Below are 55173 nucleotides of genomic sequence, written 5' to 3' on the forward strand. Positions count from 1 at the left end.
GACATCCGGGCCACCAGCCTGACCACCCACACAAAACGCACACCGAGTCAGGCCGCTACACAACCCAGTCGGTGCTGTGAAAGATCGAGGTTAGCGGTGCGCGGGCGCCTGGAGGCTATGAAGCCCCTGCTTCGGGCACGTTCAACCGGTGTCCTCGTCGACCTGTAGGTGCTGATGGTCAGGACTTGGCGTCTGCGAACTCGGGCAGGCCGAGCGTCTCGAGGAGTCGGAAGAAAAGGTCCTCGACGAAGACCTCTCCACCGTCCAGAACGGCCTGCACAGCGGCGATGTTTGACGTGAACCCGGCCTCGGTCGCCCACTGCACGGCCAATGGCGCCGCGAGGGGAGCGGGCGGCCCCACCGCATGCATCTGCTGTTCGGCCGCGCGGCGTCGGCGTTGGTAGTCCTCGCCCTCATCGGGCTGCATCTCGCCGTTCTCGTCCTCATAGAAGTACGGCCACGCCTCGGGGATGATGTGCCCGATGATGCTGTCCAGCTCAAGCCAGCCGCCCCACCGGCCCGCCTTCGGGCTGAAGCCGATCAACTGGGCGCCGTCGCTATCCATCACCACAGCGGCGAGCACGGGATGCCCGGTCTGCTCCATCACCGCGACGAGCAGGTGCTCCCATTCAGCGGGCAGCGACGTCGACTCCCACCCCTCCGGGCCACGGTGGATCTGCGCCACCTGCCAGCCGTCCGAGGCTACGCCGTGCCAGGCCAGCTGTTCCGCCGACGCCCGTAGCGCGTCGAGTTCCATAATCGGGCGGCTGCTGCGCGCGACTATATATGTGCCCCAATACCCCATGGACCTATCCTTCCAGAACCGGATAGGACAGCGGCCAAAACAGCTGAAATCGTGCCGGTCAGTAAACGGTTAAGGCTCGGACGAAGCCGACCACGTAGCGGCTCGGACTCGACGCAGGACATGGCTGGCGGATTCGTGCAGCGCTGAAACGAGACGGAGTCATGTGATCTCTTCAGCCTTTTGAGCGCTGGGCGGTCACGTGCGAGAGATCGTCGGGCACAGCGACAACGAGGTGACCATGACGATCTACGCACACCGACCCTCGACGGGAAGCGCGCGGTGCTTCACAAGTTCGGGGATGCCCTCGGCTAGACAAGTCAGCCCGAGGAGGCCCGGACGTCACGTCCGGGCCTCCTTGCTGTCTCTGCGGCTTCGTAGGGTGGCGCCATGCGTTACTTGGCGGGGTCGTTCGCTGCTGGCGCCCTTCGGCGCGGGAGAGGCATTGAGCAGCTTCTCAGTGCCTTCGAAGAGGAGGGGCGGCGAGGGCTGCGCTACGCCTGCATCTGGCCGGCAAACCGCCATCATGGCTTCGTCGTTCGGCTTTACGTCGTCGAAGAGGCAGAAGGCCTTCCCGTCGACGAGTTCGGGGCCTTCTATGAGGACGAGTACGGGGACGGTGCCGAGACCGTTGGGGAGACGGCATCCGCTGAAGAGGCGATCACCCTTGCTGAGCGGGAACTCGCTGCCGCTGCAGGGCGATGGGTGAACCAGGGTGTTCTCGCGGACGAGTATCACGACTTCGTCGGTTGCGGCCGTCCGTTGGGTGACTGGAACCCGGCGTGAGGCAGCGTTGTCGTCAGGACTGTCGTCAAAGGCCCGGAACCTGATCAGGTTCCGGGCCTTTTGGCTGGTCATCTGCGGTGGGCAGGGGCGGGGTCGAACCGCCGACCTTCCGCTTTTCAGGCGGACGCTCGTACCGACTGAGCTACCTGCCCAGGACGCTTGGTGCGCCTGGCGGTCCTGACGGGATTTGAACCCGCGGCCTCCACCTTGACAGGGTGGCGAGCACTCCTAGCTGCTCCACAGGACCTTGCTGCTCCGAGCTTAGTGGCTCTGGAGGGGTGTGCCGGCCGGTGGTGGCCCCCCGGCGTCTGGCACGTCCGAGAGCATACGCGATGGCTGAGGGCGGCGCCAACTCGTTAACGGGGGAGGCGGTGGGGGATAGAGCGGTAACGGAGAGGTACCGGGTGAGTACGGATTGCTGGCGAGTGACACGAGTTTGCGGCTTGGGGTCCTAGTCTGTCCGGGTTGCGCAACCGTGCGTGACCGGAGGGTGGCGCCGTCTGTGCCAGGACGGCCGGAGAAGGGAGGTCGGCGTGGTCGCAAAGCTCCCAGACCAGAGCGCCGAGGACTACCAGAGAGGGCTCGGTACGCGGCAGATCCAGATGCTGGCGATCGGGGGGACGATCGGCACCGGGTTGTTCCTCGGTGCCGGGGAGAACATCGCCAAGGCGGGGCCGAGTCTGATCCTGACGTACGCCGTCGCGGGGCTGGCGTTGTTCTTCGTCATGCGGGCGCTCGGCGAGCTGCTGACGTACCGGCGGGCGGAGGGCGGGTTCGCCGGGTATGCGCGGGAGTTCCTCGGTCCGTTCTGGGGATACGCCACGACCTGGACGTACTGGATCATCTGGGTGACGACCGGGATGGCGGAGCTCACCGCGGCGGGCAAGTACATCCAGAAGTGGTGGCCGGGCGTGGAGCAGTGGCAGACGGCGCTGGTGGCGCTGCTCGTGCTGTTCACGGTGAACCTGATCTCGGTGAAGCTCTTCGGTGAGCTGGAGTTCTGGTTCGCGATGATCAAGATCGCGGCGATCGTGATGATGATCCTCGTGGGGATCGGGGTGCTGGCCTTCGGGTTCAGTGATGCCGGGGATACGGCGAGCGTCGGGAATCTGTGGGATCACGGCGGTGTGTTCCCTGAGGGGTACTCGGCGACGATCATGACGCTGCAGATGGTGATGTTCGCCTACCTGGGCGTCGAGCTGGTGGGGGTCACGGCCAGCGAGGCCAAGGACCCCGAGAAGAACATCCCGCGGGCGATCAACGCGCTGCCGCTGCGGTTCGCGCTGTTCTACCTGGGGTCGCTGCTGGTCATCCTCGCGGTGGTTCCGTGGACGGCGTTCAAGGGCGGGGCGAGCCCGTTCGTGCTGGCGTTCGACAAGATCGGCATCCCCGGTGGGGGAGACATCGTCAACTTCGTGGTGCTGACCGCGGCGCTGTCGTCCTGCAACGCGGGCGGGCTGTACTCGACGTCCAGGATGCTGCGGACGGCCGGGGTCAACGGTGACGGGCCGAAGGTCCTCGGACGGTTGAACGGGCGTGGGGTTCCTGTACTGACGGTCGTCATCTCGGCGCTCGTCATGGGGATCGGTGTCGTCGTCAACGCGATCGTGCCGGACAAGGCGTTCGAGTACATCACGTCGGTTTCGACTGGTGGCGCACTGCTGGTGTGGACGGTGATCCTGGTCGCGCACATGATTTACCGGCGGCGGGCTACGGCGGGTGTGCTGCCCAAGTCGCCGTACCGGATGCCGTGGGCGCCCTACAGCAGTTGGGCCGTGCTGGCGTTCTTCGCGTTCGTCACGGTGACGATCGCATGGCAGGCCGATACACGGATCGCGCTGTACGTCATGGCCGCGTGGGTCGCGCTCATCGTGGTCGGGTGGCCGTTCGTCCGGCGGAACTCGCAGAGCGCAGAGATGAAGGTGGCGGTGGAGAGCACCAGCGCCTGACCTCCGTGGGATGATTCCCTTTGGCGGTTCCATCCCCCCGGAGGCGCGCGTGACCAGCAGGCTTGAGATCCGTGTGCGCTGGGTTCTGCTGGTTGTGGTGGGCGTGGCGAACCTGGTCGGTTCGCTGGTCGTGCTGCTGTTCGCGACGTTCGTCGTGCCCGATCCGCCGCTGGACGACCGCGACTACGTCCACATGGTGAACGCGGTGGCGTTCTTCAGTTATCCGGTGGTGGCCGCTCCGGTGGCGCTGGTCATGGGGTTGTGGCTGTGGCGGCCCGTCGTCATGTTCGTCCGGGACGGGGGAGAACCCGGTCGGGAGCAGCGGCGGGCCGTCCTGCTGGGGCCGCTCCGGTTGACGCTGCTCATCGGGGCCCTGTGGACGGTCGGCGCGCTGGGCTGGGCGGTGCTCGATCTGGTGCTGTTCACCGGGCGGCTGGCGGTGAAGACCGGCCTGACGTGCCTGCTCGGCGCGGCGACGACGTGCACGATCGTGTACCTGCTGTCGGAGCGGCTGCTGCGGCCGGCGGCGGCGCTGGTGCTCGGGGCGGAACGTCCGAAGAGGTTCTGGCTGCCCGGGGTGACGACGCGGGTGATGCTCGCCTGGGCGCTCGGGACGGCGATCCCGGTGTTCGGGCTGATCTGCGTCGCGATCGCCGCGCTCGCCGCCCCCGACATCAACGTCGAGCAGCTCGCGATCACGATCCTGGGGCTCGGTGGCGTGGCCATCCTGGCCGGGGTCTATGTCACCTATATGGCGACACAGGCGATCGCGGATCCGATCAAGGCCGTCCGGAAGGGGATGGCACAGGTCGAGCGGGGCGACCTGGGCGCCGAGGTCGCGGTCTACGACGCGAGCGAGGTCGGGCAGCTGCAGGCCGGGTTCAACCACATGGTCGCCGGCCTGCGCGAGAACGAGCGGCTGCGCGACCTGTTCGGGCGGCAGGTGGGCGAGGACGTCGCCGACCTGGCGCTGGAGCGCGGCGACATCACGCTCGGCGGCGAGACGCGCGAGGTGGCCGTCCTGTTCGTCGATCTGACGGGGTCGACCCGGCTCGCCGACACGCGCGGACCGGACGAGGTCGTCGGGCTGCTCAACCGGTTCTTCGGCGTCGTGGTGACGGTGGTGGCCGGGCACGGCGGCTGGATCAACAAGTTCGAGGGGGACGCGGCACTGGCGATCTTCGGGGCGCCGACGCGGATGGAGGACTCGGCCGGCGGCGCGCTCGGCGCCGCCCGCGAGCTCGCGGTGCGGCTGCGCGCCGAGGTGCCGATGCTGGACGCGGGGATCGGCGTGTCCGCGGGCCCGGTCGTCGCCGGCTACATCGGTGCGGAGGAGCGGTACGAGTACACGGTGATCGGCGACCCGGTGAACGAGGCGGCCCGGCTCAGCGACCTGGCGAAGGGCGAGGCGGGACGGGTGCTGGCCTCGGCGACCGTGCTCGACCTGGCGCATCTCGCCGAGTCGGACGAATGGGACATCGGCCGGTCGGTGACGCTGCGCGGGCGGAGCCGTCCGACACGGCTCGGCACGCCCCGGCTCGGTGCGGCGGGGCGTCCGCTGGCCGAGGGTGAACCGGAGGCCGCGTTCGAAGGGGAGCGGGCCGTCCGGCGGATCCGGATCCCGCGGCCGCTGCGGCGGAGCCGGAGGCTGCTGGTCGGCGCGCTGATCCTCTCGAAGGCCGCCAAGAGCGCGCGTACGCCGGACAAGTCGGAAGAGTCCGAGTAGCGGGGCTCGCCATTCCGGCGAAAGCGCCGTGTCCTGCGCGGTGCGGACGGTTCGGCTGCGTATCGTCACTGTGAGTACACGGTCTGCTGCCGGCCCGTAATTCCGGTGTCACCGGACGGCCCGAGGGTTGGGGCGGACAGCTCCGGCTCCCGAAAGGTGACAGATGCACCGACGGAATCGTCTCGCGCTCCTTGCCATCACGGCCACCGCGACGCTCGTGGCCCCGGCGACGGCGGCGGCCGCCGATCCCGGGCCCGACCCGGTCCTGGCCCCGCAGCAGCCCGGCCAGCAGCCCGGTCAGCAACCGGTTCACCAGTCGGGCCAGCAGCCCGGCGCGGCGGACGCTGGTGCGCCGCGGCCCGGTGGCGGGCCGCGGCCTGGTGACCCACGACCGGGAGCGACCCAGCCCGACGCCTCGCAGCCCGACGCCTCGCAGCCTGGCGCGTCCCAGCCGGGTGTATCCCAGCCCGGTTCGACGCAGCCTGGTGCTTCGGAGCCGGGGGTGCAGCAGCCGGGGGTGGCGCCGGCGCCGCGGCCGGGTGTCGGGAGTGCGCTGCGCGCCCGGATCGTGGACGTCGCGCACCGCGGCGCGTCCGCGTACGCGCCCGAGAACACGCTCGCCGCGTTCAAGCTGGCCAAGGCCAAGCACGCCGACATGTTCGAGCTGGACGTCCAGGAGACCAAGGACCACAAGCTCGTGATCATGCACGACACCACGCTCGCCAGGACGACGAACGCGGAGGACGTCTACCCGGACCGCAAGCCGTGGAAGGTCGCCGACTTCACCCTCGCCGAGATCGAGAAGCTGGACGCGGGGTCGTGGTTCGCGGCGAAGTACAAGGGCGAGCGCGTCCCGACGCTGGGCAGGGTGCTGTCCACGATGCGCGGCAAGGGGCTCGGCATGCTCCTGGAGATCAAGAGCCCGGCCCTGTACCCGGGCATCGAGAAGCGGGTCGCCGCGGCGCTGAAGCACTCGCCGTCCTGGCTGCGGCATGATCCGCGGGAGCGGCGCCTCGCCGTCCAGTCCTTCGACTGGCACTCCGTGCGGCGGTTCCACGCCGTCCTGCCGAAGGTGCCGACGGGCCTGCTCGGCACCCCGAAGGTCGCGGACCTGCCGAAACTCGCGAAGTACGCCGACCAGATCAACCCGACATTCGGTGACCTGACCGCGTCCTATGTCAAGAAGGTGCATGCGTCCCGCATGGACGTCCTCACCTGGACGGTGAACGACCGCGGCGACATGGAGAAGGCCGCGAGCCTCGGCGTGGACGGGATCATCACCAACAAACCGGACGTCCTGCGCCATGTCCTGAAGGCGTCGCGGAGCGAGCAGGCCAAGGCGGCCTGAGGCGCGGCCGCGACCGGCCCTGGCAGCACGAAGACCTTGGCCGGTGCGCGTCAGGGGAGCAGCCGGCGGGCGTGGGCCGTGAACGCCCGCGCCGCCGGGCTGCGCGGGCCGTCCGCCCGCCAGGCCAGCACGATCCGGCCGCTCAGCCGGGGCCGGACGATCGGCATCGCGTGCAGCGCGTCCGGCAGGCCGCGGGCGGCGGACTCGGGCAGCACGGCGACACCGAGCCCGTGCGCGGCGATCTGCGCCAGCACGGGCGGCTCGCCGGCCTCGAACGCGATGCGCGGGCGCAGGCCGGCGTCCGCGAAGGCCGCGTCCAGGACGGCCCGCAGCCCGGTGCCCTTCGGCAGGCTGATCAGCGGCTCGTCGCCGAGCGCCCGCAGCGTGATCGTGTCGCGCCGCGCCAGCGGATGATCACGGGTGACGGCGGCGTAGACCTCCTGCTCGATGACGACCCTGGTCGCGATGCCCTCGGGCGGTTCGGCGCCGAGGCTGAGGAACGCGAGGTCGACGCGTCCGGTGCGCAGCCGGTCGGTCAGGGTGTCGGCGTCCTCCTGGATGACCGTGACCTCCACATCCGGGTGGTCGCGGTGGAATTCGGCGATCATGCCGGGAAGGTCGAGCGACCTGATCCAGTCGATGGTGCCGACGGTGACGTGCCCGCGCAGGAGGCCGGTCAGCTCGTCCACCGACAGCCGCGCGCCCTCGACGGCCGCGAGCGCCGCCCGCGCGTAGGGCAGGACGGCGGCGCCGACCTCGGTGAGCCGGACCGTCCGGCCGGAGCGGTCCAGCAGCGGCTGGCCCAGTTCCCGCTCCAGTTGCCGGATCTGTGCGCTGACGCCCGGCTGAGCGACGTGCAGCCGCGCGGCGGCCTTGGTGAAGCTCGCCTCTTCGGTGACCGCGACGAAGTACTCCAGCTGGCGCAGCTCCATAACCGGCCATGCTAACCGCGCACCCGTCCAGCGCTCCGGCTTCTGCTGCGGCCGACCCGCGCCATCCACCCCGCCGGACCCGAGTCGCGCCCGCCTGAAGCGGCCCGCACCGTCCGCCATGACCGGCCCGCGCCGTCCAGCGGACGGGGCCGGAGGGTGGGGCCACAGCGTCGGCAACTATTTCTTTGGACCTTCTTGGGTGCGTTGCTGCAGTTCAGAGGACTGATTCCGGTCTGGGCGGTGAATACCTCTACCTGCGGGAGGTCGGGTGTACGGACGGCGCACATGGTCCATACGGGTGCGGATGACCGTGATGGCCGGAATGGTCACCGCCATCATCTGCGTCATCGTCGCCATCCTGATCCTCGTGGAGGTGCGCGGCTCCGAGACCGACTCCAAGCGCAGCCAGGCGACGGCCGCGGCACTGCGGATCAGCTACGAGATGCGCCGCGGTCCGGTGCGGGGCAATCTCGACGCGCCGGGCGACGTGGTCGTCCAGGTCATGGACGAGAACCGGACGGTGATCGCGGGCACCCCGGGCCCGGCCCTGGACGGCCCGCCGATCGCCCACTTCCACCCGTCGCAGGCCCAGGTGTACGCGACCCGGGACGTGTGCTCCTCGGCGGATCTGCACGGCTGCGCGTGGGTGATCGGGTTCCGCGTCTACCAACCGGGCGGGGACTGGATCGTCTACGCCGCGGCGCCCACCGTCCCCTGGTACGTCAGCCCCGGCCTGACCATGCTCCTGGTCAGCGTCTCGCTGCTGGTGACCCTGCTGGCCTGCCTGCGCGCCTGGGGGACGGTCGACCAGACCCTCGCCCCGGTGGACGCGATCCGGCGCGAACTGGCGGAGATCACCGCGCTGCAGTCGGGCCGCCGGGTCACGGTCCCGGAGAACCGGGACGAGATCCGGCGGCTCGCCGAGGCCGCGAACGCGACCCTCGACCGCCTCGACAGCGCCCTGGAGCGGCAGCGCAGCTTCACCTCCGACGCGTCCCACGACCTGCGCAGCCCGATCGCCGCCGCGCGCACGCAGATCGAGGAGGCGCTCCTCTACCCGGACGACGTCGACTGGCCGCGCACGGCGCGGGCCGTCCTGCAGAGCCTGGAGCGGCTGCAGGCGATCGTCACGGACCTGCTGCAACTGGCCCGCCTGGACGCCGCCGCCTGGAAGGACATCGAGATGATCGACCTCGGTGCCCTCGTCACGATCGAGGTGGCGCGGTCGGACCGGACGAAGCGGATCGTCCCGCACCTCCAGGAGGGCGTCACGATCCGCGGCGACCGGCTCCGGCTCGTCCGGCTCTTCACGAACCTGCTGGACAACGCCGAGCGGCACGCCGAGTCGCAGGTCGACGTCACGGTCCGGCGCAGCGACGGCCAGGCCGTCCTGGAGGTGCAGGACGATGGGGCGGGCATCGCCAGGGAGCACCGCGACATGGTCTTCCAGCGGTTCGCCCGGCTCGATGCCAGCAAGGCGCGCGACCCGGCCGGCACCGGCCTCGGCCTCCCCATCGCGCGCGAGATCGCGCGGATGCACGGCGGGACCCTCACGATCGAGGACAGCGAGCGCGGTGCCCGTTTCGTCCTGTGCGTTCCCCGGAACGTTCCAGACCGCACCGGCCAGGGTTCCTGAGAGGCCGGACGCGGGGCGGCCGGGGCGGGGCGCGGGACGGCCGGGGCCGGGCGCGGCGTGCGGCGCGGGGTGCGGGGACGTGGAAAACCCCGCGGCATCGGTGCGCGCGGGGTGTCCGACAAGGTGTGAGGGGCCCGCGCGGGGACGGGCCGGGAGCGGCTTCGTGCGGTCAGAGGGCGGATCGGGCGGGCAGGCCGCGCAGGTGGATCCAGCCTTCGATGTCCGTTTCCTTCACCCTGCAGCCGATGGGCTCGTACTCGGCGGCGTTCACGTAGCCGGGGCTGTGGGCGATGACGGAGTCGTAGACGAACCTCGACGCGATGACACCGAGGTCGGCGCCCGTCGCGGCGAGCCTTTCCTTGAACGGGGCGGCGTCGAGGAGCCGGGCCGCGTTGATGATCGTCCAGCCGGACACGCCGGGCGGATCGGGCAGCACGGGCCCGACGTCCAGCGCGACCCTGAGCTGGATGCGGACCGCCTCGCTCGACCGGTGGTTGTGGCGCCGCAGCCGCATCCCGAGCGCGGCGATCATGGGGTCGACGACGGCGGCGGTCGGTATCCCGGACGGGACGACGATGAGTGCGCCGTCGCCGCGGTCCTCGCTGTGGCAGGCGTCCCACGGCACCCTCGAATCCTCGAAGGACTCCCGCAGGGCGGTGTACATGGCGCGCCGCACCTCGAGCCGGTCGTCCTCGTCGCGGACGCGCGAGCTGAAGCCGGCGATGTCGGTGTACACGATGGTGCAGTTCGGACCCGCCCACGCCGGACCGGCGGGGGCGGAGGGCCTGATCGTCATGGGCCGGGTGGGCTGCCCGTGGGACGGGACCTGGACGTCGGCCGCCGGGCCCGGCGGCCGGGACACGCCGGCCGCCGCCTCCACGTGGGCCCACCGATCGGCAGGCGACTCGGCCGCGGGGTGCCGTCGGCCGGCGCTATGGGGCCGGACCGCACGATACGAGTCGGCGACCGGCACCGCGTACGGGTCGGCCGCCATGTACGGGCCGACCGGCGCGTACGAGCCGTCCGTCGCGTATGGACCCGTCGTCGCGTACGGGTCCGGCGCTAGGTAAGGGACGGTCGTCACATAGAGGTCAGGCGACGTCGCATAAGGGTCAGGCGCCGTCGCGTACGGGTCCGCCGTCGCGTGCGGGTCGGTCGTCATGGACGGGTTGGGCGCCGCGTGCGGGCCCGGAGGTGGCCTGTAATGGTCAGCCGCGGCGTAGGGGCCGGGCGGCCCGGACGGGGCCGGGACTCCGTGCGGGTCGTGCGGCCAGACCGGCGGTAGCGGTATGTGCACCGTCGTACAGGTCTGAGGTGAGCCGTACCGGGCGGCCGGCCCCGGTGCGTGCGGCGCGTGCGGTGCCGTGTACTGCCCCGTCTCGTCCCGCAGGGCCCCCGACTGCTCGGTGAGCCGGTAGTACATCTCGCGTTCCATGACGGCGATCACGCGCGGGTGGTTGCTGAGGTAGGTGACGAACTGCTGCGTGGTCAGGCGCAGTGCGTGCAGCGTCTCCATCGCGACGATGGTCGCCGAGCGCTGCCGGAGCAGCAGCGCGGCGCGCTCGCCGATGATGTCGCCGGGGCCGCGGAAGGCGATGATCCGCTCGTACCCGTCCCGCTCCATGCAGACCCGCACCGAGCCATGCTTGATCACGATGGTGTGGTCGGCGGCCTGGCCCTCCCGCCAGAGCACCGCGCCGGCCGGGTAGACGACCTCCTGCGCGGTAGCGAGGAACCACGCCTGCTCGATGGTGGTGAGGGAGAGCCAGAACCCGGGCCGCTGGGACGATCCGCCCGCCCGGCCGGACGCCGGAGACGCCGGAGGCGCCGGGGGCGGAGCGGCCTGCGCGGGCGCCGGGTCGCCGACGGCCGCCATGCTCACCAGGTCGGTGTTCTGGGTCGAAGACAGGCCGCGCCCGCTCCCGGAACCGGTGGAGGACGCGTCCGGGCGGACGATCTGGTCCGGGTCATGCCGGTGGTCGTGTCCGCTCATCCGAACACCGCCCCGGCGGCCGGCCGAAGGGAACTCGTGGGGCTGGAAGAACTCGTGGGGTGGACGTCAACGGTCGGGGGATGAACTTGCTGTCTTGACATGTCAGGGACCCCATGCCTCGAAGCGCGCATTCGGCTTCCGTGCGCCGGTGCCCGGGATCGCCCGGCATCGGTCACGGCGGCCGAAGTCGCATCACCTATAGCCCGTTCCGCGTGATCGCGGTTAGACTGGGTGAGTCCGCAGAAATCGTTTTGGCAGGTCAGCCTGGATCTTTCTGCGTTTCCGCAGGGTATCTGCGCAGACCCGCCGGCGCGCTTTCGTGCGGCTCGGGAGTCGCTCTCCGCCTTCCGTCGATCGTCGTGGCTGCCAAACCGGTGATCGGCTGAAAGCGGCGGGCGACTCTGTTTTTCATGGCCGGTCGCCGGTCGTTCCCGCCGGCGGTGCCGAAGTCTCGTGGTGTGGCTGACCTCCCCGTTCGGTGCGCGTCCCGTTCGTGCTGCCCGCACCGGCGTCGCCGGCGTGCCCGTTACCCCGTGGCCCGCGTGTGTGCGCGCCGGTCGCGAGCGCCCGTCCGGGATGACGCGCTTCCCCGTCCGGGCCCTCACCCTGCGTCAGGCTGCCGACCACCTCGATGTGGCGCGGCGTCCCGTTGCAAGTCGTCGTCTGTTATTCTGCTACCTAGCACATTACAACATAGTCAACCGGTGTGCAGCAGTCTGGCAGCTTCCGACGCGCGTTTTGGGCGATATGACGGGGTCTGGCGCGTGGAGCGAAGATCGTATGACCAAGAGATGTAGCGCTGTGGTGGCAAGCGGGATGTCAGGTCCCCGTTTGCCATGTAGCATCCAGGTTGCTGGCACCAACTACTTAGAGTGAGCGATCGCGATGTCCAGTGACCAGGGGCCGATAGTCCAGAGTGCGCTGCTGCGAGCGGAGCTCGTCCGGCTCCGCAAACAGAAGAAACTGACGCAGGAGCAGGTGGCGCGGCAGCTCGAGTGGTCCCCGTCGAAGCTGATCCGGGTCGAGGGCGGTAAGAACGCCATCACCCGGACCGACCTGCAGGCCCTCCTCGCGGTGTACGACGTCACCTCGGAGGGGCGCCAGGAGCGGCTGCAGGCACTGGCCCGCGGCGCGCGCGAACCCGCCTGGTGGAACGTCTACCGCGGTGAGCTCGACCCCAGCTTTCTCAACTACGTCGGGTACTCGGCGGGCGCGGCCTTCATCCGGCAGTTCCATGGGGCGGCGGTCCCCGGGCTCATCCAGACGCCCGAGTACGCCGAGGTCCTGTCGACCGGCAAGGCGTCCGAAACGGCGCGGGTGCTCGCGGCGAAGCTGCGCATTCAGCGGCAGCAGGAACTAGCCAAGCGGGAGAACCCGCCCCGCCAGCACTACATCATCGACGAGGCCGTCATCCGCCGGCATGTCGGCATCAGGACCGACCCCGCGATCATGCCCGCCCAGCTCAACCACGTCGCCGACGCCGCCGAGCGCGACGACTTCCTGACGGTGCGGGTCATCCCGTTCAACACGGGGGCGCACCTCGGCATGGAGGGGCCGTTCAGCATCCTGGAGTTCGACGGCGACCTCGACGACGTCCTCTATCTGGAGGGGCGGTCGGGCGCGAGCGTGATGATCAGCGGCGAGGACGACACGATCATCGAATACCGCGACACCTTCGAACTCCTGCTGGAACAGGCGCTGCCGGCCGATCAGTCCATTGACCTGATGCGGCAGGCCGCCGAAGACCTCATGGCCTGACTCCGGAACCATGCCCGACTCCGGAGACACGGCCTGACTCAGGAACCGCAACTCGACCCGACCGGAGGTGAAGGCCGCAGCGGACATCCGACAAGGCGAGTGGCCGTCATAGCACGCAGCGTGATCTTGTGTTCCCTTGTAGGCGGGATAACTAGAACCGTTTACACTCGTGATTGGGAAATTATCCACAAGGTCGTGGTTTGCTGTGCCCCTGCTCGGTGCTCGTCCGGCGGGTGTTCTCGCCCGATCGGTTGGCGAGACGGCACCCGCCGGCAATGGACGGAGGTTGCTGGATGGTCTACCGGTCGACTCGGGGAGACGTGCTGAACTGGCGGAAGAGCAGTGCGAGCGCCAGTGAAACCAACTGCGTGGAGGTGGCGGCACTGGACGCCTCGGTGCTGGTCCGCGACTCGCGCGACCACTCCGCCGGTGTCATCGCCCTCGGCCACATGCAGTGGAATGCGTTGGTGGACGCCGTCCGGGACGGCGACCTGGATCTGGTTTGAGTCTCGTGACTCATTTTCCGCGCCACTCTCAATAATTGTCGACCATTGTGGCCCGTCGACGCCTTTACCAGCGATCTTTGACAAAATCGCGCCAGACGCCCGCCCGGCGCCCCTCCGACGTCCGCCCTGCCAGCCTCCTGAAGTGGAAGACGGGACGGGCTAGTACAGGAAAGGGATCGTGAGGTGCGCGGCGCCGGTCAGGCCGGTGGCGGGGGAGCGGCCCAGGAGCCAGGCCAGGAGGGACGCGGCGGGGCCGGTCACCAGGTGGTCGCCGGTGCCGTGGTCTTCGCCGGTGTCGGTGGCGTGCAGGCGGAGAACCGGGCCGTCGTCGCGGCGGGCGAAGGATGCCGTGACGCCGGCCAGCATGCGGCTGGTGAAGTCGGCGGGCCAGTCGCCGGGGGTGAAACCGGCGTCCAGATCGACGTGGTGGATGAGCACCTCGGTGAGGCGCGAGTCGGCGGCGCGGGCGGCGGGGTGGCGGGCGCCGGTCGTCCATTGGACGGTCCGGTCCCATGCCTGGTCCGGCATGAGGGCGAAGGCTTCGGCGAACCGGTCGGCGGATCGGCGGACGTCATCGAGGAGCACGTCGGCGGGGCGGTTCGCGCCCTCCTCGATCTCGGCGGCGCGGGCGTCCAGGCTCGGGTACTCGTAGGACTCGATGCCGGTGCGCGCCCAGGTGAGCAGGCGCGTGCCGCCGTCGGCGTTGCGGGCGACGTGGGTGAGGACGTGTCCGCGCGTCCAGCCCGGAAGCAGGGACGGGCCGCGGACGTCGGCGTCGCCGAGCCCGGACGCGGTCGCCAGGAGTGCCCGCGTCGCGGCGGTGATCGCGTCGAGGGAGATCATGCGAAGGCACCGGCGCGGGTTGCGGCCCAAACGAGCGTGACCGTCATGGCGATCCTCCTCGGAAAGATCACGAGCCCTGCGTTCAGTGGGTCAGCGTACGCCGCGGGGGCGGAACTGGATGCTGATGCGGGGGCCGGTGACGCGGGCGCTCTTCGGGATGGCGTGCTCCCATGTCCGCTGGCAGCTCCCGCCCATCACGATGAGGTCGCCGTGCCCCAGCTCGTGGCGGATCGTCCGGCCGCCGCCCCGGGGACGCAGCAGCAGGCTTCGCGGCGTCCCGACGGACAGGATCGCGACCATCGTGTCGTGCGTGGCACCGCGTCCGATGGTGTCGCCGTGCCACGCCACACTGTCGCGGCCGTCCCGGTACAGGCAGAGGCCGGCGGTACGGAACGGCTCACCGAGTTCGTCGGCGTAGTGGTCGTCGAGCGCCGCCTTCGCCTCGTCCAGGACGGGATCGGGGAGCGGCGTGCTCTCGTCGTAGAACGCCAGTAGGCGGGGGACGTCCACGACCCGCTCGTACATGCGTCGCCGTTCCGCGCGCCATGGGACGGACGTGAGCAGCCGTTCGAACAGCGCGTCCGCGCCGGGGATCCAGCCGGGCAGGACGTCCACCCAGGCGCCGTGGGCCAGCCGCGTACGGCGCGCCGACGCCGGCGGACGCGGGCCGGACTCGTCCGTGAAGTCCAGTAGCGAGCCTTGGAACATGCCGCCCACTGTACCGTTTTCGCTCAAACATGTGTTCGATCATGGTGTGGGAGCGTGTTCTGTCGGTGGCGGATCGTAGCCTCCGCTTCGTGATGGGAGATCTGCCGCGTCCGGTGAAGGCGCTCGTGTGCGTCCGAGTGATCAACCAGCTCGGCGCGTACGTGATGGCGTTCCTCGCCGTGCTGGCGGGCGCCGACCTAGCGGCGGCGGCGCTGGCCGTCTTCGGGGTCGCCGCGCTGGTCTCCCGCTGGCTCGGCGGCGTGCTCCTCGACAGGTTCGCGCCGCGGACGCTCGTCGTCCTCGGCCTGGCGTCGACGGGCGCGGCCCTGCTGCTCCTGGCCGCCGCGCAGGGGAGCGGGCAGGTGCTGGCCGCGGTCGCACTGGTCGGCCTGGCCTTCGAGATCCAGGAGCCCGCGACGCAGGAGGCACTGGCCAGGGTCGACGGGCTGCGCGGCGACATCTACGGGCTGCTCGGAACGTCCCTGGTCGCCGCCGGAGCGCTCGGCGGCCTGCTCGCCGCCGTCCTGCTGCCGCTGGGTGCGCGCTGGCTCGCGGTCGTGGACGGGACGACCTGCCTGCTGGCGGCCGCCGTGGCGCTGGCGTTCCTGGAACGGGAACCCTCGGCGAAGCGGACGCCGGCCGCCCCATGGCGTCCGTCCCGGCGGTTGCTCCGGCTAACCATTGCAGGCACGGCGTTCGCGTGCGGCTATCTGGCCGTGCTGATGTTCATGCCGCTCGTGCTGCTCCAGCGCGGCGCGCCCGCGTGGCTTCCCGGGCTGACGCTGACCGTCGCCGCGCTGCTCGCACCCGTGACCGGACGCCTGGGGCGCCGCCGTCTGAACGGGTTCGCGCACGAGCCCGTCCTCGCCGTCGGGTGCGGCGTCCTCGGAGTGCTCGCGCTGGTGCTGGCCGTCGGCCGGGCCGTCCCGCTGACGGTCGGGGCGTACCTGGCCTGGGCGGTCGCCGACAGCGTCCTGATGGGGCGCTGGCAGGCGATGATCGCCGACTTCGCGCCGGAGGCGGAGCGGCCCCGCTGGTTCGCGTTCTTCGGGTCGTCGTGGGGCGTCGCGCAGTCCGCCGTGCCGGGCCTGGTGGCGCTGGCGGGCGCGGCGATGCCGATCGGCGCGGCCGCGTTCCTACTGACCCCGGCCTTCCTACGACGAGCCGGTCCCGCGCGAGCCCGGCCGAGTCGGGACGGGCCGAGTCGGGCCGTGTCGTGTCGGGCCGGGTCGGGACGCGCTGGGGCGGGCTGGGCCGGGGTCAGTAGTCGTTGAGGAGGTCCTTGAGGAAGGCGGTGGTGCGGGCGGGGCGGGCGGCGCGGATCGCGAGCAGGTCCATGATCTTCTGGTAGCGGGCGGCCTCGGTCCCCTCGGGGTAGCGGGCGCCGGTGAGCTGCTCCAGGTAGATGAGGTCGTCCAGGTCGTGCTCGGCGAACCGGACGACCGTGATCGGCCCGCCGAGCGCGAGATGCCCGCCGGCGGAGAACGGCAGGACCTGTAGCCGCACGTTCGGCATGCCCTCCGACACGGCGATGAGGTGCTCGATCTGGGTGCGCATCGTCTCCGGCCCGCCGAACGGCCGGCGCAGCGCCGCCTCGTCGATGACCGCCCACAGCGTCGCCGGGCCGACCGGCCGGTGCAGGATGCGCTGCCTGGTCATCCGGACGGTGAGCCGCCGTTCGAGCCCGTCGTACGGGGCGTCATGGTGTTCGAGCCCGATGACGGCCCGCGCGTAGTCGCGCGTCTGTAACAGGCCGGGGATGTACTGGACCTCGTAGCTGCGGATCGTCGTCGCCGACTGCTCCAGCCCGAGGTACTGCTCGAACCAGCTCGGCACGACGTCGCCGTAGCTCTGCCACCAGCCGGGCTTCTTCGCCTCCCGGACGAGTTCCAGGAAGCTCGCGCGCTCGTCCTCGTCGCGGACGCCGTAGAGGTCGAGCAGGTCGAGGACGTCCCGGGCCTTGAAGCCGTGCCGCCCCAGTTCGAGCCGGCTCATCTTGGACGCCGAGGAGCGGATCGCGTCGCCCGCCTCCGCCCGTCCGATGCCCTGGTCCTCGCGCATCCGCCGGAGCCGGGCCCCGATCTGCATGCGCAACGCGGTCGGACCTGCCTGCCGATTGTCCAGCACAAGATCTCCAGCGTCCCGTACGTCCCCGACGACCCTCGGAGGGTCTCACAGCGGATCACGGACGCGCAGGAAACCTCCGGACAGAGATATGTAACTCCAAGGTGCCCGCTGACAAGGAAAAATGGTCGATACACACACCGCCCGGACGCAACCGCCCCGACCGCCCCGATGCTCCCCGGGCCACTGTGGCGGGTGGTCAGGTCGTCGTCCAGGGGCGGAGTTTCTCGGGGTTGCGCATGACCCAGATGTGCTTGATCTGGTCGTCGGCGATGTCGAAGGCGAACACCGTCACGGTGACGCCGTCCTCCTGGGCCACCAGACCGGGCTGGCCGTTGACCGTGCGCTCCAGCACCATCATGTTGTCGGGCCGCCGCCCGGCGAGGTCGATCCAGGCGCGTGCGATCGACTCGGCGCCTTCGATGGGGTCCAGGAAGGTCAAGGCGAGCCCGCCGCCGTCGGCGATGGCCGTGGCGTCGGGGTCGAGGAGCGCGAGGAGGGCATCGATGTCCTTGGCCTCCCATGCCTGCTTGAAGTCGCGGACGATGTCGGCGCGCTGGGCGGGAGGGACCGCGGAGGGGTGTGCGGCCCGGATGCGGCGGCGGGCCGAGGAGGCCAGTTGGCGGCATGCGGCCGGGGAACGGCCGACGATCTCGCCCACCTCGGCGAAGGAGTGGCAGAAGACGTCGTGCAGGATGAACGCGACGCGTTCGGCCGGGGTCATCGATTCGAGCACGATCATGAAGGCCAGGTTGACCGACTCGTCCAGCGTGACCCGGTCGGCGGGGTCTGCGGGGTCGGCGGCGGTGCCGCCCGGGCGTCCGCTGGTCCACTCCGTGCTTCCGGGGAGCGGCTCGGGGATCCATTCGCCGACGTAGGTCTCCCGCCGGGCCCGCGCCGACCTGAGCACGTTGAGGCAGATGCGGCTGGCGACCGTCGTCAGCCAGGCGCCGGGGGACGCGATGGCGTCCTGCTGCTGACGTGACATGGCGTACCAGCGGGTGTAGGTCTCCTGGACGGCGTCCTCGGCCTCGACCAGGGAACCCAGCAGCCGGTACGCCAGATTGATCAGCTGGCGCCGCTCGCTCATGATCGCGTCCAGGCCCGCGTCGGGTCGGCCGCCGCCGCCCGAGTCGACCGCGTCCGGCCCGGATCGGGTGGTCATGGTGCCGTCGCCTCCCCTCGATCGCTTCCGCCTTCACCGGTTCGACAAGACAGCGCACCGGAATGTGAGGCGCCGTGCCGGCCTCACATTCCCGGGGGCCGTGTTGTCGGACTGCTGAGACGAGCCCATCATCCAGCGAACAGGGAGCTCAGCGACATCATGACCACTTCATTGCACGACACCGTGTTCGCCGACCCGGCCCCGGCGCGGCGCCTGGAGCGGGCGGCCGCCGCGCTGGTCGCGCATGGCTTCACCGTGGAAGTCCTCAACGACGTGGCGTCCGCGCGTACCCGCATCAAGGATCTGATCCCCGAGGGTGCCGAGGTGTTCACCGGGGCCAGCGAGACCCTCCGCCTGTCCGGGATCGACGAGGACATCAACGCCGGCGGACGGTACCGGGCCATCAGGCCACGCGTCCTGGCCATGGACCGGGCCACGCAGGGCGACGATATCCGGCGGCTGAGCGCTGTCCCCGACGTCATCGTGGGCAGCGTGCAGGCGGTCACCGAGACCGGTTCCCTCGTGATCGCCTCGGGGAGCGGAAGCCAGCTGCCGGGCTATGCAGGCGGTGCCGCCCGCGCGATCTGGATCGTAGGGGCGCAGAAGGTGGTCCCCGATCTGAGCGCCGCACTGCGTCGCGTCGAGGACCACTGCCTTCCGCTGGAGAGCGTCCGCACCGAAGCGGCCTACGGGTCGCCCAGCGCCGTCAACCGGCTCCTCGTCCTCAACGCCGAAATCCGTCCCGGGCGCGGCACGGTCCTGCTGCTCCGCGAGGCCATCGGATTCTGAACCACCGGTGGCCGGGGAGCCACCTCCTGCACGATGAGCTACCGCCCGGCGGGTGTCCGCCGGGCCGGCGAAGGCGAGTTGACCTTGGACAGGGACATGTCAGCAGATCAGATAGCGCGCAACAAGGCGGCGTTCGGCCGTTTGCAGGAGGCCCAGAGCAGCGGTGACGTGGAGGTCTTCCGGAAGGTGATCGACGAGGTCGTCCAGCCGGACGTGCTGATCCGGACGCCGTTGCCGATCGGGGCGACGGGCGGGGATGCGCTCAAGCAGGTGGTCGCGATGCTCCTCCGCGCGTTCCCCGACCTTCACATCGAGGTCGAGGACGTGATCGCCGAAGGCGACAAACTCGTCTTCAGGAACACGGTGACCGGGACCCACCAGGGCGAGTACATGGGCGTCCCGCCGACCGGCAGGTTCATCACGTACAAGGAGATCATGATCGTCCGTTTTGTGGACGGCCGGATCGCTGAGACGTGGGGGATCGTCGACACCCTTGCACAGATGAAACAGCTCGGCCTGATCCCGGCGTAGGTCGCTGTTGGGACGTCGCCGCCGGCGGGCGAGGGTGGTCTTCGGGCCGGGGGCGGGGTTAGCGCGGGGGGACGAGGAGGTCCAGGTCGGCGCGGGGGACGCGGGCGCGGTCGGCGACGCCGTCGCGGTCGGTGCCGGCCTGGGCGACGATCTCGATGGCGCGGGTCAGCATCGTGGGCTGCTCCAAGGGCTTCCCCTGGCCCGGTTCGTGGCGGCGCCAGCCGCGCGAGCTCATGGCGCTCATCGCGTTCCGGTACGCGGTCTCCTTCATGATGCCGAGGGTGCGGGCCCGGTAGAGGAGCGCCGCCAGGCTGACGCCCCAGGTCGTTTTGAGGTGGGCGAGGCGGTCCCAGTCGGGGGCGCCGGGGAGTTCGGCGGCGATGTCCTGCTCGGGCATGAGGAATTCGGCCGCGAAGCGGTGCGCCTGGTCTTCGACGACCTTCTCGCCGGGTTCGGCGTCCGCGTGCATGACCAGATGCCCCAGTTCGTGGGCCGCGTCGAACCTGTTGCGCCAGTAGTCGCCCTTGGCCGGGTTGAAGAAGACCATCGGCCTCGGGTGGACGCCCACGCTGAACGCGTCGACCCGCTCCGCCGCCCGCGGCAGGACGAGGACGATCACGCCGTGCTGTTCGAGGAGCCGGACGACGTGCGGCACCGGGCCCGCCTGCGCCAGCAGCGACTTCCGGGTCAGCCGGGCGGCTTCGATGGGGCCGGGCCCGGCGATCTCGTCCGGCGACACCGGATATTCGGGCAGGTCGACTTCGGGGAAGTCGACGAGGTCTTCGAGGGCGGCGACGACGTCGGTGGCGATGCGTCCGTAGGCGAGCGCCTGGTCGCGCTCGATCTGGCTGGTCGACCTGAGCGACCGGAAATGGGCGCCGTCCATGGAGACGGAGCTGCGGCCGGCCTGGAAGAACTCGACGGGGACGCCGAGCGCGATGGCGAGCCGTTTCAGCGTCAGCTCGTCCGGGGGCTGGACGCCCGCCTCGTACCGTCCGATCGCCTTCGGCGTCGTCCCGACGGCGTCCGCGAGCTGGTTCTTCCGCAAGCCTCTGAGCCGCCGGGCCAGCGTCAGCCGCTCGCAGTCGAACAGCACCCTGCGCCACCCTTTGCTAGGCCGTCTTCGTCTCCCCGCGGAGCCGCATGGGGACGTCGTCTTCCTTGTCGTCCCAGAGCGGCATCGTCCGCTCGACGAGCTTACGACGTGGATCGGGCCCGATGGTGTCGTCCAGCTGCTTCACCCAGTGCCAGGCGGTGCCGCCGTCCGCGTTCCATCGGGGACGGCCCAGGAAGAGCTCCATTTCGAGGGGGTCCTCGGTGGCGCTGTGCGCGAGGACCAAGGTCACGACGCCGGGCGTGTCGTGAGCCTCCAGGCCGAGCGGCAGCGTCAGTTGCGGGTCGTCCACGTATCCCTGGCGGGCGACGGCCTGCTTGGTGGGGCTGGCCCGGTCCCACCGGATGCCCCGGACGTTGCCGAACTCGTGCCGCTTGAGCAGGACGCGATAACGCCCGTAGCGCCAGCCGGGCGAGCCGTTCAGATCGTCCCGGACGACCTGCTTCGCCATCTCGCCCCGGCCGAGAACGCGGTCGAGGTGGTGCGCCAGCGTTTCGAACGCGCCGACGCCGTAGGTCCGCTCCTTGAAGCCCGCCTCACGGCTCAATCCGTTGAACAGGGCGCGCGTCGCCTCGCGGTGCGCCTCCCGCACCCCGTGCAGGAGGCCCGCCGCCAAGAGCTCGTCCCAAGCAACCCGGTCTTCAGCCACGCGTCCACTGTAGGGAGGGGGAGTGACATTACGAGCAGCCCTCGAACTGCGGCACCTCCTCGACCAGCTTCAGGCCGCTGGACTTGACCTGACCGAAGGGGCGTCGACGGTCTGTACTGCTGCGGGGGATGTGGTTGTCAGACCTGGAAGATCTGCCTGAGCAGGGTGGCGTAGCCGCGAGGGTGTGCGGTGTTGCCGTTGTGGCCGCCGGGGAAGCGAACGATCTCGGTGCCGAGCAGGGCGGCCAGCGCCTCGGCGCACTGGTGGTCGAAGACGTGGTGCGGGGTCGTCGTCCCGGCGGCCGGGAGAATCCGGGTCTTGGCGTGGGCGAGGCCGGTGACCGGCGGGTCGTCGGTGATGACGGCCGAGAAGTCGTGCCGGATGAAGTAGTCGAAGTTGGCGACCCGGTCCCGCGTCATCGGCTGCGGGGTGAGGCCGGGCTCGGCGTCCGGGTCGGCCGGGTCGATGCCGAGGATGTCGGCGATGACCTTGAATGCGGCGCCCAGGCCCTCACGGGCGTAAAGCTCTTGGACGTCGGCCAGTTCGCGCTGGTGCCGTACTCGCTGGTCGTCGGGGAGCAGGCGTGGCGCGACCGGCTCGTGGGCGACGAGCGTGCCGATCTGGTTCGGGTGCCGCACCGCTACGTGCAGCCCGATGACCGCGCCCAGGCTGCAGCCGAGCATCTGGACGGGCTGGTCGGTGAGCTGGGTGAGCAGGCGGTGCACGTCGTCGGCGTGTTCGGCCATCGTCGCACCGCACGCCGGGTCGTCGAGCGTGCTCCGGGACAGACCGCGCCGGTCGTAGGTCACCACGGTGAAGTCGGCGGCGAGGTGCTCCACCAGGTCGGCGGTGCGGTCGGCGTCGCCCTCGCCGCTCTGGGAGATCAACAGCATCGGGCCGGCTCCGCGTACCTGGTAGTGCAGGGTGGCGCCGGGAACGCGCAGCTCGCTCATGTCACGGTCCTTCGTGGGAGGTTCGTTTCGTCCGTGATCGACGATAAAGCATCAGAGTTGATACATCAAGACTGATGCATCTGTGTTGATGTATCTTCGGTCGGGTGAACGGAGTCGACCTGTTCCTGCTCGGCCGTACCTTGATGAAGCTCGGTGAGCAGGCTCTCCCGACCGAGGGCATCGGCGAGCACGCCGCGAGCACCCGCACGGTCCTGGTCGTGGTCAGCGACCTGCGGGAACACCCGGGCAGCGCGGTGGGAGAGATCGCCACCCGCACCGGCCTGCCGCAGAGCGCCGTCTCGGCAGCAGTCGCCCGGCTGCGCGAAGCGGGCGCGGTCGTCACCGAACCCGACCCGCGCGACCGCCGCCGCTCCCTGGTACACCCCCAGATGTCAGATCGCGTCGAGGCAGCGCGCTCCGCCTCCATCGACACCGTGCTCGCCGAGATGCTGCCCGACGACACCGCCCTGGCCGAAGTACGGACAGCCTTGGAGACCCTGGTCCGCCACCTCACCCCCGCGTCCCTCACCCGCCGTGTCCGATAGCGGTGCGATACAGCCCGACGGCTGGGGATGGCCTTATCGACGTCGCGCGGGCTGGTGCCGGTCGGCGGCGAAGAGCCGCACCTGCCGAAGCCTCGGCTCGGGGCCGATCCGCCCCTCGCGCACCCAGAGGGCATGGACGGTCAGCAGCACGAGTTGCCGGGCCCCGAAGAAGAGCAGTGCGGCCAATGGCAGCTCTCCGAGCAGCGCTGTGATGAGGCTCAGCGGGAACTCTCCCGATCCCCAGGAGAGCCAGACGTCGAACCAGGCGTCGCAGATGAGGAGCGTCCCGGCGACGATCTGCCCGAAAATGGCGATCTGCAGCCGCTTCCAGATGGCGAAAGCGGTGGCGGCGATCGCCAGCGTCAATCCGACGTCGAAACCGATCCAGGCGACCGCCCACTGCCCGGCGGTGAAGTGCTGCGGCAGCGTGAAATGCGAGCACGACCGTCCAGGGGATGAGCCAGACGCAGCAGGCGACCAGCAGGACGAGTGCCAGCCCGCGCCGCCGCCGGTTCCGGGGGTCCTCCAGCGGGTCGAGGTCTTCTGCCGCGATGAGCGTCCGCAGCAATTCGGTGCGCTGCTCGGCCGAAAGCCGCCGCACCTGCTCAGGCGTCAACACCCACACCCACCTCCGTCCCAACCCTAGGAACCGTCGGTCACCGGGGAAAGGGGCGATGGATGGCCGCGGGGAGAGGCGCAGCGGCTCGTCCGAGGCGAAGTGACCTACTGGTCGCCCTCAAGCAGCTCCTTCAGCCGCTGGTGGCTCGCGGGTGCGACCTTCGCGGCCATGCGGCGGACCAGCGGCACCGCGGCCGCGGCGATCCCGCGTCCGTCGAAGTCGAGTCCGAAGGTCACCCGGCACCGGTCGGCTGCGATCGGTTCGATGTCGACGGACGCGTTCGGACGGATCGGCCCGTCCACGCCCCGGGCCGCCCACGTGCGCGGCGGCTCGCTCTCGATGATCTCCTGCGTCATGGTCCTCTCCGTACCGCCGATCTTCCGGACGGTGGTGAAGCGCGACCCGACCTCGTCCCCGTGGACGTCCACATTCGTCACGTCACGCTGCCACTCAGGGAACTTCGCCGGATCGACCACATAGGCGAACACCTCGTCCGCCGGCCGGTTGATCTCGATGGTGTTCATGAAAGCAGTCATGTCTCCTCCCGATGCAGTCACATTTGCCCCGAGCAGTCCGTCATAGACACGACGGAACCCTGGGGGAGGATGTGACCGTGGACGACGAGCAGCTCGCGGAACGGTTCGAGGCCAATCGCCCGCGCCTGGCCGCGCTCGCGTACCGGATGCTCGGCTCGCCCACCGAGGCGCACGATGCCGTCCAGGAGGCGTGGCTGCGCCTGTCCAGAACGAACGTCGACCGCATCGAGAACCTCAACGGGTGGCTGACGACGATCGTCGCCCACATCTGCATAGACATGTTGCGGACCCGGACGTCCCGCCGCGAAGACCCGCTTGACGAGCGCCTACCCGAGCCGCTGATCAGCCAGGACGGCTCGAACCCCGAAGAACAGGCGCTGCTCGCCGACGCAGTCGGGGTCGCGATGCTCGTCGTCCTGGACACCCTTACACCCGCCGAGCGCCTGGCCTTCGTCCTGCACGACCTGTTCCAGATGCCGTTCGACGAGATCGCCCGCATCCTCGACCGGAGCCCGACGGCGACCCGCCAACTCGCCAGCCGGGCCCGCCGCCGCGTGCGCTCGGCCCCCGTCCCGGACCCGGACATGAGCCGCCAACGCGCCGTCGTGGACGCCTTCCTGACGGCGTCCAAGAACGGCGACCTGGAGGCTCTCGTCGCGACCCTCGCCCCGGACATCGTCCTGCGCGCCGAGGCCGAGGGGGAGCTCTTGCACCTCCGCGGCGCCCGGGAGATCGCCCAGCGCGCGATCGCCTTCTCCTTCCGCGCGGAGTTCGCCCGCCCAGCCCTGATCAACGGCACCGCCGGCCTGGTCGTAGCCACCGAAGACGAACCGATCGCCGTCATGGCCTTCACCGTCGTCAACGACAAGATCGCCGAACTGGACATCTACGCCGACCCAGCCCGCCTCAGCCGCCTCGAGCCGCCGATCAACACCTCCTGATCCGTAGGGCGCCGCGATATGTGCAGCGCTTGAGGAAACGGCCGAGCAGCCGCGGGTGGCAAGAACTGAATCACCCGCCGCGTGTTGGGTTTGCGACGAGCTCGCTGGGTGGGCAACCGCTCCTCCGCGTAATCCGCGAGTTCGCGCACATGTGTCTACTTTTCCACATAGCTGTGCATGGCCAGATTATGGGGCATCGGTAAATCGGCACCAGGTCGTGCCGTTATCTCATCTGTGTGGCAGGGGCATGGATGCGCCGCTAACCTGGCAGCGGGCATCCTATGAGGAGACTTCCCAGGGAGGGCAGATCATGAAATTGGTCATGCTTTACAAAGATCAAGGTTCCGGTGGGAACGGATGCCCGTCGGTCTATCTGGCGGAGAACGGGGACCTCGTCGTCCAGGGGCACGCGGTGGACGACGATACCTTCGCCGAGTTGACCAACGTGCTGCCGGGCGAGAACGCCGTCCGGATCGCGCCGGACGTCATCGAGGGCGCTGTCGAGCGGCTGCGCGCCGTGCGGGAGGAGCGCTAGGTGGGACGGATCTTCCACTCGCTCGCCGACAAGGAATTCAACGAGCTCTTCGAGGACTTTCAGTACACCGCATACCGCCTGGAGTCTCTGCAAAGCTACGACGTCTCCTACGAGAAGGACGAGTTCGCACTCTTCCTCGCCGGCCAGGAGCGTGGAGAATTCCCGGGAATCGCCGACTGGATAGAAAGCAGCGTGCGACCGGCGGAGAAAGCCGGAAAGCGCATGCACCGGGTCCATATCGTCGAGGAGCCGCTGTCCGACTACGTCCGGTTCGAGTGCGCCTGGTCCTACGAGCACACCGTGCCGGCCGGAGAGGACGTGCGGATCATCCCGGTGCGGCAGGGCGAGTGGCCTGAAGGGCTGCCCCACTACGATTACTGGCTCTTCGACTCCTGCCGCCTCGTCACCATGCACTACGAGGACGACGGGGCGTTCGCGGCGGCGGAGATCGTCGACGATCCCGAAAAGATCGTCCAGGCGAACTACTGGCGGGACCTCGCGGTGAACCGCGCCGTCCGGTACCGCGAGTTCGCCGCCCGGTACGGCGGCCGGTTCCTGTCGGCGTCCGGCTGATGTCCGGCGAGAACCCGATCGCGGCGAACGAGTTCGAGGGAGACGCCGGCACCGTCGTCCAAGCTCAGAGCATCCAGGGCGGTATCCGCATCGGCGGGCGCCGCACCCTGCCGCCGCCGAGGCAACTGCCGCTGGACGTCTCCGGCTTCGTCAACAGGGAAGCGAGTCTCCGGGCATTGGACGCCCTGCTCACGGACACCACGACGGAGGCGGCGGCCACGGCCGCCGACGGCGTCCGCGCCGTCGTGGTGTCCGCCGTGTCCGGTGCGCCGGGCATCGGCAAGACCGCGCTCGCCCTGCACTGGGCGCACCGGTCCAGGATGCTGTTCCCCGACGGCGACCTCTACGTGGACATGCGCGGCCACGGCCCCGGCCGTCCGGTGACGGCGGGCGAGGCCCTCGACGGGTTCCTTCGCGCCCTCGGCGCGCCGCCGGAGGCGATCCCCGCCGACGCGGACCAGCGGGCATCCATCTACCGGACGCTTCTCGACGGCAAGCGCGTGCTGGTCGTCGTCGACAACGCCGCGTCGCCCGCCGACATCAGGCCGCTGCTCCCCGGGGCGCGCGGGTGCTTCGCGCTGGTCACCAGCCGAAGTACACTCGCGGGGCTGGTGGCCAGAGAGGGAGCGGCGCGCGTGACCTTGGACGTACTGTCGCCCGAGGAGTCCGTCGACCTGCTCGCGACCGTGCTCGGCACCGGCAGGGTCGCGGCCGACCTCGCGGCGGCCCTCCGCGTCGCCGAACTCAGCGGCCACCTTCCGCTGGCACTGCGCGTCGTCGCCGAGCATGCGGCGGGCAGACCGGAACTGTCCCTCGCAGGGCTGGTCGCCGAACTGGAGGACGAACGGCACAGGCTCGACGCCCTGGCGACCGAAGAGGACGAGTTGAGTGATGTGCGCGCGGCGTTCTCCTGGTCCTACCGCGCCCTGAGCGAACCCCTGCGCCGTACGTTCCGGCTCCTCGGCCTGCACGCCGGGCCCGACATCGGCGTCGGCGCCGCCCCGGCGCTGCTGGGCGCGGACCCGGCCACGACGGGCCGCCGGCTGCGCGGACTCACCGCCGCCCACCTGCTGCGCGAGACCTCGAACGGCCGCTTCCGTCTCCACGACCTGCTGCGCGCCTACGCCCGCGAACGAGCCGCCGCAGAGGACCCCCAGCAGGAGAGGACGCGTGCCATAAGGCGGATGCTCGCCTGGTACCTGCTCACTGTCGACGCCGGACGGCGGCTCATCCTGCCCTACTCCCACGCGATTCCGCTCGTCCCCACCGAAGGCATTGACGTGCCCGAATTCGCCTCAGCGCAGGAGGCGGCGCAGTGGTTCGAGCGGGAGCGGCCCAACGTCCTCGCCGCGCTACGCCTCGCCGCCGACCGGGGGGCAGTACGACATCGCGTGGAAACTGCCCGTGGTCGCCGACGGGTTCTTCGAGCTCGGCTCATACTGGTCCGACTGGGAGGACGCGCACAGGCTCGGGCTGCGGGCGGCGCAGGAGCTCGGCGACGCCCTCGGCGAGGCGTCCAATCTCTTGTGCCTCGGTGACGCGGGCTGGCGCGGGGGCCGGTACGAGGAGGCGCTCGCCGACTATCGGCGGGCCGTCGAGTTGAGCCGGGAACTCGGCGACGCATGGCTCGAGGGCTTCGCATCCCGCGGCATCGGACTGATTCATGAGCAACGCCACGAGACCGGGGTGGCGACCGAGCACTTCCGGTCGGCTCTGCGTGTCTTCCAGGAGCACGGGATACGGCGCGGCGAGGGCATGGCACTGCTGAGCCTCGGCCGCTGCGCCGTCGATGCCGGTGAGGCCGTGGAACTCGGTGAGCGTGCCCTGGCCGTTTTCGCTGAACTGGGCGATCAGTGGAGTGAGGCGTGGGGGGTGCTCCCACTCGCGTCCGCCCTGATCGTCCAAGGGCGGGCATCGGACGCCGAACCGCGGCTGCGGCGCGCGGTCGAGACCTTCGAACGGTTCGGCGACCGCCGCAGCATGGCGATGGCGCTGGTCTCGCACGGTGAGGCGCTGCTCGCGATGGACGACGCCTCCGGCGCCGCCGCCCGCTGGCACGCGGCCGCCACGATCTACGACGAACTCGGCGACGACCAGGCAGCCGCCCTGTGCACCCGGGTGGCGAGCCTCGAGTGAGGCCAGATCGGTGCTCATCTGATCGGTCACGCCTTCGGCCACCGCCTCCCGGCCGACCACGGGGCGGCCCCGCGTGGGCAGGACCATCGCCAGCACGCGACGTGAACGTCTTGCCCCTCCGTCCGCCGGATCCACGCGGCCCGCCCCGTGCCCGTAGTGCTCATCCGCGAGCTACCAGGTGCCTGGGAACATCTGGTGCTTCAGGATGCGGTCGATCTGCTCGGCGGCTGACTTGGCGTCTCCGCAAGGCCAGAGGTAGCCCTGACGTCCGCGCAGTGCTTCGTAGTAGCCCCACGTGCCGCCCGGTGTGGCCCGGACGGATACGACGATGCCGACTTCTTTAGTGATACCGGCGTGCACCCAGAGCATGGGCAACGGCGTCGGGAACTCTTTCGGACGGTAGAGCTTGATGAAGCGCCACCCCCGTGCCCGGAGCGCGACCGCCAGCGCATCCAGGTAGCGGGTGGTGGTTCGCCTGCCCAGCCGCGTCCGCAGGCGGAGAACCTGACGTTCGGCCCGGACGTTCAGAGCGCGCACTTCCCCCACGTCACCTTCCCCCCACTGCGCAGCGGGCGGGTGCCCCACTCCTTCGCGAGCGCGGCGACGAGGACGAGCCCGCGTCCGTCGGTCGCCGTGTCGCTCTCCGGCTGGACGATGGGGGAGCCGTCGCCACTGTCCTCGACCTCGATGACGGGCAGCCCGTCCGACTCGTCCATCACCACCCGGACGACGATCGGCGGCTCGCCGTGCAGGATCGAGTTGGTGACGAGCTCGGACGCGATGAGCTGCGCGGTGTAGGCGTCGTCGATGCCGTGGTCCTTGGACCACTCGCCGACGAAACGCCGGGCCGCCGCGGGCGCCTGCTTGTCCGCTCCCCGCACAAGCAGCTCCAGATCACCCACCGCGATGATCATCTCTTCGTCCTCTATGTGGCCGCTCAACGCGTCCCGCCTTCCTTGTTCGTCATGGTTTTGGAGGTGTCCGGCCGCTCCGGCGCAGCGACCGGCCCTGCCGGCGAGCCCGCTGATGCGGGCCAGGCCGTGTTGGATTCGCTCGCGGAGGCCGAGCCGGAGGAGCGGCAGCACCGCGCACCGCAATGACCGCGTCGGCAAGACCGACCGGGGTGGCGGCCTCGACGAGAAGGTCTCCGTCCAGCGCCCACCAACGGCGTGTGTGGAAACCGAACCAGGCGACCACCCCGAAGCGTTGCTCCAGCTCACGGATCTCCGCGCGCTGGATGGGGCCCGCGTCTATGCGGGTGGTCGCGTCCGGCGCCGCCATCACGCCTGCGCCTCACGCAGTCGCGCGTCCAGTTCCTCGACCGTTCGCGCTCGAAGAAACTGCTGCGGTGACCCGCCGGGCAGGGTCTGGGCGAGCCAGTCGCCGTGCCGACCGTCGGGCAGGACTTCACGCCAGATGTCCCACGCGTGCCCATGCCTGGCACGCAACATTTCGGCAGGTGAGGGACGAGGTGCTTCCACAGTGACCCCTTCATCTCGGCTGCCGGGCTGCTCGGACGCCGGAGACACTACGTAGGCTCACCGTGTCGGTACAGTCACGCTCCGCGGTCGTTCAAAGGGGCGGCACCGAAAGGGATATGAGGCGTAGTCGTTTGACTACAGACGCTCACATGGCCGCATCGGCGACTTACGCTGAGATTGTCGAGACGCTCGGAGAAGGGCAGGGCAAATGCAGGACGCCAGCATCAGCGACCGCGTCCGAGAGCTGCGGCGCCGACGCGGAATGACCCAGGAGGAACTCGCCGAACGGGCCGTATTGTCGCTCGCGGTGATCAAGAAGCTGGAGCAGGGCGGCACCTGCCGCATGGAGACCTACCACCAACTCGCCCGTGTGCTCGGCGTCACCACCGTCTGGTTCACGTCCGCCGGATCCCCTGAACCGACGGAAGCGACCGTCGACGAGGTCGTGCTCGCGGACATACGCTCGGCGATCAATCCGCCCATCGGACTGACAGGCCGTCCCCTCTACGGGACCGCTGACGATGAGCACCCCGACCTCACACGTCTTGGTGGCGCAGTGGCCGCCGTCGCCGCCAAATACCACGCCGACGCCTACGACGATCTCGCGCAGTTCATGCCAGCCCTCGTGCGGTCGGCCCACCACCATGTGGAGGTCCATGACACCGGGGACGAGCATCGGGACGCACTCCGGCTTCGCGCGGACATCCTCGGCCTCGCGGGACGGTACCTCATCCAAGTTCGCGCACATGATCTGGCGCTGATCGCGCTCCACGCATCGCTGCGAGACGCAATGGAGATCGGCGACATCCCGCTCGCTGCCGCGTCCGTCAGCTCGCAGGCTTGGGCCATGCTGCGTCAAGGACGCTTCGCCGAGGTCGAGCGGCTATGTGTTGACACCGCAGGGCAGATCGAACCGAAGATGAGCAAGGCGTCGCCGGACGAACTCTCGGGCTGGGGCTACCTCCTGCTACGTGCCGCCTCGGCCGCGTCCCGTAACAATCGGACCGAAGAAGCCCGCGAGTACATTCACGCCGCCGGAGCAGCGGGCGCCCGTCTGGGCCGACAGCACGAAGATCTCGCTGGCCACGTGGCTTTCGGACCCCTCACCCCGGCATTGATGAGAACAGAGATCGAGCTGTTGGACGGCCACCCGGACCGCGCCCTGGAGATGGCGCGGGACGTACCACGCGACGTCGGTGCGGGAAACACGTCCGGCTGGGATCGGCACCGCCTCGACATCGCCCGCGCCAAGGCCCAGACGGGCGACCCGGAAAAGGCGACGGAAATCGTCCAGACCATCCGGGCTGAACACCCAGCATGGCTCCGCTACCAGCAGTACGGCCGCGACGTCACCCGCGAATTGCTGAGGAAGAGGCCGAGGATGCCCTCCCAGGCCATGGTTGACCTTGCCGACTTCATGGGCATAGAGCCCTAACCCCTGCCCATGCCCGCCTACCGTCACCGGTGTTGCCGCTAGGACATCTCTACCAGGGGCGACCTGCGCGGCGTGACTGACGAGGAGTGTGTCAAAGCTCACCGTGTCGCAGCGACGACTAGGACAGATTCGGGAACGTCAGCCTAATGATGCGCATGAGTTCCGCGGCTCCCCGCTCGTCTAGCTGCAACGTCTGGCTCACCTTCTTCTCCGACTGTCGAGAGTCCGACCCGTAGGTGCTCAGTTGGAGGAGGACTCCTCCGACGGACGTATGCACCTTCTGGTAACCGCACTCGACCACGGTGGGGTGCGGCTTCGCGGAGTTGTTGGTTGCGAAGAACTCCATGATCTTAGCCATGCGCACATCCTGCCGGACGAGGACCGGGAGGTGCTAGAGCGCGACGCCCGTCCGCGCTGCCGCAGCGGGCCGAGTGCTGCCACCGCAACTGGCGTCGTGATCCCCGTCGCTGCCAGAACATGCGCCTCCTCTCGCCGCACAAAAGTGGGCCACAGCCGCCCCAGGAGACCTTGACTGCCGACGAATTTATGCGTTTCTCAGGGGCGCCACACTATCCGGCTGCCCGAAACTTCTCGTAACGCTGCTCAATTGCCTCCAAGTTGGGTCGGTCTATTCGTCTTCTTGGTAGGGCAAGCGTCGTACCGTCCATGGCCTGCAGGCCATGTTTGAGCATAGGTCCATCTATCTCTTGCAGAATATCTGTGCGGACTTGGATGGTGAGATCCGGGCGTATACCGAGGATGTTCTCATCATAGGCAGCATGGTGGATCTTGCAGAGTGCTAGTCCATTCGATACGGCCGGCACGCCCCGATCTTCACTATCAGGGATTATGTGTGCAGCATCGAGCAGCGAAACATGTCGTAGGCGACATATCGCACAGCTGGTATCGTACGCGCGAATTACTCGCAGGCGGAACACGGGCTGGTGGAGGCGTTGTCTGCTAATTCTTTCGGAATACCTGCGCTCTAGTGGACTGAGTGGCGCGGTGTTTCGGATAAGTGTTAACTGTGTTTCCTCCAAGCCAATTGCTACTTGTGATAGCTGAGGTTCGTCCGCGATGATCCAGACGGGGTAGAAGGGAAGGTAGACGCCTTGCTGGACACCGAAGAACCAAATTAGTGGAACTCTGAGTGCGCGCGCCTGACGTAGTCCCTCATTTGTGTAGTGTTGAGGATTTCCTTGATACTTGTACCGAAGGAAGCCGTCGGTTCCGAGGGCGTCCTCGTATGGGGCGCGTTGTCCGTCTGAAGTATAGGTCGTTAAGATCGACAGTGCTGCTGTTAGCTCTTTGGGCTTCCGGATACCGAGTTGATTGTCGATGAGCGGAAAACGTCGCCCCTCGAAGCTGAAATCGAGGAGTTCCTGACGGTGAACCACAGGGTTGTCAGGGGTGCGTTGCCGGTCCAGCCACGCCATCGCGGCTCTCCGTAGACGTCCGTCGAGATCCTCGCCCAGCAGTGCGCTCACGTCCCAATTTGTACTACTTCGCGGCGCGGCACACCAGTAACCGGCCCACGTGTTTCGGACGGGGCGACGGACATGCCCACCAAAGCACATGTCACGAGGTAGTCCGGTGACTTGCGTCCCGGCGATTCGTGGCCGCAGTGCCCCCGGCGCCCGCCTGGCGGTCCTTGGGATCCTTGACTCGAGGTGGCTACTTACGCGTGTGTGACAGAGCAAGACCTCAGCAACCCGACGTGAACGGTCGGGTCCACGACTGCGCAGCTACCGAAACCCGGCCGGCCTCGCAAGGGGTGCACCTAGAATCATCGTGATTACGTTCAATGATGGTCCTCATGCAGCGTCTGCGGGGCATTCGGGTAGTGGAAGCTTCTGGGGGCTCTGTGGACTTTCGATCGGTTGAGCGTCCTCCGGGGGCTTACCAGCAGCCGGTCTCCGGCGGCGAGATCCAGATGGTCTGCCAGCGGGTCTTCGGGGAGGAGACCAGCGTCTCGTCGGCCGTGGAGTTGGGCGGGGGCATGTACAACACGACCTACCGGGTGGCGCTCGCCAGGCATGAGCGGCCAGTCATCCTTCGGGTGGCGCCCGAGCCCTCGCGGCAGTTCTCCTCCGAGCGGGAACTGATGCGCAACGAATACGCCAGCGTGCCCTACCTTGCCGCGATCGCGCCGCTGATGCCGAGTGTCATCGCTGCCGACTGGTCGCATTCCCTGACCGGTCGGGACTACATGGTGCAAACGTTCCTCGACGGGATCCCGGCCCGTGAACATCTGGGCACGTATCCGCGCTCGGCGTGGTCAGGGTTCTACCGACAGTTGGGGACGATCGCCCGGACTATCCACGCGGTCACTGGCCCACGCTTCGGCCCGGTGGCTGGTCCCGGATTCGCGACCTGGAGCGAGGCGATCACTACGTCCCTGAAGGAGATAGCGGCCGATCTGGAGGGCATCGGCCTGGATGCGACCGACATCCGCCTCGGCGCGGCACTCGCCGCCGAGAACGCCCCAGTGCTGGACGAGATCACCGAACCGCGCATGCTCTCAGGGGACCTGTGGACGGTGAACGTCATGCTCGACAGTGCTGCTCCTGTACCCGAGATCACCGGGGTATTTGACTTGGACAGAACCTGGTGGGGCGACCCGGAGGCTGACTGGACCATCCGCATGGCGCAGGCCAAGAGTGATGAGCGAACTGCATTCTGGGACGCCTACGGTGCTCCGGATTGCTCGGTTTCCGCCGAGTGGCGTGCGCGGATTTACGAAATCCGGCACCTGGGCGGCATCCGTCTGGAACGCTACCGGCTCGGTAACACGGACGGCGTAAGAGAGTCCTACGATGCCGTCGCGGCGATTGTCGGTGGTCTGAAGGAATAGCGCAGCACAACTTCCCGACGACTGCGTGGCCTGGACGCGACGTAGAAGGTGCGCTGCGTGAAGGCGTCATCGGATTTCGCCTTGCAGACCCTTCAGCGCGGTGTCTTCGCCAGGTTCGCCGAACCTTCCACGCACTTGGTAGGGCCGGGCCGCATCTGCTGGTTCTGGATGGGGCGCTCATGGGGCGGGCCTCCTGAGCCGAGCGTTTGTGCTGCCGAGTTGGCCCCGGCTGTCGAAGTCGTCTATTCGCGAGAGATGCGGGTGCGGAGCCAGCGCAGTGCTGCGTCGCCTTTGGCGCGCTGGTGGGCGCGTAGGCCGGGGATGGTCGGCGGGGCCGGGCGCAGTGACTGGGTGAGGTAGTCGCCGGCGATCGCAGCCAGCACCGCGTTGACATCATCATCGGGCGCTGCGCGCGCATGCCGGTACCTGCGCCAGATCTGCTCGGGGTCGATGTTGCTGGACGCGGTCACCGAGGGCAGGAACAGCAGCAGGTCCATCCAGGGGGTCGTGGTCACCGCGTAGGGCCAGTCCACGATCATCAGCCTGGGTGGGGTGAGCAGGATGTTGTCGGCGCGCAGGTCCGTGTGTGCCAGGGTCGTGCCGATGGCGGCTCTGGCCCAGTGGCTCTCGAGTTCGGCAAGCTGGCCCAGGTTCTCGTGTGCCCAGGTGGGCAGTTGGCCGGTGCCGTCTGTGGCGGACCGGGCGGCCAGGCGCCGCCAGGAGGAGAAATTCTCGGCGAGGTCCTCGGTGATCGCGAGCGCGTCGGCGGGGGCGGGTGTGAGGTCGTCGGCTAGTGCGGCCAGTGCTGCTAGGACGCGGTCGAGTTCCTCGGCGGTCCATGGCTGTGCGGGGGCGTGGCCGTCGATGTCGTCGAGGGCAAGTGCGACCCAGGTTCCGTCGTCGTGGGTCCAGCGCAGACGCGGTGCCGGGGCGGGCTTGGGCAGGTGCTCCATGACGTGGGCTTCGCGGCGGTACAGCATCGGTGCGTGCGGGTCGCGGTCGGCGCTGATGGCCTTGAGGAAGACCCGGCGCCCGTCGGCAAGGGTGAGACGGGATGCCAAACCCGGGGAGAACCCGCCGGTCTGGCGTTGCTCGGCGGAGACGGCGGCGCCCATCGCGTCAGTGAACGCGTTCCGCAGACGCTGGGGCAGGTCTCCCCATCCGATCCGGTTGGTCAGGGGCGCGGTCATGTGGCCCCTGCCCTTACGCATTGCCGCATTCCGTCACGTCCGATGTCGAGTAGCTGTGGCACTCGGCCGAACCAAGCTAGACGCCGGCCGCGCCTCGGCGTTCAGTGGCACGCTGTACAGGCCGCGTTTGATTCCGTGAACGCCCGCGTACAGGCCGACGGGGGCACGGCCCCACCTATTAGGGACGTACGCCCTTCAGGGATGGCCACTAATCGGCTCGATCCACTCCCGTGTGCGGGGGCGACGCGCCGCGTGGTGGCCTGCTGCCGGCGAGATAGAACCATCCCGGTGTGCACGCGCGGGGATCGTCCGAGGCCGCATGGTGCATCGGCCGCGGCGAGGAGCTCGGCCCGCACATGAGGGAATGGATCTGTTGGCGTCGACACCGGTCGCCACGTGTCCGCCGGGGATCGCTTTCGATCGTTTCGCCGGTCCTGGTGGTTAGGAGCGGGTGAGGAGGTAGCGGGCGAGGATTACGTCGCCGATGGGACGGACCTCTTCGAGGGTCATCCGGTTGCCGGGGTGGTGCGGGAACTCGCCCGTTCTGACGAAGCGCGGGGCGCCGGAGTCGCCGACGAAGAACGGGGCGATGACGAGTTGAAGCTCGTCGGCCAGTCCGGCGGTGAGGAACTGGGTGTGGACGGTGCCGCCGCCTTCGACCATCAAGCGCTGCACTCCTCGGCGGGCGAGGTCGGCAAGTACGGTGTTGAGGTCGACGGGGTCACCGGCGTCCACGACGGTGGCGGCGTCGCCGAGACGGTCACGGCACTTGTCGACCGTGGCGCTCGAGCAGTACACGATCTTCGCGACATCGCCGGCAGCGAAGAACTTGGCTTCGCGATCGAGGTCACCGCGGGCGGTGAAGGTGACCTTGATCGGGCTCTCGGGCAGGCCGCGGGCAACACGTGCCTTGCGGCGCTCCTCGGTCCGGACGAGCAGGCGCGGGTTGTCTCGGCGGATGGTGTTGGCGCCGACGAGGATGGCGTCGCAGCCGGCCCGGACTTCGTCGACGCGGTCGAAGTCCTCGTCGTTGGACAGCAGGAGCCGCTCGTCGGTCGTGTCGTCGATGTAGCCATCGACCGAGGCGGCGCAGGACAGCAGCACGTAGGGGCGTTCGGTCATGTGGTGCTCCGAGGGTCGTTGTTGATCAGTTGCTCGACGATACGGACGAAGTCTTCACCGGGGTCGGCGCAGGCGTTGAGACCGGCGAACTGTTCATCGTCCAGCGGGTCGCGGAGACGGTGGTCGCGGGCCGCTTGGTGGTAGAAGCGGCGGGCGGTGCCTCCGCTCGCAGGCAGGGCGATGATCGGTTTGCCCATCGACAGGGCAAGGTCGATTTCCGCCTGGGTGCCCGCCCCGCCACCGAGGACGATGACGAACTCCGCGTCCTGGATGACGTTGCGGTGACCGAACAGTCCGATGGCCAGGGCAATGTCAGGTGGACGGTACTGGTCGGCGATGTAGGTCATGACCTCGATGCCCACGCCGACCGGGCCATGGCTGACCTTGTAGTTGCGGCTCATGACCAGGCGGGCCAGACACCGTACGGCGGCGTCGATCACGCTGGCGTCGGTGTCGGGGGCCCTGCTGCCGCAGATGGCCACGTGCACCGGTGCCGACACTGCCGCTCCATCATCCGCGTCACGCGCGTCCGTGCGTTGGCGGGATACGGCTGGCTTCGGGTGGAGCGGAAACGAACCGGCCGGGGCGAGGCCGAGCAAGAGACGCGCCTGATCGGGGATCTGTAGGCCGTCGGCGATGCGGGTGAGTACCTCGATGTCGGACACTCGGCCCTGGCGGGTACCGCGCACCCAGTTGGAGATGTCGGAACGATCATGCTGGGTGAGTAATGCCAACTGGGTCTGGGTGCAGTCGGCGAACTGCCCGAGGAACAGCCGGAACAGTTGACCGACGTCGCGGCTGGTAAGGGCCTGCGCAACGTCCTCGCGACACCAGAATCCTACGGGGACCGCTCCGGGATCGAAGGTTCTGCGTCTGGTCACGTCGCTATTCGTCCTTGACTCGCCGAAAGCCCCTTGTCAGAGGGTAGTGGCGCACAGCCCGTGCGCAACGGTGATTGGCGAGACGCGTCCGTGGGCCGGTTCCACGGGAACAGGGCACGGGCTCGGTCACTGTTCGATCCGCGCTGACCACCACAAGCTAAGGCCCGACACCACCGCCGACCAGAGGCGGGGGGAAGGGAGAGTTCCAGTGGACAGCGAGAAGACCGGCGGCCTGGTGGTGGCCGTGGAGAAGATCGTCGCGGCGCGCGGCCGCGCCACCCAGCCGTCCGACGGCGGGGGGTCCGGTAGGTCCGACCTCAACGACGGCTGACCAGCGATCATGATCGACGTGATCGTCGAGGTCCTGGGCGGGGAGCGGTTCCTCGCCCAGGACTTGGGCCGCACTCACCGGGTCTACCCAGCCGAGTCCGTCGGACGGGACCGGTTCGCCGACCTGTTGACCTGGCCGGCAATAAACCGGCTCTTGGACACCCACCGGCTGGAACCGCCGCGTCTGCGCCTGTCCGCCGACGGCACGGCCATCCCGGTGTCGGAGTACTGTCAGCGCCGAATATACCGGCGGATGCCGCCATGGGAGGCCCCGCAACCGCATCTGGTCGCCCAACAGCTCCGCGACGGCGCGACTCTGGTCCTAGATGCGATCGAGGAGATGCATCCTCCGATCGCCGCCATGGTGAGCACGCTGGAGCGCCACCTTCGTACGAGCGTGCAGGTCAACGCCTACGCATCGTGGACCGCGAAGGAAGGCTTCGGCGTCCACTGGGACGACCACGACGTCATCGTCCTCCAGGTATCCGGCGCCAAGCGATGGCGGATCTACGGGCCCACCCGCCCTGCCCCGCTATATCGAGACGTCGCATTCGACGACACGCCACCCGAGTACCCGATCGACGAGTTCACTCTCCAGGCCGGGGACGCCCTGCACGTCCCGCGCGGCTGGTGGCACGCCGCCGCCGCGTCCACCGGGCAACCCTCGCTCCACCTGACCTGTGGCCTGGCGCCGCATACCGGCGTCGACATGCTGTCGTGGTTGGTGGATGACCTGCGTGCACAGGACTGCGTCCGCGCCGACATCCCGCGCCTGGCCGACCAGGACACACAGACGGCCTGGCGCTGCGACATGGGCAAGCTCTTGGCCGAACGCCTTAACGACCCGACGGTGATCGATGCCTACGTGGCGGCGTGTGATGCTGTCCGTGGGCCGCGAGGCGGCTTCTCACTGCCGCACGCGGTGCACGAGCGGATCCCGGACGACCCTGGCCTACCCGTCCGACTCACGACGCCCAGGGCGGTCCTGCGCCGTGCTGAGCAGGCCGTGACCTTGGAAGCCGCCGGGCAACGCTGGACGCTCGCTGACCAGGCGGCCCCGCTCTTGGAGGTGCTCGTCTCCGGACGGCCGACCACGCTCGGCGGCCTGGCCCAGGCCGCGAACGTCACCATCGATGAGGCCGCCGAGTTGCTCGACGAGTTGTTGCGCAGCGGAATCATCGCCGTAGGACGGACGTGATGGCGGTTCTCGGTCTGGGCACCTACCGATGCCGCGACGTAACCGCCGCCGCCCGCGCCGCCATGGCGACGGGAGTCACGGTCATCGACACCGCCCCCGTCTACGCCAAAGGCAACGCACACGACCAACTGGCCGCCCTTTTGCCCCATCACCCAGGCGTGCAGATCTCCACCAAGGTCGGCCATATGACCCGGAGCCAAGCCCAGGCAGCTCAACGGGCGGGCCTCATCGCCCCAAAGGAGGCCGTCCGCTGCCACTCCATCGCCCCTGCCTACCTTCGACACCGCATCACCGCCAACATCACTGAGATAGGCCGCGATCGACTCGACCTGCTGTACCTGCATAACCCCGAACACGACGCGCACGGCGACCGGGAACGACTGCTCGAGCAGATCACCCAAGCGTTCACGACGTTCGAGGAAGCCGCGCACCGAGGCGACATCGCCGGCTACGGCATCGCCACTTGGAGCGGCTTCGCCAGCGGCGCCTTCACCACCCATGAACTCATCGCCGCGGCGCAACAAGCAGCGGGAGGCACCCGAACCCACCTGCGGGCGATCCAACTACCCGTGAGCCTCATCGAACTCACCGCCCTTGCCGAAGCCCTACACGGCACCGGCCCCATTGCCGAGGCCGCCGGGGCCGGTCTGGACGTGTGGGCATCCGCGCCCTTGAACGGGGGCGAACTGGCCGACCTGGTCACGCCCGATCTGGCCCAGTTCATCCAACCCGGCTCCTCGCACGTCGCCGCCGCGCTCGCGGTCGTGGCCTCCACGCCCGGACTTACCGGAGCCCTGCTTTCGGCCTCGACTAGGGCACACTGGCAAGAAGCATTCAACGCCTTTCGGAGCCCAGCCATCCCATCCACGCATCTTCAGGAGATCTGCCGTGTTCTCCGAGCCTGACGATTCCGACGTCCGCGAACGGATGCGCGCCGCTTTCGCCGACGCGACGGTCCGGCTCGGCAGCGCCTCTACAGGCGGCACGACCGAAGCTTGGGGCCACAACGGAAGAACCATCGGTGCCCCCGTCAGGACGTCCTACGGAAACGCTTGGCTCCGAGTGCTGGAGGCGCCAGAAGGAAAGGAGGGCGGGAAGCTCTGGACCGGTACCCAGAAAGCCGTCGCTACCCTGCCGACAGAGGTCCCGCGCCCTAAGTTGCTGGACACGGCCGACTGGGCCCATGAGGGGTACGCCTACCGGGCCGAACTCAGCACCTACGTGGCAGCGCTCGTCTGCTCCCCGACTCCAGACCTCATCGAACCCATCCCCCTGCCCGAGGCTTGGTGGACGCGGTTGCGGCAGGCCCTCAGCGCGGTCACGGTCACCCCGGCCCCCGACGACCGTCCACGCGTCATCACCCAGGACTACATACACCGCACCATCCGGCGCTACTTCGGGGACGTCGGCATCGACACCACCGTCCACCGCTGGGCCCTGGCTCACGGTGACCTTCACTGGGCCAACCTCACCAGCCCGGAACTGACCATCCTCGATTGGGAAGGCTTCGGCCCCGCCCCGCACGGCTTCGACGCGGCGAACTTGTACGCCTATACGCTCCCCGTCCCTGGACTGGCGACCCGCATCCGGGCCGTGTTCGCCGACATCCTGGCAACACCCGAAGGCCGACTCGCCGAACTCACGGTCGCGGCCATCCTCCTGCAAGCGGCCGACCGCGACCCCGTCCACGCCCGACTCGCCCCCGACGTCCGAGAACATGCGCAGGAGCTGTTGAAGCGCCAGCGTGAGCTTCGGACCTCCTGAGCGTGCTTGTGGGACGTGCTCCTTTACAGACGTTCGGGTGCTTGGATGCCGAGGAGGGCGAGGCCGTGGCGGGTCACGCGGGCAGTGTGGGCACTCAGGGTGAGTCGGGACGCTCGGACGGCGTCGCTGGCGGTCAGGACCGGGCAGGTCTCGTAGAACGTCGAAAATGCCGCCGCGGTCTCGAATAGGTGGGTGCACAGCCGGTGCGGCTCGGCGAACTGCGCGGCGGCGGTGACGGCGGTGGGGTACTGGCTGAGTTTGAGGGCCAAGGCGCGTTCGGCTGGCTCGGCAAAGACCAGGTTCGCCGACCCGTCACCGGCGCCGGTGCCGGCGGCCTTGCGGATCAGTGACCGGATCCTGGAGTGTGCGTACTGGAGGTAGGTGGCGGTGTTGCCGTCCATCGACATCATCCGGTCCCAGTCGAACACGTAGTCCTTTTCGCGGGCGGTGGACAAGTCGGCGTACTTGACGGCGCCGATTCCTACGGCGCGGGCGATCTCGGCCTGCTCGTCCGCGCTCAGTTCGCTGCGGTCGGCGACGATCGCAGCCGCGCGGGTCACCGCCTCCTCCAGGAGGTCCGCCAGTTTCAGACCGGCGCCCTTGCGCGAGCCGAGGACCTTGCCGTCGCTGCCCAGCACCGACCCGAACGCCACGTGCGTGGCGGTGCTGGTCGGGGCGAGCCACTCGGCCTCCCGCGCCGCCGCGAAGATCATCTTGAAGTGCAGGGCCTGCGGCGCACCCACCACGTACAGCAGCAGGTCGCCCTTCAGCTCCTGCGACCGGTAGCGGATGGTCGCAAGGTCAGTGGTGTCGTAGTTGTATCCGCCGTCGCGCTTGCGGATGATCAGCGGTACGGGCGCGCCCTCGCGGCCGGTGAACCCGCGCGGGAACACGCAGAGCGCGCCCTCGCTGGGCACCGCGAGACCTTTGGCGACCAGCTCATCGCAAGTCGAGCCGAGGACGTCGTTGTAGGCGCTCTCGCCCATGTAGTCGGCCGGGGTGAGGCGTACGCCGAGCAGGGCGTAGACCGCCTCCATGTGCCGCTTGGATTCCTCCAGCAGCCGCCGCCACAGGTCGAGGGTGGCGGGGTCGCCGGCCTGGAGCGCCACCACGCGCTTGCGGGCCCGCTCGGCGAAGTCGGGGTCGTCGTCGAACTTGCGGCTGGCCTGGACATAGAACTCGTTGAGGTCACCGATCGACAGCTCGCCACTGGTCAGGCCCTCGTCGACCAAGTGCTCCACGAGCTTGCCGAACGGTGTGCCCCAGTCGCCCAGGTGGTTCTGCCGGATCACCTCGTGCCCGAGTTCCTCGTGCAGCCGCACTAGCGCGTCCCCGATAATTGTGGAGCGCAGGTGCCCGACGTGCATCTCCTTGGCCATGTTGGGTGAGGAGTAGTCGATCACCACCCGCAGCGGCTCCTGCAGCGGGACGCCGAGCCGGTCATCGGCGGCAAGCGCGGCCACATGTGCGGCCAGGAACTCCTCGGTGAAGGTGAGATTGATGAATCCGGGCCCGGCGACATCTGCGGTCAGCCCGGTGATGTCGAGGTGCGCGGCGATGGCGTCGGCGATCTCGCGGGACGGGCGGCCCAGGCGCTTGGCCAACGGCATCGCGGCGTTGCACTGGTAGTCGGCGGCCCGCCCGGGGGCCGAGGGTCGGATGACTGCCTGCTCGGGGGTGATCTCCACATCCAGCGCGGCGTGGGCCGCGTCGACGATGCGCCGTTCGAGTTCGGCGCCGAGATCTGGCAGCACGGGTTTCTCTCCTTCGACATGGCTGGTCAGCGGGCTGACCGTGGTGGGTTCACGCTATCGCGGTGCTGTCCTGGTTGGCCGAGGTGTTCGCCGGCGTCCACGTAGATCACCTGCCTGGTCGTCGGGCGGGCTGTGGCCGACAGGGATATTCGGAAGTCTCACGGGCGGGCTATGGAACGGTCCGTCCGGTCCTGCGACGCTGGTTGTGAGAGTTCTGGTCGAGTCGGGGACGGCGGTGTCGCGGCGTCCGGTGGCCTGACGGGGGTCCTGGTTGTGACGTTCATGGCGCGGGAGGGCCCGGATGGCGAAGCGGGACGGGATGCTCGTCGGAGCGAGCAGTGTGTCTCTGAAAGGTAAGGACTTCGGGGAGTTGGACGCGGCGGCGGGGCCGTTCACGGCTCGGCGGTCGTATGACAGGGAGTTGTTGCCCGCGAGTTGGGCCGAGTCAGTTGCCGGAATCGACGTCGGGAAGCGTGTCTCGGTGTGGTCGTGCAAGCCCGACCTGGCACAGCTTTCGGGCAAGAAGCTCGACACCAGGCTGCGGGAGTTCGTTCAGTCCATCCCGGACTCGCATGCCGCGTTCCTGACCTGCTGGCATGAGCCGGACGGCAAGATCCGCAAGGGGCAGTTCACGCTCGCGGAGTATCTCCCGGCGTTTCGGCGCTTCTGCGAGGTCGTCAAATCGGTGGGGAAGCCTCGGGTGTACACGATGCAGATCGTCGAGGCTTGGTCCGGGCAGCGGCCGAAGAAGGGCACCAGGTACAAGGATCTGTGGCCCGGTGTCGGCTACGTCGATCTCTACGCCGTGGACGGCTACGCCAATACCGGTAGCGGCAGGGAACTGTGGGGGCCGGCCGTGGAGTTCGCGTCCTCGAAGGACATCCCCTGGGGAGTCGCTGAGCTTGGCTGCGTCCACAGGATCGACACCTCGTGGATGAAGGCTCAGGCTTCCTATGCTGCGCGGACGGGTGCGGGCGCTGATCGGGAGCGGGCTGCTTTCCTGTGCTGGTTCTCCAACCCGACCGGGGGAGTAGTTCCGACGCCGGGGACGGATCCGGCGGCGCGGGCCGCCGCGAAGAAGATCTCGGAGAAGTACTACACCGACCCTCGTTCCTTCGTCCTCTGACGATTTGGCGAGCTATTGCGGCCAGGTGCGCATGGCTTGGTCGGCTATGTCGGTGAGGGCTTTGTGGGTGGCGCCGTCGCGGGCCTGTTGGGACATGCCCTGCATGATCGCGGCGAAGTAGTGGGCCAGGGCCTTCGGGTCGGCGGTGGCGGGGAGTTCGCCGTCGGCCTGGGCTGCTCGTAGGCGGGACTCGAATCTCTCCAGGTTGGCGTTGCGCACGTCGCGCAGGAAGGTGGCTATCTCCGCGTCTTGGGGTGTGACGTTGGTGGCGGCGCTGATCACCAAGCAGCCGGGCGGGTGGGACGGGTCCGGGTAGATCGCGGCGGCCTCGTGCAGGATGCGGGTGAAGGCCCGGCGGGCTGTGGGCTCCTCGGCTAGGGCGCTCGCGACGAAACTGCCGTCGCGGGAGCGTCCATACGCCTCGGCTGCCTCTCTGAACAGGGCCTTCTTGTCGCCGAAGGCTGCGTAGAGGCTGGCCGGCCTGATGCCCATCGCCTCGGTCAACTCGCCGATGGACGTCGCCTCGTAGCCGCGGTCCCAGAACAGATGGACGGCTGCGGTCAGTGCCGCGTCTCGGTCGAAGGTTCGGGGACGTCCTCGTGCCATGACCCCATTGTAGAGCGTTCGCTCAAGAAGTCATGCTACCGTCTTCTTGAACGATCACTCAACAAAGGAGATCTCATGGGCACGTTGGACGGCAAGGTCGCGCTGGTCACGGGCGGCAGCCGGGGGATCGGACGAGGCATCGCCGAGCGGCTCGGACGGGACGGGGCCGTCGTCGTGGTGGCCTTCGCGCGGGAGCGGGCGGCGGCCGAGGAGGTCGTCGAGCGAATCGAGAAGGACGGCGGCCGCGCCTTCGCGATCCAGGCGGAGTTGGGGCGGCATGGAGATGCCGGGGATTTGTGGGACGCCTTCGACGCTGTGACCGGGCGGTCGGGCGTCGACATCGTCGTCAACAACGCGGCCATCGGGCGTAGTTCGGACTTGGAATCGCTGACCGAGGACGAGTTCGACCGGATCTTCGCGGTGAACGTCCGAGCGCCGTTCTTCATCGTCCAGCAGGGCCTTGGGCGGCTGCGGGACGGTGGGCGCGTCATCAACATATCCAGCGGCGCGGCGTCGCTCGCCCTCCCCGAAATCATGGCCTACGGGGCGACCAAGGGGGCGCTCGACACCTTCACGCTCAACCTCGCGAAGGAACTGGGGCCGCGCGGGATCACCGTCAACTCCGTCGCACCCGGAATCGTGGACACCGACACCAATGCCGGATGGCTGAGGGGCAACCCGGAGGCCCAGGCGTACGCGGAATCACTGTCCGCGCTCGGCAGGATCGGGAAGCCCGAAGACATCGCGGGCGTCGTGTCGTTCCTGGCGTCCGACGATGCCGGTTGGGTCACCGGCCGGGTCGTCGACGTGACCGGCGGCGCCGGGTTGTGAGGCGGCCAAAATAGAACCTGTTCTTGTCTAATCGCGTCGCAGCGGCCAGTCTTGGGCGCATGGACCTGGTTGCTCTGGAAGAGATCCGGCGGCTCAAGTACCGCTACCTGCGCTGCGTCGACCTGAAGCTGTGGGACGAGTTCGCCGAGGTGTTCACCGCGGACGCCGTCGCCGAGTACGACACCCCGGTACTCAAGAAGACCCTCAAGTTGGAGGGGCGGGACGCGATCGTCCAGTACATGCGGGAGAACCTGGACGGCGGGAAGATCAGCGCACACACGGCCGGCTGCCCCGAGATCGACATCGACGGGGACCGGGCGACCGGCATCTGGTCGCTGGACGACACGATCATCATCCCGGAGCACAAGCTGCTGATCCGCGGTGCCGCGTTCTACCATGACGTCTATCGCCGCGGCGAGGACGGGCGGTGGCTGGTCGAGAAGACCGGGCACCGGCGCACGTACGAGTACATGGTCTCGCTGGACGACGCCCCGAGCCTGAAGTTCACCACCTCCCATTGATCGGGACCGGGCATTGACCCGCGCGTAGAACGGGTTCTAGGTTCTGGTCCTCAGTCTCGCGTTCTCAACGGCGTTCGCGCCCCGCGTCCCCAGGAGAGCCCGGTGGCCACCGACTCAGCTGAAGGCACTACCGATTCGTTCGAAGCCGCGACGCGTTCGTTCGCCGACGCGGTCGTGGAGGCGGAGCGGATCATCCGCAGCGCGCCTCACGTCAAGACCGACCAAGACCTGGCCGAGGGGCTCGACTACCTCGCCGGCAGCATCAAAGCCTCGCTGCACATGGTCGGCGCCTACCAGCAGGACTATCCGTTCTTCGCGTCCTCGACCGGGCCGTACACCAAGCTGGGGCTCGACAACCCCGACACGCTGTACTTCCACGCCTACATTCGGGACGACGCCGAGTATGTGGTCACTGGGCGGCGGGGGACGACCGCCGATCTGAGCTTCCAGGTCATGAACGGCGACTACTCGCCCACGCAGTCGCCCGACAGCCTCACCGCATTCGACGACCGCGAACTCGACATCGCCGAGGACGGGTCGTTCCAGCTACGGTTCGGCCCGCCGAAGGACGACCCCGGGCCCGGTTACGTCACGCTTCCTTCCGGCGCCGCGATGCTCATTGTCCGGGAAGTGTTCAGCGACTGGGAGAACGAGCGGCCGGGCGAGATCCGCATTCACCGAGCGGACACGCTGGGCACGTCGCCGCTGTCCGTCCCGTCCGAACGGATGGCACGCCGCTACCAGATCGCCGGGAAGATGCTGGTCTCCCGGATCCGCACCTTCCTGGCCTTCCCGGAATGGCACTACCTGCAGCTGCCGGTCAACACGATGACCGAGCCGCGGCCCACCCCGGGCGGCCTGTCCACGCAGTTCTCGTCCGTCGGGCATTACGACCTGGACGACGACGAGGTCATGGTCATCACCGCGCCGGCCGCCGACCGGGAAGTGGCGCCCTACCAGGGCTTCCAGCTCGGCAGCATGTGGTACATCTCGCTCGACTACATCAACCATCAGACGAGCCTCACCGCCGGCCAGGCCCGCGTCGACGAGGACGGAATGATCCGGTACATCGTCAGCGAGCGCGATCCCGGGCTCGCCAACTGGATCGAGCGGACGGGGCACCGACGCGGCTATCTGCAGTTCCGGTGGCAGCGGATCAGCCGCGACCTCACCCCCGAGGACGGCCCGAAGGTCGAGGTCGTGAAACTCGACGAACTGCCGAACGTCCTGCCGTTCTATGAGAAACAGCGGATCAACCCGCAGGAATGGGCCGAGAAGATCGCGACCCGTCAGGTCGCCGTTGCGAAGAGGATGCTCGGCTGATGGCAGGTCTGCTCGAGGACAAAGTCGTCGTCGTTTCCGGAGTCGGCCCGGGGCTGGGGCGCGGGCTCGCCGTCCAGTGCGCCAAGGCCGGTGCCGATGTGGTGCTCGCTGCGCGCAATGAACAGCGCCTCGCCGAGGTCGCCAAGGAAGTCGAGGACATCGGGCGGCGCGCCATCGCCGTCCCGACCGACATCAACGACGCGGCGGCGTGCGAGCGCCTCGCGGAGACGGCGCAAGAGGCTTTCGGACGCGTGGACGGCCTCATCAACAACGCCTTCGCGACACCACCTCTGAAAGACCTGACCAAGGTCGACCTCGACGCGGTACGAGCGGGATTCGAGACCAACGTGCTCGCCGCGCTGCACCTCACGCGCCTCTTCGTCCCCGCGCTCGAAGAACACGGCGGGTCGGTCGTCATGATCAACTCGGCGGTCCTCCGGCATTCCCGGCGGACGTTCGGCGCCTACAAGATGGCCAAGGCCGCGCTCCTCGCGATGGCGCAGAACCTGGCCACCGAGTTGGGCCCGCGCGGCGTCCGGGTCAACACCATCGCCCCCGGATATATCTGGGCCGACAACCTCCAGTGGTACTTCAACCACCTCGCCAAGAAGCGCGGCGTCACGGCGCAGGACATCTACGACGAGAACGCCGCAACGACCGACCTGCGGAAACTCCCCGAGCCGGACGAGGTCGCCGACGCCGTCGTGTTCATGCTGTCGCCGCTGGCCCGGGCGGTCACCGGGCAATGCCTGGACGTCAATTCCGGCGAGTGGCACCACTAGGCACCCTAGGAAAGGGCGTACCGATGAGCGCAGGCCGCGACAGCGTCGGGACGGTCGACGACCTCCACGCGTCCGCCAGCAAGGTCACCGGCATGGACGACTTCGGTGGCGACGAGTACCTGGACGGGCTGAAGGTTCTCCTGGAGTCGCTCACTAAGGACGCCGGCCTCACCCCGCTCGGAAACAAGGCCCAGCGGGCGATGCTGCGCGGCGCGCTCGCCGCCCGGCAGTTCTCCGAGGCGGCGTGGAAACAGCACCCCGAACACGCGAACGTCTCCGTCGAGCGGCCCATATTCGTCACCGGCCTGCCGCGCACCGGTACGACCGCGTTGCATAGGCTTCTCACCGCCGACCCGACCCACCAGGGCCTTGACCTCTGGCTCGCCGAAGTGCCGCAGCCACGCCCTCCCCGCGAGACTTGGGCGGACAACGCGGTCTTCCAGGCGATCGACGCCGGATACCGGCGCCACCACATCGAGAACCCCGAGTTCATGGGCGTCCACTACATCTCCGCGGACTCGGTCGAAGAGTGCTGGCAGCTCCTTCGTCAGAGCATGCTCTCGATTTCCTTCGAAAGCCTGGCGCACCTGCCGACCTACTCGTCCTGGCTCGCCGAACAGGACTGGACGCCCGCCTACCGCAGGCACCGGCGCAACCTTCAGCTCATCGGCCTCAACGACATCGGCAAGCGCTGGGTGCTGAAGAACCCCAGCCATCTCTTCGCACTGGACGCGTTGCTCGACGTCTATCCCGACGCGCTCATCATTCAGACGCACCGGAAGCCGCGCACCGCCATGGCGTCCATGTGCAGTCTCGCCGCGCACGCCACCGCCGGATGGTCGGACGTGTTCACCGGCGCCACCCTTGGCCGCGACCAGCTCGACCTCTGGAGCCGGGGCCTCGACCAATTCCGCGAGGTGCGGGCACGCCACAATCCCGACCAGTTCGCGGACGTCCACTACGACGACTTCGTCCGTGACCCGATCGGCACCGTCGAGGCCGTCTACACCCGGTTCGGCCTCCCGTTCACCGACGAGGCAAGAACCGCGATGACGCGGCTCCACAACGAGAGCACCACCGGCGCCGCGAAACCCGCTCACCGCTACTCGCTCGAAGACTTCGGCCTCACCCCGGAAGAGGTCGACGACCGTTTCGCCGACTACACGGCCACACTGCGAACCTGATTCGCGAGCATGCTCGATTCCTCGGACAGGCGACGGAGCCCCTATGGTGGGCGGTTTACCCGAAAGCCCGTCCAAAGGATTGATGAGAGTGAGCGAGTTCCCCGACATCGAGCGGACCCTCGGTATCGACCTCGGCGCGCATGTGGAACAGGCGCGGCGCGTGGCGGAGAAGTCCGCGGAGTTCAGTGCTCGGCTGGCGGACATGGTCGGCCGCGCCGAATCCCCCGACGGCCGGGTCAGCCTGGGTTTCACTCCGGAGAAAGGGCTGACCGGCGTGCGCATCGACCCGCGCGCCATGCGCATGGGATCGGAGGAACTCGCCGAACTGATGGAGCAGCTCTCCAAAGAGGCCGTCGCGGACCTCGAAAGGCAGAAGCGGGAAGCCGCCGACGAGGTCTACGGTGAGGACGCGCAGAAGGTCAAGCAACCTCTCGACCCCGCCGCGATGCAGGATGCGCTCCGCGACATGAACGACGCCTTCTCGGGTGTCTCCCGCGACGCCACCGCGCTCATGGACCAGCTCCGCAAGAGGATGGGGCAGTAACAACAGCGCGCTCAGTCGGCTCGGCCCTCGGTGAAAAGGTAGGCGAGGACCGTGTAGGCGAGGGCGGGTGAGCATTCCGGCGACAGGCACAGCGCCCATGTCCGGCGGCGCAGCCGCGCGAACCGGCCGACCTCCCGGCCGTCCGGGCGGACGATGGAGTGCACGTCGCTGGTGTGGCCGCGGGTCAGAGTGATCTCGCCCAGCAGCGTTCCGTCCGGCCGTTCGATCCTCGGACGGCCGGACTGGAGCGCCAGATGGGGGATGACACTTTCGGCGCCTCCATCCGCGGAGAGCATCAGGACCTGATCGGCGCGCCGCTCGATGAGGAACGCGACCTCCCCATCGGGACGCCGCGCGGACGCGAATCGCCGCCGATCGGCGCCCACCGGCACCGGCACTTCCGGGTCACCGAACTGAACGCTGAGATGCGGCTCCCCACCGGGACGAACGGCACTATCGCGGTCCACCTCCAGCACCAGGAAGTCATCGGGCGCGTTCAGCAAATGCCGCGCCGTGGCCCCCACCTCGCGGTTGAGCCGCCGCCTGAGCACGAGATAGCCGGGGACGCAGAGCAGCAGCAGCGCCCCCGGCACGAGCATCACGCCCTCGCTCCCGAGGCCGCCGGCGTGCGCGCTCAGCGGCCACGGCCCGAGCCTGACCTTGACCGTCCGGCCGATGTCCTTCGGGCCTACATGGGCGACCTCGGTGGAATGCCGTTGGCCGTCCGAGTCCGTCCACGAGCCGTGGCATTCGTAGCCGTAGCGCACCTGCCGCTCGCACCGGTCGACCCGCAGCGACACCTCCGTGCCGAACAGGTGCGTGTACACGGTCAGCAGGGGCAGCGCGAGCAGCGCGACGCACGCCGAGAAGAAGAACCGCCGCACGAAACGGCGGCCCCGCGGGCCGGGCACTATTCGGCCGGAGGGTCCTCGAAAAGGCCCTCGTCGCGCTTGTTCTTGTCTCCGGCCGCGCCGGCGAAATGGTCGGTGATGTTGCCGCCCGTCCAGACACCGCTCGTGCCGAGCGAACCGCCGCTGCGCCCCGGGTTGCCCACCGGGCTCGGCATGCGGAGTGCCGGGTCGTTTCTGCCGAGCGGGGTGCCGCCGCCGACCTTCATGAGCGCGGCGGTCGCGGTGCGCTCGAGCCGGGAGATCGTGCCCCACACCATGTTGTCGGACGCGTCGCGCAGGCCGTTCTTGAAGTCGTCGAGTGCGGCGTCGTTGCCGTGCGCCTTCTGCCATCCGATGTCCAGCGCCATCGCGCCGGTGATGACGGCGGCGCCGCCCGCGGCGACCGACGCGACCAGCCCGGAAACGCTCTCCAGGAAGGACGTGCATTCGATGGCGAACGCGGACGCCGAGGCGAGCACGGCGGGATAGGTGAACAGCCCTGCCAGCGCGGCGGCGACGTATACCGCGTACAGGGCGATCAGTGCGGCGATGACGACCATCGCGACGACGACGAGGAAGCACAGCGCCGCCGTGATGGTCATCGCGGAACCCACCGCGAACGCGAGCTGCTTCGAACCGGTGATCTGGGACCGGTATTCGTCGATGCGCGCGTCATAGGCGTCGCGGTCCTGGCCCTGCCATTCGTCCTTCGGCAGGTTCGTGCTGTTGGCGGCCTGCTGGGCGTTGCCGAGCGTGTCGTAGTTCTCGACCCATTTCAGGCCGGCGTCCAGCATCGCCTGCGGGTCGCACTGGTTCAGGTACATGACGACGGACGTCGTCCAGGCGGGGGGAATGAGCGCGGCGGCGACCTGGGTCACCGTCAACGCGGTCGCTCCGGCGAAGGCGACCGGGCTTCCGCCCGGTGTGGGGCCACCCATGACACTCCTGACTTCGGGGGACTTCTACGGGATCAGGGACGCGACAGCGTGCTCTTGACCTCGGCGGATTCCCAGTTGGTCGCCGACGCGGCGAGCAGATCCCGGAAGTTGTTCAGCACCTTCTTCTTCGTCTCCAGGTCCTCTTCGGCGACATCGAGAGCGGCGACATAGGCCATCGACAGGACATAGGAGGTGGCGGTGAAGTTCGACTGGGAGATACCGCGCGCACCCTGGAGGTTGTTCCACGCCAATTGGAGATACTCGTTGACGTTCCGGTGCAGATCCTTGCCGTGCTGCGTCATCCGCTCCGGTGTGGCTTTGCGATCCGCGCCATCCCCGGGACTCATCAAGACCTCCGCCATCGTGGGCGTGCTGAGACGAATTGGGCAGTCTAGCGAAGATCGAGTTCTTGTCATCCCGGTGTGCGGCGCCGCCTGGACGATCAGTCCACCGCCACATGACTCTTACTATCCGTTTCCGGAGAGTAAGCATCGGGAAGCTGAGGGTAGTCATGTGTTGATGCGGCGACGTCCCCCGGAAGGTGGTGTCTCGATGACCAGCAACGACCCTCAGCCCTCCACGATCATCCAGCCGAACGACAAGCGGTACCCCTCGCTCAGCCGCGGATTCAACCAGCGGTGGATCGCCCAGCCCGAATACGTCCGCATGCTGCGGTCGTCCGAAGAGGCCCGGGACGCGCTGGAGGAGGCGGTTCGGCAGAAGCCGAAGCACCCCGAGCGCACCCGCATCACCGTCCGTTCCGGCGGGCACTGCTACGAGAACTTCGTCTGCGGCGACGACGTGCGGGTGATATTCGACGTCACCCAGATGTGCGGGGTGTACTACGACCCGGACATGGACGCCTACTGCGTGGAGGCCGGCGCCAGCAACTGGCACGCCTACAGCCACCTCTACCCGATCAGCGGGCGGGCCCTGCCGGGCGGCTCCTGCTATTCGGTGGGCCTCGGCGGGCACATCACCGGCGGCGGATACGGCCTGCTGTCGCGGCAGTTCGGGCTCACCGTCGACTACCTCTACGCGGTCGAGGTGGCGGTGGTGAGAAAGGACTACACCGTCGAACTCGTCGTGGCGCGGCGCGACGACTGGAACGCCGACCGCAGGGAGCTGTGGTGGGCGCACACCGGGGGCGGTGGCGGCAACTTCGGGCTCATCACCAAGTTCTGGTTCAGGAACCCACCGCAGCCGCCCAGCACGGTGCGCCTGGCGGGCATCGCGTGGGACTGGGCCGACTTCTCCAAGGACGACTTCGTCTACCTGCTCAACACCTTCGGGGCGTACTTCCGCGACCACCAGGACCCGTCCACGCCGGAGGGGAAACTGTTCGCGCTGCTCGCTCTCAACCACCACAGCAACGGCCAGATCGGGCTCACGGCGCAGGTGGACGTCGACGACCCCGGCGGGCGCGGCGCCATGAGCGAATTCCTCGAACGGATGGACAGCGGGATACGCGCCGAGGCGAAGTCGATGCACGCCCCGATGGGGGAGCGTCCCACTCTCGGGCACCTGAAGATCCCGAGGGACATGCCCTGGCTGACGGCCACCCAGGTCATGGACAGCAGCGGCGAGGACCAGTGCGGAAAGTACAAGTCCGCCTACATGCGCAAGCCGTTCGACCGGAGGCAGATAGAGGCGATGTGGGCCCACCTCAGCAAGGACGGGCCCTACCGCGACTACAACAACAAGCAGTCCCTCATCCAGATCGATTCCTACGGCGGCGCCATCAACAGGCCGCCCTTCGACACGGCGGCCCGGCAGCGCGATTCCATCATGAAGATGCAGTACCAGGTCTACTGGACGAGGGGCGACTCGCACGAGTCCACGTATCTGGACTGGATCCGCAAGACCTATCACGCGACGTTCGGCGCGACCGGCGGCGTCCCCAAGGTGGGTACCTCCACTCCGAACGACGCGCTGACCGACGGCTGCTACATCAATTATCCCGACGTCGACCTCGACAACGGGACGTGGAACACGTCGGGCCAGTGGTCGCCGACCCTCTACTACAAGGACGCCTACGCCGTCCTCCAGAAGGTGAAGCGTTGCTGGGATCCGCTGAACGTCTTCCGCAACAGCCAATCCGTCCAGCCGTAGCCGTCCAGCCGTAGGCGCCCAGTTGTAGTGGGTCCGTCGCCGTGGGTAGGGTGCCCGGCCGCCGGGGTAGGGCACCCACCGGACCTGCCGGAACGCCCACGGGGGACAAGCCAGATGACGAAACCGCCGCCACGCGTGCAGAGGAACCGCGCGAGCCTGCCGTACAAGCTCCGCTACGCCGCCCAGAACCCGGACAAGGTTCAGGCGTACCTCTCCAGGCTGGCCCGCGACCTGAAACTCCGCGCCGCCCACCGGAGCCACGTGGCCTACTACCGGGCCGTGATGCGGGCGGACGCCGCCAAGAGCCCGGAGGCCGCCGTCGGCAGCCCCACCCGCGAGCGCTGGCTGAAGCTCGGCCAGATGCAGTTCGACTACCTGCTCAAGCACGGGCTCAAGCCCGGCGACCGGATCCTGGAGATCGGCTGCGGCAACCTGCGCGCCGGGTGGCGGTTCATCGACTACCTGGACGCCGGCAACTACTACGGCATCGATATCTCGCCCGACATCCTGCTCGCCGCGCAGCACACCCTCGTCCGGCAAGATCTGCGGGACAAGCTGCCGCACCTGACGCTCGTCAATGACCTGAAGCTGGATTTCCTGCCGTCACGGCACTTCACCGTGGTACACGCGCACAGCGTGTTCAGCCACTCGCCGATCCATGTCATCGACGAATGCCTCGCCCACGTCGGACGCGTCCTCGCGCCCGACGGCTTCTTCGACTTCACCTTCGACCGCACCGAAGGGACCGAGCACCACGTCCTCCGCGAGGACTTCTACTACCGCACCGAGACGCTGACCAGGCTCGCCGAACGCCACGGCTTCACCGCCCGCTTCATGGACGACTGGGAGCAGCTCCCGCACGGCCAATCCAAGATCCGCGTCACCCACGCCGCCGGGAGCCGACCGGTCAGGCCCGAGTGAAGACCGGGATGGCGAACAGGCCGGACAAGCGGGCGATCGCGTCCGGGACGACCTTGTAGTACACCCACGTCCCGCGGCGCTCGCCCTCGATCAGTCCCGCCTGGCGCAGCACCTTCAGGTGGTGGGAGATGGTCGGCGCGCTCAGGTCGAACGCCACGTTCAGGTCGCACACGCACGCCTCGCCGCCCTCCGCCGAGGCGATCATGTTCAGCAGCCGGAGGCGCACCGGATCGGCCAGCGCCTTGAACACCTTCGCCAGCTCGGACGCCTCCGCCTCGCCCAGCAGAGGCCCGCTCAGCGGGGCGCAGCACACCTGGCCCGTGACGTCGTCCTCAATGCGCAAGAACTTGGACATACATCTAATTTGACATCTATCGAAGCGAAGGAGCAACCTGGGTCTTGCTTCGACGTTCATCGAAGCAGCAGACTGGAGTCTGGAGGAACCACTGTGTCCGAGACCAGAGAGCCGCTCCCCGTCGTCGTCATCGGGGCCGGGCCGGTCGGGCTGGCGGCCGCCGCGCACCTCGCCGAGCGCGGGCTCGACTTCCTCGTCCTGGAGGCCGGCGGCACCGTCGGCGCGGCGATCTCCGCCTGGGGGCATGTCCGGCTGTTCTCGCCCTGGCGGTACGACACCGACGCCGCCGCCCGCCGCCTGCTGGAGCCCACCGGCTGGACGGCGCCGCCCGCCGACGTGCTCCCCACCGGCGCCGAACTCGTCCGCGACTACCTGGTCCCGCTGGCCCGGACGCCCGAACTGGCCGGACGCGTCCGCACGTCCGCCCGCGTCCTGGCCGTGACCCGCGACGGCCTGGACACCACCCGCACCATCGGCCGCGACGACCGCCCGCTGCTCGTCCGCGTCCAGGACGAAGACGGGGCGATCACCGACCTGCGGGCCCGCGCCGTCATCGACGCCTCCGGGACCTGGGGCAACACCAACCCGCTCGGCCACTCCGGCCTGCCCGCCCCCGGCGAGGACGAGGCCGCTCCCTACCTGGCCGGCCCCCTGCCGGACGTTCTCGGCCGTGACCGCGAGCGCTTCGCGGGCGGGCACGCGCTCGTCGTCGGCATGGGGCACTCCGCCGCCAACACCCTGCTCGCCCTCGCCGAACTCGCCGCCGAGGACCCCGCCACCCGCATCACCTGGGCCGTGCGCGGCGCCTCCGTCGCGCGCCTCTACGGCGGTGGC

The 55173-nt window shown here is 68.7% G+C and carries 57 protein-coding genes and 2 tRNA genes (1 of these 59 only partly in view); 32 read left to right on the forward strand and 27 right to left on the reverse strand.

What is annotated here, in order from left to right; all coding sequences use genetic code 11:
- Positions 1-178: 178 nt before the first annotated feature.
- Positions 179-757 carry a hypothetical protein gene (locus ABZ806_RS24270; protein ID WP_500219662.1) on the reverse strand — a complete coding sequence of 193 codons (579 nt, stop codon included), beginning with the start codon at positions 755-757 and terminating at the stop codon, positions 179-181.
- Between the two features lie 435 nt (positions 758-1192).
- Between ABZ806_RS24270 and ABZ806_RS24275 the strand changes: the two genes are divergently transcribed.
- Complete coding sequence (locus ABZ806_RS24275) at positions 1193-1588, forward strand: hypothetical protein (protein WP_500219663.1); 396 nt, start codon at positions 1193-1195, stop codon at positions 1586-1588.
- Between the two features lie 78 nt (positions 1589-1666).
- On the opposite strand, the gene ABZ806_RS24280 is transcribed toward ABZ806_RS24275, so the two are convergent.
- Together ABZ806_RS24280 and ABZ806_RS24285 are read right to left on the reverse strand one after the other, a co-directional pair.
- Positions 1667-1740, reverse strand: a tRNA-Phe gene (locus ABZ806_RS24280).
- 17 nt (positions 1741-1757) lie between these two features.
- Positions 1758-1835: transfer RNA gene (locus tag ABZ806_RS24285), tRNA-Asp, on the reverse strand.
- 286 nt (positions 1836-2121) lie between these two features.
- Between ABZ806_RS24285 and ABZ806_RS24290 the strand changes: the two genes are divergently transcribed.
- The 3 genes from ABZ806_RS24290 to ABZ806_RS24300 all read left to right on the forward strand — a co-directional run bounded on the left by ABZ806_RS24290 (position 2122) and on the right by ABZ806_RS24300 (position 6611).
- Positions 2122-3537: an amino acid permease gene (locus tag ABZ806_RS24290; protein WP_500219664.1), complete on the forward strand. Its 1416-nt coding sequence runs from the start codon at positions 2122-2124 to the stop codon at positions 3535-3537.
- A gap of 49 nt (positions 3538-3586) precedes the next feature.
- Entirely contained in the window at positions 3587-5263 is a 1677-nt protein-coding gene (locus ABZ806_RS24295; protein WP_500219665.1) for an adenylate/guanylate cyclase domain-containing protein, read from the forward strand.
- Between the two features lie 502 nt (positions 5264-5765).
- On the forward strand, positions 5766-6611 hold the full coding sequence (locus ABZ806_RS24300) for a glycerophosphodiester phosphodiesterase (RefSeq protein ID WP_500219666.1): 846 nt from the start codon (positions 5766-5768) through the stop codon (positions 6609-6611).
- A 50-nt stretch (positions 6612-6661) separates the two neighbouring features.
- Here ABZ806_RS24300 and ABZ806_RS24305 read toward each other — a convergent pair whose 3' ends face one another.
- Positions 6662-7543, reverse strand: a complete 882-nt coding sequence (locus ABZ806_RS24305) for a LysR family transcriptional regulator (protein ID WP_500219667.1) — start codon at positions 7541-7543, stop codon at positions 6662-6664.
- A gap of 304 nt (positions 7544-7847) precedes the next feature.
- Here ABZ806_RS24305 and ABZ806_RS24310 point away from each other — a divergent pair, with 304 nt between their 5' ends.
- Positions 7848-9179 (forward strand): sensor histidine kinase, encoded by a 1332-nt coding sequence (locus tag ABZ806_RS24310; protein ID WP_500219725.1) that lies wholly within the window; start codon positions 7848-7850, stop codon positions 9177-9179.
- 169 nt (positions 9180-9348) lie between these two features.
- Here ABZ806_RS24310 and ABZ806_RS24315 read toward each other — a convergent pair whose 3' ends face one another.
- Complete coding sequence (locus ABZ806_RS24315; protein WP_500219668.1) at positions 9349-11172, reverse strand: cyclic nucleotide-binding domain-containing protein; 1824 nt, start codon at positions 11170-11172, stop codon at positions 9349-9351.
- Between the two features lie 885 nt (positions 11173-12057).
- Between ABZ806_RS24315 and ABZ806_RS24320 the strand changes: the two genes are divergently transcribed.
- Together ABZ806_RS24320 and ABZ806_RS24325 are read left to right on the forward strand one after the other, a co-directional pair.
- Positions 12058-12930, forward strand: a complete 873-nt coding sequence (locus tag ABZ806_RS24320; RefSeq protein WP_500219669.1) for a helix-turn-helix domain-containing protein — start codon at positions 12058-12060, stop codon at positions 12928-12930.
- A gap of 293 nt (positions 12931-13223) precedes the next feature.
- Positions 13224-13436 (forward strand): DUF397 domain-containing protein, encoded by a 213-nt coding sequence (locus tag ABZ806_RS24325; protein WP_500219670.1) that lies wholly within the window; start codon positions 13224-13226, stop codon positions 13434-13436.
- 159 nt (positions 13437-13595) lie between these two features.
- On the opposite strand, the gene ABZ806_RS24330 is transcribed toward ABZ806_RS24325, so the two are convergent.
- Positions 13596-14279, reverse strand: coding sequence for a maleylpyruvate isomerase family mycothiol-dependent enzyme (locus ABZ806_RS24330; protein ID WP_500219671.1), 684 nt, complete (start codon positions 14277-14279; stop codon positions 13596-13598).
- Between the two features lie 90 nt (positions 14280-14369).
- Complete coding sequence (locus ABZ806_RS24335) at positions 14370-14987, reverse strand: alpha-ketoglutarate-dependent dioxygenase AlkB (RefSeq protein WP_500219672.1); 618 nt, start codon at positions 14985-14987, stop codon at positions 14370-14372.
- Positions 14988-15079: 92 nt separating this feature from the next.
- Between ABZ806_RS24335 and ABZ806_RS24340 the strand changes: the two genes are divergently transcribed.
- A complete protein-coding gene (locus tag ABZ806_RS24340) occupies positions 15080-16261 on the forward strand; it encodes an MFS transporter (protein ID WP_500219726.1) in 1182 nt (393 codons plus the stop codon).
- On the opposite strand, the gene ABZ806_RS24345 is transcribed toward ABZ806_RS24340, so the two are convergent.
- Both ABZ806_RS24345 and sigJ read right to left on the reverse strand, forming a co-directional pair.
- The gene (locus ABZ806_RS24345) at positions 16248-17075 is read right to left on the reverse strand and encodes a Sco1979 family transcriptional regulator (protein WP_500219673.1); all 828 of its coding nucleotides are present in this window, start codon (positions 17073-17075) and stop codon (positions 16248-16250) included. The genes ABZ806_RS24340 and ABZ806_RS24345 overlap by 14 nt on opposite strands.
- Positions 17076-17310: 235 nt before the next feature.
- Positions 17311-18276, reverse strand: coding sequence for an RNA polymerase sigma factor SigJ (gene sigJ / locus ABZ806_RS24350; protein WP_500219674.1), 966 nt, complete (start codon positions 18274-18276; stop codon positions 17311-17313).
- A gap of 159 nt (positions 18277-18435) precedes the next feature.
- Between sigJ and ABZ806_RS24355 the strand changes: the two genes are divergently transcribed.
- Positions 18436-19065 (forward strand): LUD domain-containing protein, encoded by a 630-nt coding sequence (locus ABZ806_RS24355; protein ID WP_500219675.1) that lies wholly within the window; start codon positions 18436-18438, stop codon positions 19063-19065.
- A 96-nt stretch (positions 19066-19161) separates the two neighbouring features.
- Entirely contained in the window at positions 19162-19596 is a 435-nt protein-coding gene (locus tag ABZ806_RS24360; protein WP_500219676.1) for an ester cyclase, read from the forward strand.
- A gap of 58 nt (positions 19597-19654) precedes the next feature.
- Here ABZ806_RS24360 and ABZ806_RS24365 read toward each other — a convergent pair whose 3' ends face one another.
- The 3 genes from ABZ806_RS24365 to ABZ806_RS24375 form a co-directional block, all read right to left on the reverse strand.
- The gene (locus ABZ806_RS24365; protein WP_500219677.1) at positions 19655-20692 is read right to left on the reverse strand and encodes an XRE family transcriptional regulator; all 1038 of its coding nucleotides are present in this window, start codon (positions 20690-20692) and stop codon (positions 19655-19657) included.
- A 16-nt stretch (positions 20693-20708) separates the two neighbouring features.
- Complete coding sequence (locus tag ABZ806_RS24370; protein WP_500219678.1) at positions 20709-21359, reverse strand: hypothetical protein; 651 nt, start codon at positions 21357-21359, stop codon at positions 20709-20711.
- Between the two features lie 137 nt (positions 21360-21496).
- Positions 21497-22312: an alpha/beta fold hydrolase gene (locus ABZ806_RS24375; protein WP_500219679.1), complete on the reverse strand. Its 816-nt coding sequence runs from the start codon at positions 22310-22312 to the stop codon at positions 21497-21499.
- A gap of 104 nt (positions 22313-22416) precedes the next feature.
- Between ABZ806_RS24375 and ABZ806_RS24380 the strand changes: the two genes are divergently transcribed.
- On the forward strand, positions 22417-22857 hold the full coding sequence (locus tag ABZ806_RS24380; protein WP_500219680.1) for a MarR family winged helix-turn-helix transcriptional regulator: 441 nt from the start codon (positions 22417-22419) through the stop codon (positions 22855-22857).
- A 33-nt stretch (positions 22858-22890) separates the two neighbouring features.
- On the opposite strand, the gene ABZ806_RS24385 is transcribed toward ABZ806_RS24380, so the two are convergent.
- Both ABZ806_RS24385 and ABZ806_RS24390 read right to left on the reverse strand, forming a co-directional pair.
- Entirely contained in the window at positions 22891-23223 is a 333-nt protein-coding gene (locus tag ABZ806_RS24385) for a hypothetical protein (RefSeq protein ID WP_500219681.1), read from the reverse strand.
- 357 nt (positions 23224-23580) lie between these two features.
- Positions 23581-24012 carry an SRPBCC family protein gene (locus ABZ806_RS24390; RefSeq protein ID WP_500219682.1) on the reverse strand — a complete coding sequence of 144 codons (432 nt, stop codon included), beginning with the start codon at positions 24010-24012 and terminating at the stop codon, positions 23581-23583.
- 77 nt (positions 24013-24089) lie between these two features.
- Here ABZ806_RS24390 and ABZ806_RS24395 point away from each other — a divergent pair, with 77 nt between their 5' ends.
- The 5 genes from ABZ806_RS24395 (at position 24090) to ABZ806_RS24415 (ending at position 28197) form a co-directional block, all read left to right on the forward strand.
- Positions 24090-24953 (forward strand): sigma-70 family RNA polymerase sigma factor, encoded by an 864-nt coding sequence (locus ABZ806_RS24395; protein WP_500219683.1) that lies wholly within the window; start codon positions 24090-24092, stop codon positions 24951-24953.
- Positions 24954-25263: 310 nt separating this feature from the next.
- Positions 25264-25488, forward strand: coding sequence for a hypothetical protein (locus ABZ806_RS24400; RefSeq protein WP_500219684.1), 225 nt, complete (start codon positions 25264-25266; stop codon positions 25486-25488).
- Positions 25489-26061 (forward strand): DUF6879 family protein, encoded by a 573-nt coding sequence (locus ABZ806_RS24405; protein WP_500219685.1) that lies wholly within the window; start codon positions 25489-25491, stop codon positions 26059-26061.
- The gene (locus tag ABZ806_RS24410; protein ID WP_500219686.1) at positions 26061-27599 is read left to right on the forward strand and encodes a hypothetical protein; all 1539 of its coding nucleotides are present in this window, start codon (positions 26061-26063) and stop codon (positions 27597-27599) included. Before ABZ806_RS24405 ends, ABZ806_RS24410 begins: the two co-directional genes overlap by 1 nt.
- Entirely contained in the window at positions 27586-28197 is a 612-nt protein-coding gene (locus tag ABZ806_RS24415; protein WP_500219727.1) for a tetratricopeptide repeat protein, read from the forward strand. Before ABZ806_RS24410 ends, ABZ806_RS24415 begins: the two co-directional genes overlap by 14 nt.
- Positions 28198-28368: 171 nt before the next feature.
- Here ABZ806_RS24415 and ABZ806_RS24420 read toward each other — a convergent pair whose 3' ends face one another.
- Together ABZ806_RS24420 and ABZ806_RS24425 are read right to left on the reverse strand one after the other, a co-directional pair.
- The gene (locus tag ABZ806_RS24420; protein ID WP_500219687.1) at positions 28369-28734 is read right to left on the reverse strand and encodes a hypothetical protein; all 366 of its coding nucleotides are present in this window, start codon (positions 28732-28734) and stop codon (positions 28369-28371) included.
- Entirely contained in the window at positions 28722-29111 is a 390-nt protein-coding gene (locus ABZ806_RS24425) for an ATP-binding protein (protein ID WP_500219688.1), read from the reverse strand. The genes ABZ806_RS24420 and ABZ806_RS24425 overlap by 13 nt, the downstream gene beginning before the upstream one ends.
- 775 nt (positions 29112-29886) lie before the next feature.
- Here ABZ806_RS24425 and ABZ806_RS24430 point away from each other — a divergent pair.
- Positions 29887-31113 (forward strand): helix-turn-helix domain-containing protein, encoded by a 1227-nt coding sequence (locus tag ABZ806_RS24430; RefSeq protein WP_500219689.1) that lies wholly within the window; start codon positions 29887-29889, stop codon positions 31111-31113.
- Positions 31114-31231: 118 nt separating this feature from the next.
- On the opposite strand, the gene ABZ806_RS24435 is transcribed toward ABZ806_RS24430, so the two are convergent.
- The gene (locus ABZ806_RS24435; protein WP_500219690.1) at positions 31232-31471 is read right to left on the reverse strand and encodes a hypothetical protein; all 240 of its coding nucleotides are present in this window, start codon (positions 31469-31471) and stop codon (positions 31232-31234) included.
- 211 nt (positions 31472-31682) lie between these two features.
- Complete coding sequence (locus ABZ806_RS24440) at positions 31683-32600, reverse strand: HNH endonuclease (RefSeq protein ID WP_500219691.1); 918 nt, start codon at positions 32598-32600, stop codon at positions 31683-31685.
- Positions 32601-33112: 512 nt separating this feature from the next.
- Here ABZ806_RS24440 and ABZ806_RS24445 point away from each other — a divergent pair.
- Complete coding sequence (locus tag ABZ806_RS24445; RefSeq protein ID WP_500219692.1) at positions 33113-33967, forward strand: phosphotransferase family protein; 855 nt, start codon at positions 33113-33115, stop codon at positions 33965-33967.
- Positions 33968-34209: 242 nt separating this feature from the next.
- Here ABZ806_RS24445 and ABZ806_RS24450 read toward each other — a convergent pair whose 3' ends face one another.
- The 3 genes from ABZ806_RS24450 to ABZ806_RS24460 form a co-directional block, all read right to left on the reverse strand.
- Complete coding sequence (locus ABZ806_RS24450; RefSeq protein ID WP_500219693.1) at positions 34210-35157, reverse strand: phosphotransferase; 948 nt, start codon at positions 35155-35157, stop codon at positions 34210-34212.
- A 441-nt stretch (positions 35158-35598) separates the two neighbouring features.
- Entirely contained in the window at positions 35599-36279 is a 681-nt protein-coding gene (locus tag ABZ806_RS24455) for a RibD family protein (protein WP_500219694.1), read from the reverse strand.
- The gene (locus ABZ806_RS24460) at positions 36276-37160 is read right to left on the reverse strand and encodes an SLOG cluster 4 domain-containing protein (protein ID WP_500219695.1); all 885 of its coding nucleotides are present in this window, start codon (positions 37158-37160) and stop codon (positions 36276-36278) included. The genes ABZ806_RS24455 and ABZ806_RS24460 overlap by 4 nt, the downstream gene beginning before the upstream one ends.
- Before the next feature lie 208 nt (positions 37161-37368).
- On the opposite strand from ABZ806_RS24460, the gene ABZ806_RS24465 reads away from it, so the two are divergent.
- From ABZ806_RS24465 to ABZ806_RS24480, 4 genes are read left to right on the forward strand one after another with little or no spacing between them, the layout of a single operon-like run.
- Positions 37369-37491, forward strand: coding sequence for a hypothetical protein (locus tag ABZ806_RS24465; protein ID WP_500219696.1), 123 nt, complete (start codon positions 37369-37371; stop codon positions 37489-37491).
- A 9-nt stretch (positions 37492-37500) separates the two neighbouring features.
- On the forward strand, positions 37501-38688 hold the full coding sequence (locus ABZ806_RS24470; protein ID WP_500219697.1) for a cupin domain-containing protein: 1188 nt from the start codon (positions 37501-37503) through the stop codon (positions 38686-38688).
- Positions 38688-39593 (forward strand): aldo/keto reductase, encoded by a 906-nt coding sequence (locus ABZ806_RS24475; RefSeq protein ID WP_500219698.1) that lies wholly within the window; start codon positions 38688-38690, stop codon positions 39591-39593. The genes ABZ806_RS24470 and ABZ806_RS24475 overlap by 1 nt, the downstream gene beginning before the upstream one ends.
- Positions 39577-40452, forward strand: coding sequence for a phosphotransferase (locus tag ABZ806_RS24480; RefSeq protein ID WP_500219699.1), 876 nt, complete (start codon positions 39577-39579; stop codon positions 40450-40452). Before ABZ806_RS24475 ends, ABZ806_RS24480 begins: the two co-directional genes overlap by 17 nt.
- Before the next feature lie 23 nt (positions 40453-40475).
- On the opposite strand, the gene argS is transcribed toward ABZ806_RS24480, so the two are convergent.
- Positions 40476-42203, reverse strand: a complete 1728-nt coding sequence (gene argS, locus ABZ806_RS24485; RefSeq protein WP_500219728.1) for an arginine--tRNA ligase — start codon at positions 42201-42203, stop codon at positions 40476-40478.
- Positions 42204-42507: 304 nt separating this feature from the next.
- Here argS and ABZ806_RS24490 point away from each other — a divergent pair, with 304 nt between their 5' ends.
- A complete protein-coding gene (locus ABZ806_RS24490) occupies positions 42508-43332 on the forward strand; it encodes a glycoside hydrolase family 26 protein (protein ID WP_500219700.1) in 825 nt (274 codons plus the stop codon).
- Positions 43333-43344: 12 nt separating this feature from the next.
- Here ABZ806_RS24490 and ABZ806_RS24495 read toward each other — a convergent pair whose 3' ends face one another.
- Positions 43345-43938 carry a TetR/AcrR family transcriptional regulator gene (locus ABZ806_RS24495; protein ID WP_500219701.1) on the reverse strand — a complete coding sequence of 198 codons (594 nt, stop codon included), beginning with the start codon at positions 43936-43938 and terminating at the stop codon, positions 43345-43347.
- Between the two features lie 75 nt (positions 43939-44013).
- Here ABZ806_RS24495 and ABZ806_RS24500 point away from each other — a divergent pair, with 75 nt between their 5' ends.
- The 6 genes from ABZ806_RS24500 to ABZ806_RS24525 all read left to right on the forward strand — a co-directional run bounded on the left by ABZ806_RS24500 (position 44014) and on the right by ABZ806_RS24525 (position 49123).
- Positions 44014-44769, forward strand: coding sequence for a glucose 1-dehydrogenase (locus ABZ806_RS24500; RefSeq protein WP_500219702.1), 756 nt, complete (start codon positions 44014-44016; stop codon positions 44767-44769).
- Between the two features lie 59 nt (positions 44770-44828).
- On the forward strand, positions 44829-45290 hold the full coding sequence (locus ABZ806_RS24505; RefSeq protein ID WP_500219703.1) for a nuclear transport factor 2 family protein: 462 nt from the start codon (positions 44829-44831) through the stop codon (positions 45288-45290).
- A 102-nt stretch (positions 45291-45392) separates the two neighbouring features.
- Positions 45393-46613 carry a hypothetical protein gene (locus tag ABZ806_RS24510; RefSeq protein WP_500219704.1) on the forward strand — a complete coding sequence of 407 codons (1221 nt, stop codon included), beginning with the start codon at positions 45393-45395 and terminating at the stop codon, positions 46611-46613.
- Positions 46613-47395, forward strand: coding sequence for an SDR family oxidoreductase (locus ABZ806_RS24515; RefSeq protein WP_500219705.1), 783 nt, complete (start codon positions 46613-46615; stop codon positions 47393-47395). Before ABZ806_RS24510 ends, ABZ806_RS24515 begins: the two co-directional genes overlap by 1 nt.
- A gap of 23 nt (positions 47396-47418) precedes the next feature.
- The gene (locus tag ABZ806_RS24520) at positions 47419-48579 is read left to right on the forward strand and encodes a sulfotransferase family protein (RefSeq protein ID WP_500219706.1); all 1161 of its coding nucleotides are present in this window, start codon (positions 47419-47421) and stop codon (positions 48577-48579) included.
- A gap of 88 nt (positions 48580-48667) precedes the next feature.
- The gene (locus ABZ806_RS24525; RefSeq protein ID WP_500219707.1) at positions 48668-49123 is read left to right on the forward strand and encodes a YbaB/EbfC family nucleoid-associated protein; all 456 of its coding nucleotides are present in this window, start codon (positions 48668-48670) and stop codon (positions 49121-49123) included.
- A gap of 11 nt (positions 49124-49134) precedes the next feature.
- Here the strand turns inward: ABZ806_RS24525 and ABZ806_RS24530 are convergent, their stop codons facing one another.
- The 3 genes from ABZ806_RS24530 to ABZ806_RS24540 are packed head-to-tail and all read right to left on the reverse strand — an operon-like array spanning position 49135 to position 51298.
- Entirely contained in the window at positions 49135-50007 is an 873-nt protein-coding gene (locus tag ABZ806_RS24530) for a hypothetical protein (protein WP_500219708.1), read from the reverse strand.
- Between the two features lie 26 nt (positions 50008-50033).
- Positions 50034-50951, reverse strand: a complete 918-nt coding sequence (locus ABZ806_RS24535; protein WP_500219709.1) for a hypothetical protein — start codon at positions 50949-50951, stop codon at positions 50034-50036.
- A gap of 32 nt (positions 50952-50983) precedes the next feature.
- The gene (locus ABZ806_RS24540; protein ID WP_163060905.1) at positions 50984-51298 is read right to left on the reverse strand and encodes a hypothetical protein; all 315 of its coding nucleotides are present in this window, start codon (positions 51296-51298) and stop codon (positions 50984-50986) included.
- Positions 51299-51503: 205 nt separating this feature from the next.
- Here ABZ806_RS24540 and ABZ806_RS24545 point away from each other — a divergent pair, with 205 nt between their 5' ends.
- The gene (locus ABZ806_RS24545) at positions 51504-53063 is read left to right on the forward strand and encodes an FAD-binding oxidoreductase (protein ID WP_500219710.1); all 1560 of its coding nucleotides are present in this window, start codon (positions 51504-51506) and stop codon (positions 53061-53063) included.
- Positions 53064-53177: 114 nt separating this feature from the next.
- Positions 53178-53984, forward strand: coding sequence for a class I SAM-dependent DNA methyltransferase (locus ABZ806_RS24550; RefSeq protein ID WP_500219711.1), 807 nt, complete (start codon positions 53178-53180; stop codon positions 53982-53984).
- Here the strand turns inward: ABZ806_RS24550 and ABZ806_RS24555 are convergent.
- The gene (locus ABZ806_RS24555; protein WP_500219712.1) at positions 53971-54339 is read right to left on the reverse strand and encodes a metalloregulator ArsR/SmtB family transcription factor; all 369 of its coding nucleotides are present in this window, start codon (positions 54337-54339) and stop codon (positions 53971-53973) included. The genes ABZ806_RS24550 and ABZ806_RS24555 overlap by 14 nt on opposite strands.
- A 93-nt stretch (positions 54340-54432) precedes the next feature.
- Here ABZ806_RS24555 and ABZ806_RS24560 point away from each other — a divergent pair, with 93 nt between their 5' ends.
- Positions 54433-55173 carry the 5' portion of an FAD-dependent oxidoreductase gene (locus ABZ806_RS24560; RefSeq protein WP_500219713.1) on the forward strand. 687 nt of this gene lie beyond the right edge of the window, so 741 of the gene's 1428 nt are visible here — the first part of the coding sequence; its start codon is at positions 54433-54435; its stop codon lies off the right edge, out of view.

This window comes from Spirillospora sp. NPDC047418 (assembly GCF_040643275.1).
Classification (GTDB): domain Bacteria; phylum Actinomycetota; class Actinomycetes; order Streptosporangiales; family Streptosporangiaceae; genus Spirillospora.

What these genes read in the sequence shown, in the direction of transcription:
- ABZ806_RS24445 (WP_500219692.1), top strand. Translation starts at nt 33,113, where the DNA reads ATGTACAACACGACCTACCGGGTGGCGCTCGCCAGGCATGAGCGGCCA.
- ABZ806_RS24475 (WP_500219698.1), top strand. Translation starts at nt 38,688, where the DNA reads ATGGCGGTTCTCGGTCTGGGCACCTACCGATGCCGCGACGTAACCGCC.
- ABZ806_RS24490 (WP_500219700.1), top strand. Translation starts at nt 42,508, where the DNA reads ATGGCGAAGCGGGACGGGATGCTCGTCGGAGCGAGCAGTGTGTCTCTG.
- ABZ806_RS24305 (WP_500219667.1), bottom strand. Translation starts at nt 7,543, where the DNA reads ATGGAGCTGCGCCAGCTGGAGTACTTCGTCGCGGTCACCGAAGAGGCG.
- ABZ806_RS24270 (WP_500219662.1), bottom strand. Translation starts at nt 757, where the DNA reads ATGGAACTCGACGCGCTACGGGCGTCGGCGGAACAGCTGGCCTGGCAC.
- ABZ806_RS24345 (WP_500219673.1), bottom strand. Translation starts at nt 17,075, where the DNA reads ATGCAGATCGGGGCCCGGCTCCGGCGGATGCGCGAGGACCAGGGCATC.
- sigJ (WP_500219674.1), bottom strand. Translation starts at nt 18,276, where the DNA reads ATGACCACCCGATCCGGGCCGGACGCGGTCGACTCGGGCGGCGGCGGC.
- ABZ806_RS24495 (WP_500219701.1), bottom strand. Translation starts at nt 43,938, where the DNA reads ATGGCACGAGGACGTCCCCGAACCTTCGACCGAGACGCGGCACTGACC.
- ABZ806_RS24315 (WP_500219668.1), bottom strand. Translation starts at nt 11,172, where the DNA reads ATGAGCGGACACGACCACCGGCATGACCCGGACCAGATCGTCCGCCCG.
- ABZ806_RS24555 (WP_500219712.1), bottom strand. Translation starts at nt 54,339, where the DNA reads ATGTCCAAGTTCTTGCGCATTGAGGACGACGTCACGGGCCAGGTGTGC.
- ABZ806_RS24540 (WP_163060905.1), bottom strand. Translation starts at nt 51,298, where the DNA reads ATGAGTCCCGGGGATGGCGCGGATCGCAAAGCCACACCGGAGCGGATG.
- ABZ806_RS24455 (WP_500219694.1), bottom strand. Translation starts at nt 36,279, where the DNA reads ATGACCGAACGCCCCTACGTGCTGCTGTCCTGCGCCGCCTCGGTCGAT.
- ABZ806_RS24375 (WP_500219679.1), bottom strand. Translation starts at nt 22,312, where the DNA reads ATGAGCGAGCTGCGCGTTCCCGGCGCCACCCTGCACTACCAGGTACGC.
- ABZ806_RS24355 (WP_500219675.1), top strand. Translation starts at nt 18,436, where the DNA reads ATGACCACTTCATTGCACGACACCGTGTTCGCCGACCCGGCCCCGGCG.
- ABZ806_RS24360 (WP_500219676.1), top strand. Translation starts at nt 19,162, where the DNA reads ATGTCAGCAGATCAGATAGCGCGCAACAAGGCGGCGTTCGGCCGTTTG.
- ABZ806_RS24400 (WP_500219684.1), top strand. Translation starts at nt 25,264, where the DNA reads ATGAAATTGGTCATGCTTTACAAAGATCAAGGTTCCGGTGGGAACGGA.
- ABZ806_RS24320 (WP_500219669.1), top strand. Translation starts at nt 12,058, where the DNA reads ATGTCCAGTGACCAGGGGCCGATAGTCCAGAGTGCGCTGCTGCGAGCG.
- ABZ806_RS24330 (WP_500219671.1), bottom strand. Translation starts at nt 14,279, where the DNA reads ATGATCTCCCTCGACGCGATCACCGCCGCGACGCGGGCACTCCTGGCG.
- ABZ806_RS24430 (WP_500219689.1), top strand. Translation starts at nt 29,887, where the DNA reads ATGCAGGACGCCAGCATCAGCGACCGCGTCCGAGAGCTGCGGCGCCGA.
- ABZ806_RS24410 (WP_500219686.1), top strand. Translation starts at nt 26,061, where the DNA reads ATGTCCGGCGAGAACCCGATCGCGGCGAACGAGTTCGAGGGAGACGCC.
- ABZ806_RS24550 (WP_500219711.1), top strand. Translation starts at nt 53,178, where the DNA reads ATGACGAAACCGCCGCCACGCGTGCAGAGGAACCGCGCGAGCCTGCCG.
- ABZ806_RS24310 (WP_500219725.1), top strand. Translation starts at nt 7,848, where the DNA reads ATGACCGTGATGGCCGGAATGGTCACCGCCATCATCTGCGTCATCGTC.
- ABZ806_RS24470 (WP_500219697.1), top strand. Translation starts at nt 37,501, where the DNA reads ATGATCGACGTGATCGTCGAGGTCCTGGGCGGGGAGCGGTTCCTCGCC.
- ABZ806_RS24435 (WP_500219690.1), bottom strand. Translation starts at nt 31,471, where the DNA reads ATGGCTAAGATCATGGAGTTCTTCGCAACCAACAACTCCGCGAAGCCG.
- ABZ806_RS24340 (WP_500219726.1), top strand. Translation starts at nt 15,080, where the DNA reads ATGGGAGATCTGCCGCGTCCGGTGAAGGCGCTCGTGTGCGTCCGAGTG.
- ABZ806_RS24390 (WP_500219682.1), bottom strand. Translation starts at nt 24,012, where the DNA reads ATGACTGCTTTCATGAACACCATCGAGATCAACCGGCCGGCGGACGAG.
- ABZ806_RS24500 (WP_500219702.1), top strand. Translation starts at nt 44,014, where the DNA reads ATGGGCACGTTGGACGGCAAGGTCGCGCTGGTCACGGGCGGCAGCCGG.
- ABZ806_RS24275 (WP_500219663.1), top strand. Translation starts at nt 1,193, where the DNA reads ATGCGTTACTTGGCGGGGTCGTTCGCTGCTGGCGCCCTTCGGCGCGGG.
- ABZ806_RS24325 (WP_500219670.1), top strand. Translation starts at nt 13,224, where the DNA reads ATGGTCTACCGGTCGACTCGGGGAGACGTGCTGAACTGGCGGAAGAGC.
- ABZ806_RS24335 (WP_500219672.1), bottom strand. Translation starts at nt 14,987, where the DNA reads ATGTTCCAAGGCTCGCTACTGGACTTCACGGACGAGTCCGGCCCGCGT.
- ABZ806_RS24425 (WP_500219688.1), bottom strand. Translation starts at nt 29,111, where the DNA reads ATGATCATCGCGGTGGGTGATCTGGAGCTGCTTGTGCGGGGAGCGGAC.
- ABZ806_RS24545 (WP_500219710.1), top strand. Translation starts at nt 51,504, where the DNA reads ATGACCAGCAACGACCCTCAGCCCTCCACGATCATCCAGCCGAACGAC.
- ABZ806_RS24535 (WP_500219709.1), bottom strand. Translation starts at nt 50,951, where the DNA reads ATGGGTGGCCCCACACCGGGCGGAAGCCCGGTCGCCTTCGCCGGAGCG.
- ABZ806_RS24520 (WP_500219706.1), top strand. Translation starts at nt 47,419, where the DNA reads ATGAGCGCAGGCCGCGACAGCGTCGGGACGGTCGACGACCTCCACGCG.
- ABZ806_RS24505 (WP_500219703.1), top strand. Translation starts at nt 44,829, where the DNA reads ATGGACCTGGTTGCTCTGGAAGAGATCCGGCGGCTCAAGTACCGCTAC.
- ABZ806_RS24515 (WP_500219705.1), top strand. Translation starts at nt 46,613, where the DNA reads ATGGCAGGTCTGCTCGAGGACAAAGTCGTCGTCGTTTCCGGAGTCGGC.
- ABZ806_RS24450 (WP_500219693.1), bottom strand. Translation starts at nt 35,157, where the DNA reads ATGACCGCGCCCCTGACCAACCGGATCGGATGGGGAGACCTGCCCCAG.